At 67.3% G+C, this 56,671-nt stretch carries 48 protein-coding genes, 2 tRNA genes, 1 pseudogene and 1 riboswitch (1 of these 52 cut by a window edge); of the genes and pseudogenes, 29 read left to right on the top strand and 22 right to left on the bottom strand.

The features are described from left to right. Positions 1-1,012 carry the 3' portion of a tripartite tricarboxylate transporter permease gene (locus tag AC3A84_RS13085; protein WP_487970148.1) on the top strand. It extends 509 nt beyond the left edge of the window, so only the last 1,012 of its 1,521 coding nucleotides appear in the window; its start codon lies beyond the left edge, outside the window; the stop codon is at positions 1,010-1,012. Positions 1,013-1,104: 92 nt separating this feature from the next. On the opposite strand, the pseudogene AC3A84_RS13080 reads toward AC3A84_RS13085, so the two are convergent. Then, positions 1,105-3,028 (bottom strand): annotated as a pseudogene (locus tag AC3A84_RS13080) (TonB-dependent receptor). 312 nt (positions 3,029-3,340) lie between these two features. Between AC3A84_RS13080 and AC3A84_RS13075 the strand changes: the two are divergent. Next, positions 3,341-3,748, top strand: coding sequence for a polyhydroxyalkanoate granule-associated phasin (locus AC3A84_RS13075; protein WP_487970146.1), 408 nt, complete (start codon positions 3,341-3,343; stop codon positions 3,746-3,748). A gap of 118 nt (positions 3,749-3,866) precedes the next feature. Here AC3A84_RS13075 and hemH read toward each other — a convergent pair whose 3' ends face one another. Beyond that, on the bottom strand, positions 3,867-4,904 hold the full coding sequence (hemH, locus tag AC3A84_RS13070; protein ID WP_487970145.1) for a ferrochelatase: 1,038 nt from the start codon (positions 4,902-4,904) through the stop codon (positions 3,867-3,869). Between the two features lie 49 nt (positions 4,905-4,953). On the opposite strand from hemH, the gene AC3A84_RS13065 reads away from it, so the two are divergent. Continuing rightward, the gene (locus AC3A84_RS13065; RefSeq protein WP_487970143.1) at positions 4,954-5,658 is read left to right on the top strand and encodes an HAD family hydrolase; all 705 of its coding nucleotides are present in this window, start codon (positions 4,954-4,956) and stop codon (positions 5,656-5,658) included. An 86-nt stretch (positions 5,659-5,744) separates the two neighbouring features. Here the strand turns inward: AC3A84_RS13065 and AC3A84_RS13060 are convergent, their stop codons facing one another. After that, positions 5,745-6,554, bottom strand: a complete 810-nt coding sequence (locus AC3A84_RS13060; protein WP_487970141.1) for an alpha/beta fold hydrolase — start codon at positions 6,552-6,554, stop codon at positions 5,745-5,747. A 4-nt stretch (positions 6,555-6,558) separates the two neighbouring features. Beyond that, positions 6,559-7,869, bottom strand: a complete 1,311-nt coding sequence (locus AC3A84_RS13055) for an O-acetylhomoserine aminocarboxypropyltransferase (RefSeq protein ID WP_487970139.1) — start codon at positions 7,867-7,869, stop codon at positions 6,559-6,561. Positions 7,870-7,979: 110 nt separating this feature from the next. Here AC3A84_RS13055 and AC3A84_RS13050 point away from each other — a divergent pair, with 110 nt between their 5' ends. Both AC3A84_RS13050 and aroC read left to right on the top strand, forming a co-directional pair. Then, positions 7,980-8,432 (top strand): CBS domain-containing protein, encoded by a 453-nt coding sequence (locus tag AC3A84_RS13050; RefSeq protein ID WP_487970137.1) that lies wholly within the window; start codon positions 7,980-7,982, stop codon positions 8,430-8,432. 228 nt (positions 8,433-8,660) lie between these two features. Next, a complete protein-coding gene (aroC, locus tag AC3A84_RS13045; RefSeq protein ID WP_487970135.1) occupies positions 8,661-9,758 on the top strand; it encodes a chorismate synthase in 1,098 nt (365 codons plus the stop codon). Positions 9,759-9,931: 173 nt separating this feature from the next. Here the strand turns inward: aroC and nrdR are convergent, their stop codons facing one another. The 3 genes from nrdR to AC3A84_RS13030 form a co-directional block, all read right to left on the bottom strand. After that, complete coding sequence (gene nrdR, locus AC3A84_RS13040) at positions 9,932-10,381, bottom strand: transcriptional regulator NrdR (protein WP_092941418.1); 450 nt, start codon at positions 10,379-10,381, stop codon at positions 9,932-9,934. A 61-nt stretch (positions 10,382-10,442) separates the two neighbouring features. Next, positions 10,443-11,687, bottom strand: coding sequence for a serine hydroxymethyltransferase (gene glyA, locus AC3A84_RS13035; RefSeq protein WP_092941417.1), 1,245 nt, complete (start codon positions 11,685-11,687; stop codon positions 10,443-10,445). A 36-nt stretch (positions 11,688-11,723) separates the two neighbouring features. Then, positions 11,724-11,876, bottom strand: a riboswitch (ZMP/ZTP riboswitch). A 75-nt stretch (positions 11,877-11,951) separates the two neighbouring features. Next, positions 11,952-12,827 carry a lytic transglycosylase domain-containing protein gene (locus AC3A84_RS13030; RefSeq protein WP_487970133.1) on the bottom strand — a complete coding sequence of 292 codons (876 nt, stop codon included), beginning with the start codon at positions 12,825-12,827 and terminating at the stop codon, positions 11,952-11,954. Between the two features lie 605 nt (positions 12,828-13,432). On the opposite strand from AC3A84_RS13030, the gene AC3A84_RS13025 reads away from it, so the two are divergent. Further along, on the top strand, positions 13,433-17,338 hold the full coding sequence (locus AC3A84_RS13025) for a DUF748 domain-containing protein (protein WP_487970131.1): 3,906 nt from the start codon (positions 13,433-13,435) through the stop codon (positions 17,336-17,338). A 309-nt stretch (positions 17,339-17,647) separates the two neighbouring features. Continuing rightward, a complete protein-coding gene (locus AC3A84_RS13020; protein WP_487970130.1) occupies positions 17,648-20,356 on the top strand; it encodes a DUF349 domain-containing protein in 2,709 nt (902 codons plus the stop codon). 217 nt (positions 20,357-20,573) lie between these two features. On the opposite strand, the gene AC3A84_RS13015 is transcribed toward AC3A84_RS13020, so the two are convergent. Together AC3A84_RS13015 and AC3A84_RS13010 are read right to left on the bottom strand one after the other, a co-directional pair. After that, positions 20,574-20,658, bottom strand: a tRNA-Leu gene (locus AC3A84_RS13015). A 206-nt stretch (positions 20,659-20,864) separates the two neighbouring features. After that, positions 20,865-20,949, bottom strand: a tRNA-Leu gene (locus AC3A84_RS13010). Positions 20,950-20,967: 18 nt separating this feature from the next. Here AC3A84_RS13010 and rnr point away from each other — a divergent pair. The 11 genes from rnr (at position 20,968) to AC3A84_RS12955 (ending at position 35,292) form a co-directional block, all read left to right on the top strand. Next, entirely contained in the window at positions 20,968-23,298 is a 2,331-nt protein-coding gene (gene rnr, locus AC3A84_RS13005; protein WP_487970128.1) for a ribonuclease R, read from the top strand. 45 nt (positions 23,299-23,343) lie between these two features. Then, positions 23,344-24,102 carry an SDR family oxidoreductase gene (locus AC3A84_RS13000; protein WP_487970127.1) on the top strand — a complete coding sequence of 253 codons (759 nt, stop codon included), beginning with the start codon at positions 23,344-23,346 and terminating at the stop codon, positions 24,100-24,102. A gap of 119 nt (positions 24,103-24,221) precedes the next feature. Continuing rightward, positions 24,222-24,611, top strand: a complete 390-nt coding sequence (locus AC3A84_RS12995; protein WP_487970125.1) for a thioredoxin family protein — start codon at positions 24,222-24,224, stop codon at positions 24,609-24,611. A gap of 187 nt (positions 24,612-24,798) precedes the next feature. After that, positions 24,799-25,404: a ribosome maturation factor RimP gene (gene rimP, locus AC3A84_RS12990; RefSeq protein WP_487970124.1), complete on the top strand. Its 606-nt coding sequence runs from the start codon at positions 24,799-24,801 to the stop codon at positions 25,402-25,404. A gap of 75 nt (positions 25,405-25,479) precedes the next feature. Beyond that, complete coding sequence (gene nusA / locus AC3A84_RS12985; RefSeq protein ID WP_092941401.1) at positions 25,480-26,967, top strand: transcription termination factor NusA; 1,488 nt, start codon at positions 25,480-25,482, stop codon at positions 26,965-26,967. A gap of 23 nt (positions 26,968-26,990) precedes the next feature. Next, on the top strand, positions 26,991-29,831 hold the full coding sequence (gene infB, locus AC3A84_RS12980; RefSeq protein WP_487970122.1) for a translation initiation factor IF-2: 2,841 nt from the start codon (positions 26,991-26,993) through the stop codon (positions 29,829-29,831). A gap of 3 nt (positions 29,832-29,834) precedes the next feature. Beyond that, entirely contained in the window at positions 29,835-30,215 is a 381-nt protein-coding gene (rbfA, locus tag AC3A84_RS12975) for a 30S ribosome-binding factor RbfA (RefSeq protein ID WP_343589315.1), read from the top strand. Then, a complete protein-coding gene (gene truB / locus AC3A84_RS12970; RefSeq protein ID WP_487970120.1) occupies positions 30,212-31,216 on the top strand; it encodes a tRNA pseudouridine(55) synthase TruB in 1,005 nt (334 codons plus the stop codon). Before rbfA ends, truB begins: the two co-directional genes overlap by 4 nt. Beyond that, positions 31,213-33,036 carry a translational GTPase TypA gene (gene typA / locus AC3A84_RS12965; protein ID WP_343589311.1) on the top strand — a complete coding sequence of 608 codons (1,824 nt, stop codon included), beginning with the start codon at positions 31,213-31,215 and terminating at the stop codon, positions 33,034-33,036. The genes truB and typA overlap by 4 nt, the downstream gene beginning before the upstream one ends. Before the next feature lie 190 nt (positions 33,037-33,226). Then, on the top strand, positions 33,227-34,129 hold the full coding sequence (locus AC3A84_RS12960) for a DMT family transporter (RefSeq protein ID WP_487970118.1): 903 nt from the start codon (positions 33,227-33,229) through the stop codon (positions 34,127-34,129). Between the two features lie 11 nt (positions 34,130-34,140). Further along, positions 34,141-35,292 (top strand): enoyl-CoA hydratase/isomerase family protein, encoded by a 1,152-nt coding sequence (locus AC3A84_RS12955; RefSeq protein ID WP_487970576.1) that lies wholly within the window; start codon positions 34,141-34,143, stop codon positions 35,290-35,292. A 23-nt stretch (positions 35,293-35,315) separates the two neighbouring features. Here AC3A84_RS12955 and AC3A84_RS12950 read toward each other — a convergent pair whose 3' ends face one another. The 4 genes from AC3A84_RS12950 to smpB all read right to left on the bottom strand — a co-directional run bounded on the left by AC3A84_RS12950 (position 35,316) and on the right by smpB (position 37,760). Further along, complete coding sequence (locus AC3A84_RS12950) at positions 35,316-36,155, bottom strand: anti-sigma factor family protein (protein ID WP_487970117.1); 840 nt, start codon at positions 36,153-36,155, stop codon at positions 35,316-35,318. 16 nt (positions 36,156-36,171) lie between these two features. Further along, positions 36,172-36,720 carry an RNA polymerase sigma factor gene (locus AC3A84_RS12945; RefSeq protein ID WP_487970115.1) on the bottom strand — a complete coding sequence of 183 codons (549 nt, stop codon included), beginning with the start codon at positions 36,718-36,720 and terminating at the stop codon, positions 36,172-36,174. Positions 36,721-36,753: 33 nt separating this feature from the next. After that, positions 36,754-37,137 carry a COG4315 family predicted lipoprotein gene (locus AC3A84_RS12940; protein ID WP_487970114.1) on the bottom strand — a complete coding sequence of 128 codons (384 nt, stop codon included), beginning with the start codon at positions 37,135-37,137 and terminating at the stop codon, positions 36,754-36,756. Positions 37,138-37,286: 149 nt separating this feature from the next. After that, positions 37,287-37,760 carry an SsrA-binding protein SmpB gene (smpB, locus tag AC3A84_RS12935; RefSeq protein WP_092941383.1) on the bottom strand — a complete coding sequence of 158 codons (474 nt, stop codon included), beginning with the start codon at positions 37,758-37,760 and terminating at the stop codon, positions 37,287-37,289. A 141-nt stretch (positions 37,761-37,901) separates the two neighbouring features. On the opposite strand from smpB, the gene AC3A84_RS12930 reads away from it, so the two are divergent. Next, the gene (locus tag AC3A84_RS12930) at positions 37,902-38,342 is read left to right on the top strand and encodes a type II toxin-antitoxin system RatA family toxin (RefSeq protein WP_487970112.1); all 441 of its coding nucleotides are present in this window, start codon (positions 37,902-37,904) and stop codon (positions 38,340-38,342) included. Next, the gene (locus tag AC3A84_RS12925) at positions 38,335-38,694 is read left to right on the top strand and encodes an RnfH family protein (RefSeq protein WP_487970111.1); all 360 of its coding nucleotides are present in this window, start codon (positions 38,335-38,337) and stop codon (positions 38,692-38,694) included. The genes AC3A84_RS12930 and AC3A84_RS12925 overlap by 8 nt, the downstream gene beginning before the upstream one ends. A gap of 54 nt (positions 38,695-38,748) precedes the next feature. On the opposite strand, the gene AC3A84_RS12920 is transcribed toward AC3A84_RS12925, so the two are convergent. Beyond that, positions 38,749-39,267, bottom strand: a complete 519-nt coding sequence (locus tag AC3A84_RS12920; RefSeq protein WP_487970109.1) for a DUF4124 domain-containing protein — start codon at positions 39,265-39,267, stop codon at positions 38,749-38,751. A gap of 108 nt (positions 39,268-39,375) precedes the next feature. On the opposite strand from AC3A84_RS12920, the gene guaB reads away from it, so the two are divergent. From guaB to AC3A84_RS12900, 4 genes are all read left to right on the top strand, one after another. Further along, complete coding sequence (gene guaB / locus AC3A84_RS12915) at positions 39,376-40,845, top strand: IMP dehydrogenase (protein WP_487970108.1); 1,470 nt, start codon at positions 39,376-39,378, stop codon at positions 40,843-40,845. Positions 40,846-40,931: 86 nt separating this feature from the next. Further along, the gene (gene guaA, locus AC3A84_RS12910; RefSeq protein WP_487970106.1) at positions 40,932-42,551 is read left to right on the top strand and encodes a glutamine-hydrolyzing GMP synthase; all 1,620 of its coding nucleotides are present in this window, start codon (positions 40,932-40,934) and stop codon (positions 42,549-42,551) included. A 235-nt stretch (positions 42,552-42,786) separates the two neighbouring features. Continuing rightward, positions 42,787-43,500: a guanitoxin biosynthesis heme-dependent pre-guanitoxin N-hydroxylase GntA gene (gntA, locus tag AC3A84_RS12905; RefSeq protein ID WP_487970105.1), complete on the top strand. Its 714-nt coding sequence runs from the start codon at positions 42,787-42,789 to the stop codon at positions 43,498-43,500. Then, positions 43,493-44,113 (top strand): DUF1989 domain-containing protein, encoded by a 621-nt coding sequence (locus AC3A84_RS12900; protein ID WP_487970103.1) that lies wholly within the window; start codon positions 43,493-43,495, stop codon positions 44,111-44,113. Before gntA ends, AC3A84_RS12900 begins: the two co-directional genes overlap by 8 nt. An 18-nt stretch (positions 44,114-44,131) precedes the next feature. On the opposite strand, the gene AC3A84_RS12895 is transcribed toward AC3A84_RS12900, so the two are convergent. Then, positions 44,132-44,539: a ferric uptake regulation protein gene (locus AC3A84_RS12895; protein WP_288510173.1), complete on the bottom strand. Its 408-nt coding sequence runs from the start codon at positions 44,537-44,539 to the stop codon at positions 44,132-44,134. Positions 44,540-44,837: 298 nt separating this feature from the next. On the opposite strand from AC3A84_RS12895, the gene AC3A84_RS12890 reads away from it, so the two are divergent. Beyond that, positions 44,838-45,635 (top strand): DUF2325 domain-containing protein, encoded by a 798-nt coding sequence (locus AC3A84_RS12890; RefSeq protein ID WP_487970101.1) that lies wholly within the window; start codon positions 44,838-44,840, stop codon positions 45,633-45,635. 137 nt (positions 45,636-45,772) lie between these two features. Here the strand turns inward: AC3A84_RS12890 and putA are convergent, their stop codons facing one another. Continuing rightward, the gene (gene putA, locus AC3A84_RS12885) at positions 45,773-49,522 is read right to left on the bottom strand and encodes a trifunctional transcriptional regulator/proline dehydrogenase/L-glutamate gamma-semialdehyde dehydrogenase (RefSeq protein WP_487970099.1); all 3,750 of its coding nucleotides are present in this window, start codon (positions 49,520-49,522) and stop codon (positions 45,773-45,775) included. Positions 49,523-49,645: 123 nt separating this feature from the next. On the opposite strand from putA, the gene AC3A84_RS12880 reads away from it, so the two are divergent. The 3 genes from AC3A84_RS12880 to rlmD all read left to right on the top strand — a co-directional run bounded on the left by AC3A84_RS12880 (position 49,646) and on the right by rlmD (position 52,060). Next, on the top strand, positions 49,646-50,122 hold the full coding sequence (locus tag AC3A84_RS12880) for an Lrp/AsnC ligand binding domain-containing protein (protein WP_288509037.1): 477 nt from the start codon (positions 49,646-49,648) through the stop codon (positions 50,120-50,122). A 62-nt stretch (positions 50,123-50,184) separates the two neighbouring features. Next, a complete protein-coding gene (locus tag AC3A84_RS12875) occupies positions 50,185-50,493 on the top strand; it encodes a hypothetical protein (RefSeq protein ID WP_487970098.1) in 309 nt (102 codons plus the stop codon). Between the two features lie 49 nt (positions 50,494-50,542). Then, positions 50,543-52,060, top strand: a complete 1,518-nt coding sequence (gene rlmD, locus AC3A84_RS12870) for a 23S rRNA (uracil(1939)-C(5))-methyltransferase RlmD (protein ID WP_487970097.1) — start codon at positions 50,543-50,545, stop codon at positions 52,058-52,060. Between the two features lie 91 nt (positions 52,061-52,151). On the opposite strand, the gene AC3A84_RS12865 is transcribed toward rlmD, so the two are convergent. After that, positions 52,152-52,523: a hypothetical protein gene (locus AC3A84_RS12865; RefSeq protein WP_487970095.1), complete on the bottom strand. Its 372-nt coding sequence runs from the start codon at positions 52,521-52,523 to the stop codon at positions 52,152-52,154. Between the two features lie 128 nt (positions 52,524-52,651). Further along, the gene (locus AC3A84_RS12860) at positions 52,652-53,344 is read right to left on the bottom strand and encodes a Bax inhibitor-1/YccA family protein (protein ID WP_487970093.1); all 693 of its coding nucleotides are present in this window, start codon (positions 53,342-53,344) and stop codon (positions 52,652-52,654) included. A gap of 222 nt (positions 53,345-53,566) precedes the next feature. On the opposite strand from AC3A84_RS12860, the gene AC3A84_RS12855 reads away from it, so the two are divergent. Further along, positions 53,567-53,974 carry a GlcG/HbpS family heme-binding protein gene (locus AC3A84_RS12855; protein WP_487970092.1) on the top strand — a complete coding sequence of 136 codons (408 nt, stop codon included), beginning with the start codon at positions 53,567-53,569 and terminating at the stop codon, positions 53,972-53,974. A gap of 332 nt (positions 53,975-54,306) precedes the next feature. Here the strand turns inward: AC3A84_RS12855 and hemP are convergent, their stop codons facing one another. From hemP to AC3A84_RS12835, 4 genes are all read right to left on the bottom strand, one after another. Next, positions 54,307-54,552 carry a hemin uptake protein HemP gene (gene hemP, locus AC3A84_RS12850; protein ID WP_487970090.1) on the bottom strand — a complete coding sequence of 82 codons (246 nt, stop codon included), beginning with the start codon at positions 54,550-54,552 and terminating at the stop codon, positions 54,307-54,309. 493 nt (positions 54,553-55,045) lie between these two features. Next, positions 55,046-55,456: an ExbD/TolR family protein gene (locus AC3A84_RS12845; RefSeq protein WP_092938957.1), complete on the bottom strand. Its 411-nt coding sequence runs from the start codon at positions 55,454-55,456 to the stop codon at positions 55,046-55,048. 6 nt (positions 55,457-55,462) lie between these two features. Next, on the bottom strand, positions 55,463-56,179 hold the full coding sequence (locus AC3A84_RS12840) for a MotA/TolQ/ExbB proton channel family protein (protein ID WP_343589269.1): 717 nt from the start codon (positions 56,177-56,179) through the stop codon (positions 55,463-55,465). 17 nt (positions 56,180-56,196) lie between these two features. Next, on the bottom strand, positions 56,197-56,671 hold a 475-nt coding region (locus AC3A84_RS12835; RefSeq protein WP_487970088.1), incomplete at its 5' end, for an energy transducer TonB.

The following is a 56,671-nucleotide window of genomic DNA, read 5'->3' as shown; positions in this document are numbered from 1 at the left end:
GACGGCGCTGTTCGTGGGCCTGGCGCTGGGCTGCATCGGCATGGACCAGATCTCCGGCGCCGCCCGCTACACCCTGGGCCAGCCGGAGCTGCTGGACGGCATCGACATCGTGCTGGTGGCCGTGGGCCTCTTCGCCGTGGCCGAAGTGCTCTACGCCGCCCTCTACGAAGGCCGCGTGGTCGATACGCAGAACCGCATGGGGCGCGTTCATATGACCAAGCGCGACTGGAAGCGCTCGGTGCCCGCGTGGATCCGCGGCACGCTGATCGGTACGCCCTTCGGCTGCATCCCGGCCGGCGGCACGGAGATCCCGACCTTCCTGACCTACGCCACCGAGAAGAAGCTGGCCAAACCCGAAGACCGGGCCGAGTTCGGGACCCAGGGGGCCATCGAAGGCGTGGCGGGCCCCGAGGCCGCCAACAACGCCACGGTGACGGCCGCGCTGATCCCGCTGCTGACGCTGGGCATTCCCACGTCGAACACCACGGCCGTGCTGCTGGGCGCATTCCAGAATTACGGCATCAACCCCGGTCCGCAGCTCTTCACCACGTCGGCCACGCTGGTGTGGGCGTTGATCGCCTCGCTCTACATCGGCAACATCATGCTGCTGGTGCTGAACCTGCCCATGGTGGGCCTGTGGGTCAAGCTGCTGAAGGTGCCCAAGCCGCAGCTCTACGCCGGCATCCTGATCTTCGCCACGGTGGGCGCCTACGGCATGCGCCAGAGCGCGTTCGACCTGTTCCTGCTCTACGGCATCGGCCTGCTGGGCGTGCTGATGCGGCGCTTCGACTTCCCGACCGCGCCGGTGGTGGTGGGCATGATCCTGGGCCCGCTGGCCGAAGCGCAGATGCGCAACGCCATCTCCATCGGCGAAGGCAGCTGGCTGGTGTTCCTGCAGCGGCCCATGTCGCTGACGCTGCTGGTGATCGTGCTGGCGGTGTTGATCGTGCCGCGCGTGCTCAAGCACCTGGGGCGCCGCAAGCTGCTGCGGCTGCAGCAGATGGATGCCTGAGCGCAGCACCGCGCTCGAACGCTCGATGCAAGCAAAACGCCCGGCCTAGCCGGGCGTTTTGCTTTGGCGTGGACCTTGTCTGTGGGGCCGCGTCAGAAATCGACGCTGGCGCTGACCACCAAGGTGCGCGGCGCGCCCAGCACCAGGTAGCCGGAGCCTGGATAGCCGCCGACGGAAGCCCAGTCGTTGCGGTTGGCCACGTTGTCCACGCGGGCGCGCAGGGTGAGGGCCCGGCCGTTCCACTCGGTCAGGTAGCGCATGCCCAGGTCCAGCCGGGTCCAGCCGCTCACGCGCAGGGTGTTGATGGCGTTGGCGTAGCTGGCGCCGGTATGCACGAGGCGGCCGTCCACGGCCAGCCCCCGCACGCCGGGCACGTCCCATTCCGCGCCGGCCGTGGCCTGAAAGCGCGGCACGCCGATCACGCGCTGCCCGTCGGTGGTGGCGCTACCGGTGCGGCGCTGCTGGGCATCCAGCCAGGTCGCGCCGCCCATACGCGCAGGCCGCGCGTGGCCTCTCCGAAGAGGGTGGCTTCGACGCCCTGGTGGCGGTCCTCGCCCTCCGAGGTGAAGCGCGAGCCCACCATCAGCGAACGCGGCTTGGTGGTCGAGAACACGGCCACGCTGCCGCCCAGGCGGCCCCCGTCGAACTTCACGCCGATTTCCTTCTGCTTTGAGATGTAGGGCGACAGCTGCTCGCCCGCGTTGGACACGGCCACGCCGCTGGAGGTGGCGGGCGCGGTGTCGCCCGCCACCAGCCCCTCGATATAGTTGCCGTACACCGACCACTGCGGCGTGGCCTTGAACACCACGCCGAGTACCGGGCTGGTCCGGCTTTTCTCGTAAACCGTGCTGTCGCCGCCGGCGCCCGTCACGGCGCCGTTGAACACCGTGCGGTAGGTGACGGATTCGGTCTCGATGGTCTGGTGGCGTGCGCCGATGGTGAGCAGCGTCCGGCCGTCCAGCAGCGACAGCGTGTCGCCCAGTGCGAGGCTGCGCAGCTTGGTGCCGCCGTTGTAGGCGGGGTTGGCCAGGTCGTTGCCCAGGAAGGTGAGCGGCGTCTGCGCGTAGCTCGTGGGGTTGTAGAGGCTGGTGTTCAGGGTGAAGCCGCTGCTGAGCGCATAAGCGTTGTCCTTCTTGAGGCGGAAGGCGGAATAGCTGGCGACCCATTCATGGCCCACGCTGCCGGTGCGCAGCTTGCCGCGCAGGCCGAGTTCGCCCGTGTCCACCTGGTCCTTGCGGGCGTTGTCGAAGCGGCTGGTGGTGGCGGCGCCGGTGGCGGCGTTGTTCACGGTGATGTTGGCCAGCGAGTTGGCCTCCTTGCTGCGCCGCAAGCCGTAGGCGGCCCAAGCGGTCACGTCGCCGGTGATGTCCCATTCCCCGCGCAGGGTGCCGAAGAGGTCGCGCTCGTTGGAGTACGACCAGGGCTGCGCCCAGTTGGACGAGGCATCGGGCGCGGCCGGAATGCCGTTGGCCGAGGTCACGTTGGTGCGGGTGCGCTTGAGCTGGTCGTCCTGCCAGCCGATGTCGCCCGAGAGGCGCACGTCGCGGCTGCGCCAGTCCAGGCCCAGGGCGAACAGGCCGAGCTTGGCGTTCTCGTCATCGACGGCGGTGTCGCCGCCGCGGTAGGCCGCGTTGAGCCGGATGCCGGTGCTGCCGTCGGGGCCGAAGCGCCGCGCGATGTCGGTGGAAACGCCCGCTTGGCCACGCGCACCGTGGGCTCGTTCTGCAGCACATCGCCCACGCTGCGGGCCTGCCGGTCCTGGATCAGCTCGTTGGTGTAGCTGGTGATGGAGAACGGCGTGTCCATGTTGTCGCGGGTGCCCAGGACGCCGGCCCGGCCGCCGCGTGCCACCTGCCCGCCGGCATAGGCCGGCGAAAGGCCCTTGGCTGATGCGTCGGCGCTGGCGCTCACGTTCACGGTGGGCATTTCGGTGGGGGCGGGCGTGGCGGTGGTCTGGGCGTGCAGGGGCAGGCTGGCGACCAGCGCGGCGGCAGCGAGAGGGGTGATGCGATGCATGGAAACGGGCCCTTGGAAAAGCGGATGGAAAGGAGCACGCGAACGCGTGCGGGGCGTGGTGGCGGGGACGCGAACGGCCCCACAGCCGCACCGTGCGAGCACCCAGCGCCGCATTGGCAATGGCCGCAGCGTGCAGATGGCCTGCGCCCTTCGGCATGGGGGTGTAGATGTTAATGAGAATTATTGCTAACAAAAAAACAAGCGGCCCCAGACTACGTGCGCGGTACACCTGGCGGAGCACCATGGGGAGGAGTCTTCTCTCACCCTTCCCCTTGTCCGAATGCCGCCCCGCCATGGGGCCAGGAGCGCACCATGTCCCCCAGAAACCAACAGCAAGCCGCCAAGCTCTGGCGTCAGGGGGCCGAGCTGTCGGTCGCCGCTCCGCAGGTGATCGCACACCGCCTCACGCGCATGGCGGCTGCCGGAGCGCAGCCTTCAGCAAGCGATCAGCGCGAGTTCACGCGCATGGTGGCGGAAAAGCAGACGGCCTTTGCCGAAGCCTGGATGGCCATGGTCACGCAGTCCATGCTGTCGGGGCCCGCATTGGGGTTGGCGATGATGCGGGCCTGGTTCACGCCCTGGGGCAGCAAGAGCAGCTGGACCGGCCAGCAGGCGCTGGCCTCGCAGTGGCAGTCCGCCGCCATGGGGGTGATGGGCAAGGGGCTCGCGCCGGTGCGGGCCAAGGCCGTGGCGAATGCGCGGCGCCTGAACCGGCTCTGAGCGAGCCGGCGCGGCTGGGCCGCAACCCGCGCTGCTGCCTGGTGCGGCCAGCCCGTGCGCGGGGTGAGGGCAATGGGGGCGGCGCCCGCTACTGCCGGAACGAACGTGCAGGTCGCGCTCAGCGCGTTTCCCAGCCGCCCATGTGCTGCTGCGCGATCTGGCTGAGCGCCGTGATCCACGGCGCGCCATCGTTCATGCAGGGGATGTAGCGGAATTCCTGCCCGCCGGCGTGCAGGAAGGCTTCGCGCGCTTCCATGCTGATTTCTTCCAGTGTCTCCAGGCAATCGCCCGTGAAGCCCGGGCACATCACGTCGACGCGGCGTGTGCCGGCCTGCGCCATGGCGACGAGCGTGGGCTCGGTGTAGGGCTCCAGCCACTTCGCGGGGCCGAAGCGCGACTGGAAGGTCAGGCGCCATTGGTCAGGCTGCAGATCCAGCGCCTCGGCCAGCAGGCGTGCGGTGGTCTGGCATTCGGCCTGGTAGGGGTCGCCCAGGCGCACATTGCGTTCGGGAATGCCGTGAAAGCTCATCACCAGCTGTTCGGCCGGGCCGCCTTCGCGCGCCCAGTGGGCGCGCACGCTCTGCGCCAGCGCGTCGATGTAGGCCGGGTGGTCGTGGTAGCTGTTGATGAAGCGCAACTCGGGAAAGCGCCTCTGGCGCCGGGCCCAATCGGTCACGTCGTCCACCACGCTGGCCGTGGTGGTGGCTGAATACTGCGGATAGAGCGGCAGCACCAGCACGCGGTCCACGCCTTCGTCCTGCAGGGCCTGCAGCTGCGAGGCGATGGAGGGCTTGCCGTAGCGCATGGCGTGACGCACGGCCACGCGTTGGCCCGCTTCGCCCAGCCAGCCGCGCAGCATCGTGGCCTGGCGCTGCGTCCATACCGCCAGGGGCGAGCCATCGGGGGTCCAGATGCTGGCGTACTTGGCGGCCGACTTGGCCGGCCGAACGCGCAGGATGATGCCGTGCAGGATGGGAAGCCAGGCGATGCGCGGGATCTCCACCACGCGCGGATCGCCCAGGAACTGCGCCAGATAGCGGCGCAGCGCCGGCGCCGTGGGCTCGTCGGGCGTGCCCAGATTGCACAGCAGCACGGCGGTGCGGACGGGTGATGTATTGGAGCTGCGGTCTGCGTGGGCGGGTGGGGCTGAAGTCATGGATATGTGGGAAGGTGGCACCAGAACGGTTGCGCTATTCTCGACCACCATGCTCGACACCGCCCGCATTCGCGCCATCACCCTGGATCTTGACGACACTCTTTGGCCCGTCTGGCCCGCCATCGGGCGGGCAGAGGTCGTGCTGCGCGAATGGCTTCAGCCGCGCGCGCCGGCCACGGCTGCGCTGCTGGCCGATGCGCAGGCGGCTGCTGCCATCCGCTCCGGCGTGTTGCAGGCCCACCCGGATTGGTCGCACGATTTGAGCGCGCTGCGCCGCGAAAGCATCCGCACCGCGCTGCAGCGCTGCGGTGAGGACGAAGCCCTGGCGGATGGCGCCTTCGAGGTGTTCTTCGCTCAACGCCAGCGCGTGGACCTGTATGACGACGCCATCGCTGCCCTGGACTTCCTGGCGGCGCGTTACCCGCTGCTGGCCGTGAGCAACGGCAACGCGCATCTGGAGGTGATCGGCCTGGACCATTACTTCCGTGGCAGCCTCAAGGCGCGCGAATTCGGCATCGCCAAGCCCGACGCGCGCATCTTCCACGCCGCCGCGCAGTGGCTGGAGGTGGAACCCGCCGCCGTGCTGCATGTGGGCGACGACGCGCTGCTGGATGCGCACGGTGCGTTGCAGGCCGGCATGCAGGCCGTGTGGATCAACCGGCAGGCCGAGCCCTGGCCGCATGCCGGCCCCCAGCCGGCCACGGTCGCCGACCTGACGGGGCTGTGCCGGCTGCTGGGCGCACCACAGGGCTGAGGGTAGGCCCATCTCTCCTGGGGTATTGCTATTAAAAATATAGCTATATGCCAAGGTGAATCAAGCGCTACAGGCTTATTGGCCGCCTAAACGCCTAGGAAACTGCGCAGCGCAGCCAGCGTTTCCTCGGGCGCTTCCGTCATCTGGCTGTGGCCTGCGGGCAGCATCTCCACCGCTACAGCAAGCCCGCGCGCCTGGGCTGCGGCGATCAGGCCCTGCGCGGCGCGCGGCGCCGTCATCTGGTCCGAACGGCCCAGCGCGAACAGCACCGGGCACGCGAGGGCGGCGATGGCCGCCTCCGCGCCCGCATAGCGATCGCAGGCCACGAAGCCCCGATGGAACACGTTGACCTGTGGATTGCTGCGCAGCACGCGCCGGCCCAGCGCCATGCCGGCGCCGAAGGTCCAGAACCCGCCGCCCGAGGGCGAGGCCAGGCCGCTGCGCGAGAACACGTTGACCATGCGCAGCGCCTTTTCGGGCTCGTGGAGTGCGGCGTCGATCAGCGCCGGCGAGACCTTCATCGGATAGGCCGTGCCCACCAGCGCCAGGTGCGTGGCCGCCGTGCCCAGACGCGCCGCAGCTTCCAGCGCGATCAGCGAGCCCCAGCTGTGGCCGACGAGGGCGGCGCGCTCCACGCCCAGCGCACGCAGCAGGGCGAGCATGGAATCGGCCGCCTGTTCCACGCTTTCGGGCGCATCGCCGCCGCTGCGGCCGTGGCCGGGCAGATCGACGGCCAGCACGTTCCAGCCGTGGTGGGCCAGGTGCCGGCTCTGGAAGCCCCAGACGCTGTGGTCGTTGAGCACGCCGTGGATCAGCACGGCCGTGGGCCGCGCCGCATCGAAGGGTTTGCCGCCGGTGTAGCAATAGGTGGCGGCGCCGTTGACGGTGACTAGCATGGCGTCAGGCCCCCGCTTTCTCGGCCGCCTTGAGCGCCCGTTTCAGGTCGTCGATGAGGTCGTCGGCATCTTCGAGCCCGATGGACAGGCGTATCGTGCCCTGCGAGATGCCGGCCTGCGCCAGCGCCTCGTCGCCCATACGGAAGTGGGTGGTGCTGGCCGGGTGGATCACCAGGCTGCGGCAGTCGCCCACGTTGGCCAGGTGGCTGAAGACCTTCAGCGCCTCGATGAAGGCCTTGCCCTGGGCGCGGCTGCCCTTGAGGTCGAAGCTGAACACCGAGCCTGCGCCGCGCGGCAGCAGCCGCTGCGCCAGCGCATGGCTGGGGTGGGATTCCAGCATCGGGTGGCCCACGCGGGCGACGAACGGGTGCGCCGCCAGGCATTCGACCACCCGCTGCGTGTTGCGCATGTGGCGCTCCATCCGCAGCGGCAGCGTCTCGATGCCTTGCAGGATCAGCCATGCGGTGTGCGGGCTCATGCAGGCGCCGAAGTCGCGCAGGCCCTCGCGGCGCGCGCGCAGCAGGAAGGCGCCGACGGTGGATTCCTCGCTGAACACCATGCCGTGGAAGCCCTCGTAGGGCGCCGTCAGCTCCGCGAAGCGGCCGGCCGTGCGCGGACCCTCCCAGTCGAAGCTGCCGCCATCGACCACCACGCCGCCGATCACCGTGCCGTGGCCCGAGAGGAACTTGGTGGCCGAGTGATAGACCAGGTCCGCGCCATGCTCGAAGGGCTTGATGAGCCAGGGCGAGGTCAGGGTGGAATCGACCAGCAGCGGCACACCGGCTTCGTGCGCGATGGCGCTCACGGTGGGAATGTCCAGCACGTCGAGCCCGGGGTTGCCCACGGTCTCGCCAAAGAAGAGCCTGGTGTGGGGGCGCACGGCGGCGCGCCAGCCGTCGATGTCGCCGGGCCGCACGAAGGTGGTCTTGATGCCGAAGCGCGCCAGCGTGTAGTGCAGCAGGTTCTGCGAGCCGCCATAGAGCGCCGTGCTGGCCACGATGTGGCTGCCAGCGCCCATCAGCGTGCAGATCGCCAGATGCAGCGCGGCCTGCCCGCTGGCCACGGCAATGGCGCCCACACCGCCTTCAAGCGCCGCCACGCGCTGCTCCAGCACCGCGTTGGTCGGATTGCTGATGCGGCTGTAGACGTGGCCCGGCCGCTCCAGGTTGAAGAGCGACGCGGCATGGTCGCTCGACTCGAACACGAATGAGGTGCTCAGGTGGATGGGCACGGCGCGCGCGCCGGTGGCGGGGTCGGGCACGGCGCCCGCGTGCAGCGCGAGCGTGTCGAAGCCGGGGTCTGAGTAACCGGGCATGGTGTTCGTGTCTCCTTCTGTACTTCTGTGTCTGGCCTCGGTTTATTGTGGGCTATATTCTTTCGCTACCCATCCGCCATCCGCGCGGGCCTGCATCCCTGGAGACACCCATGAAAGTCAGCGACATCCTCCGCGTCAAAGGCAACACCCTCTACACCGTCACGGCGGACGAGCCGCTGGCCGCGGCGGCGCAGGTGATGTCCGAGAAGGACATCGGTTCGCTGGTCGTCATGGAGCATGGCGACCTGGTGGGCATGCTCACCTTCCGCGAGGTGATCCAGGCCATCGTCAAGAACGGCGGCAACCTGGGCACGATGCTGGTGCGCTCGGCCATGGACGATGCGCCGCTCACCTGCACGCTGGAAACCGACATGGACGAAGTCCGCCGCATGATGCTGGGCCGCCATGCGCGCTACATGCCGGTGATGGACCGCCGCATGCTGATGGGCGTCATCAGCTTCTACGACGTGGCGAAGGCCGTGGTGGATAGCCAGAACTTCGAGAACCAGATGCTCAAGGCCTATATCCGCGACTGGCCCGAGGAAAAGCAGGCAACCCCCTGAGCCGCTGGCGGCTTCCCCCTTCTCTCGCGCCTTGCGCGGGAAGGGGGACGACGCTGGTGGCCCGGCAAAGCCGGCTCCACGGCGTCTGCTGGCCTGGCCTGCTCCGCGGCCTTTCGACGATCGGGGCCGAGGTGGCGTAGCGGCAGCGCCCAGTGAGCATGCTCTGGCGTTCGTACAGGCGGCCTTGATGGCCCGGAGCGCCGCATGGCTCTGGGATAATCGCCGCCCATGAGCGGCAACACACTCGGCACCCTATTCGCAGTCACCAACTTCGGTGAATCCCACGGCCCGGCCATCGGCTGCGTGATCGACGGGTGTCCGCCCGGCATGGCGCTCACCGAGGCCGACATCCAGCGCGATCTGGACCGCCGCCGTCCCGGCACCAGCCGCCACGTCACCCAGCGCGCCGAACCCGATGCGGTGGAGATTCTCTCTGGCGTCTACGAAGGCCGCACCACGGGCACGCCCATCGCCCTGCTGATCCGCAACACTGACCAGCGCAGCAAGGACTACTCGAACATTGCCCAGAGCTTCCGCCCGGGTCATGCCGACTACACCTACTGGCACAAGTACGGCATTCGCGATCCGCGCGGCGGCGGCCGCTCGTCGGCCCGGCTCACCGCGCCCACCGTGGCAGCCGGCGCCGTCGCCAAGAAGTGGCTGGCCGAAAAATACGGCACGCGCTTTCGCGCCTGCATGACGCAGATCGGCGAGCTGGAGATCCCGTTCGAGAACTGGGACCACGTGCCTCACAACCCTTTCTTCGCGCCGGTGGCCGACGTATCGGCCTACGAGGACTACATGGATGCGCTGCGCAAGTCGGGCGATTCGTGCGGCGCACGCATCCGCGTGCAGGCCACGGGCGTGCCGGTGGGCCTGGGCGAGCCGCTCTACGACAAGCTCGACGCCGACATCGCCCATGCGCTCATGGGCCTGAACGCCGTCAAGGCGGTGGAGATCGGCGCCGGCTTCGCCAGCGTGGTCCAGCGCGGCACCACGCACGGTGATTCGCTCACGCCGCAGGGCTTCATTGGCAACAATGCCGGGGGCATCCTGGGTGGCATCAGCAGCGGGCAGGACATCGAGGCCTCGATCGCCATCAAGCCCACCAGCTCCATCATCAGCCCGCGCGAGTCCATCGACATCCACGGCCAGAGCACGGAAGTCATCACCAAGGGCCGCCACGATCCCTGTGTGGGCATTCGCGCCGCGCCCATCGCGGAAGCGCTGCTCGCTCTGGTGCTGATGGACCACGCCCTGCGCCACCGCGCCCAGTGCGGCGACGTGGTGCAGGAAGTGCCGCCGATCAAGGCATCGCTGCTCTGACGGCCCGATGCGCGCAGGCAGGCGGGGCCGCTCGGCATGGCGCCGGCCGGCCTGTCTGCACGAAGTCAAGAGGAAGTTTGTTGGGCCAATGTGCCCTTGGCGCTCGCAGATCAAGCGCTTCAAGCTATTAATTTAATAGCAAATCCGCCCTGGGACGGGGCAGGCCGCAGAGGCTACTTGCGCACCTCATCGACCAGCGCGCGGAACTCGTCGATGTCCTCGAAGCTGCGATAGACGCTGGCGAAGCGGATGTAAGCCACCTTGTCGAGCTTCTTCAATTCGCGCATCACCAGCTCGCCGATGCGGCTGGAGAAGATCTCGCGCTGGCCCAGGTTCAGCAGCTTTTCCTCGATGCGCTCGATGGCGCTGTCGATCTGCGTCGTGCTCACCGGGCGCTTGCGCAGCGCCAGCGTGAAGGAGCCGATCAGCTTGCTGCGGTCGTAGTCCACCCGGCGCCCGTCCTTCTTCACCACCGTCGGAAAGTTGACTTCCGGCTTCTCATAGGTGGTGAAGCGCTTTTCGCAGGCGCCGCACTGGCGCCTGCGCCGCACGAACTCGCCGTCCTCGGCCACGCGGGTTTCAACCACCTGGGTTTCAGGATGGCTGCAGAAAGGGCATTTCATCGCGCTGCGCTGCCGGCGGGTTGGCGCCGGCAGCGGTGGTGCGGAGCAGGGCGGCCGCGCTTCAACGGTAGACCGGGAAGCGGCTGGTCAGCGCATGCACCTTGGCGCGCACGGCGGCCAGGTTGGCTTCGTCGTGCGGGTTCTCCAGCACGTCGGCCACCAGGTTGGCGGTCAGGCGCGTTTCCTCTTCCTTGAAGCCACGGGTGGTGATGGCAGGCGTGCCCACGCGGATGCCGCTGGTCACCATCGGCTTTTCCGGGTCGTTCGGAATGGAGTTCTTGTTGATCGTGATGTGGGCCAGACCCAGGGCCGCTTCGGCCACCTTGCCGGTGATGCCCTTGGAGCGCAGGTCCACCAGCATGACGTGGCTTTCGGTGCGGCCGCTGATGATGCGCAGGCCGCGCTCGATCAGCGTCTCGGCAAAGACCTTGGCGTTCTTCACGACTTGCTGCTGGTAGGCCTTGAATTCGGGCGTCAGCGCTTCCTTGAAGGCCACGGCCTTGGCGGCGATGACGTGTTCCAGCGGGCCGCCTTGCAGGCCAGGGAAGATGGCGGAGTTGATCGCCTTCTCATGCTCAGCCTTCATCAGGATGATGCCGCCACGCGGGCCGCGCAGGCTCTTGTGCGTGGTGGAGGTGACCACATCGGCGAAGGGCACCGGGTTCGGGTATTCGCCCGCGACCACCAGGCCTGCGTAGTGGGCGATGTCCACCCAGAAGATCGCGCCGACTTCCTTGGCGATCTTGGCGAAGCGCTCGAAGTCGATGCGCAGGGCATAGGCCGACGCGCCGGCGATGATCAGCTTGGGCTTGCTTTCGCGGGCTTTGGCTTCCAGTGCGTCGTAGTCGATCTCTTCCTTCTCGTTCAGGCCGTAGGAGACGATGTTGAACCACTTGCCGCTCATGTTGAGGGGCATGCCGTGCGTCAGGTGGCCGCCTTCGGCCAGGCTCATGCCGAGAATGGTGTCGCCGGGCTTGAGGAAGGCCAGCAGCACGGCCTGGTTGGCCTGCGAGCCGGAGTTGGGCTGCACGTTGGCGGCATCGGCGCCGAAGAGCTTCTTCACGCGGTCGATAGCGAGCTGCTCGATCACGTCCACGTTCTCGCAGCCACCGTAGTAGCGCTTGCCCGGATAGCCTTCGGCGTACTTGTTGGTGAGCTGGGAGCCCTGCGCAGCCATCACGGCGGGCGAGGCGTAGTTTTCGCTGGCGATCAGCTCGATGTGCTCTTCCTGGCGGACGTTCTCGGCCTGGATGGCGGCCCACACTTCGGGATCGGCTTGTTCGACAAGAATATTGCGTTGGTACATGGCGTGGCAGTCCTATGAACTTGTGTCCCTTGAAACAAGGGCTGCCCAGGCGAACGGCGGAACGCAGGAAAGCAAATTCACTGCGGCACGCTTCCCAGTGGTTCACAGGAGAGTGCCTCCTGCAGGATTCCACGTCAGCGGCAGTGCCTGCAAAGGTCACCGCGCCTATCGCCAGTCGCGTACCCCGCTAGTGTAACTGGAGTGGGGTGCCGGGGTGATCCCCGGGGCATCGCGCGGCAGCAGGGCTGCGCAGGGAGCGCCGGCTCAACTGGCGGCGCTGGACAGCAGTGCGACCTTGTCGGTGGCGCTTTCCCCGTTGGTCTTCGTCGCCGCAGCGGCGGCGCCCACGGCGGGCGCAGGGGATGTGGTCGCCTTGGTGGACAGGATCGGTGATGGTGCGGGCTGCACGGGCATCACAGGCACCGAGCGGCCGTTGGCCACCTGGCGCAGGCGCAAATGCTCGGCCAGTACCTTGGCCGCATAGCCGCCGTCATCGGGCAGATTGGCCGCGCCCACGTAGTAGCGCAGGCCGCCTTCGATCGAACCGGCAAGCGTGATGCATTCCTGCAGCACCTTGACGCCGACCCGCATGTTCGCTACCGGATCGAAGGCCGCGAAGTGGCCGCCGAAATTGTCGTACTTGTCCGTGTGGATGCGGGTCATTACCTGCATCAGTCCCTGCGCGCCGACGGAGCTCTGCGCGAAGGGGTTGAAGCTCGACTCCACCGCCATGATGGAGAGGATCAGCGTCGGGTCGAGCTTGGAGCGCGCACCGATCTCGTAGGCCTCGGACACCAGCACCGCCAGCGGCTCGGGCGCCACGCGGTATTTCTTGCTGAGCCAGTAAGCCACCGCTGCCTGCTCCTTGGGCAGATCCTTGGGGTTGCTGGCCGTGGCGCGCTCGCTGGCGGCCGGCTCGATCGGCGCGCCGAGCACGGCCACTTGGCGCGCCTGCAGCCAGCCCCGCAGTTGCTCTTCTCCCGCTTCTCGCAGATCGGGGCGTGCGGTGAGGGTGATGGCCGCGAAGGCAACGGTCAGCCCGAGAAGGGCGAACCCGCTGTGGGTGATTTCAAGAAAGCCGTCGGCGACATCGGATGCGAACGTTCGCACACCGGCCACCAATGTTCCTGACGCTGTCATTAGCTTTTCCTTTCTGAGTCGAGAGACCTATGAAGCGCGCTTCGCGGGGAAGCAGCGCCTGCCAGGCTTCTCGCCTGGATTGGTTCGCCATCAAATTCGTGCCGGGCGCAAGTGGCGCACAGGGGCAGCGAACTGACTTAGCCGGATTCGGCAGCGGGACATGAGGGTGGGGACCCTGCCCATTTTTTGGGCTGGCGGATTCTATGGGGCGCCTAAATGCTAGGTCAATACTAACGAATCAATTCTTTAGACTAAAAAAGTCTAAAAAAGCTGTTTAAAAAAACAGCTTTAAGGGTGCGAGCAACGGTTGAAAGCCGAGCGGAGCGAAGCCTCCGAGGTCCGTCAAAAAGTCGAGAAAACTGTTTGCATCGCCTGTGACTTTTTGATGAAAAAAACCGATTGCGGGCGAAGTCGCGAATGGATTACTCTGAGCGTGCCTGAGTGCTTCAGGCCCCGCCAAGTGGAGCTCCACGGCCTTTTCGAGCGGCATGCAGTGCCCCGTCCAGGTTCGAAAAGTTTCATAAGGCCCACCCTGGAGGCAATACCTTGCCTCCCGCGAAGCCGACCTTTCTCTCGGTGACGCAAACCGATGGCAAGCGACCGTTGTGTCCGCCGTCAAGCCCGGTGTCGAATCTTTCGGCGCCGGGCTTTCTTTTTTGCGTTTGCTTACATTTTGCAGGGTGTTATCTCTGATGGAATCCCGGGTTTCTTCAGCGACTTCCCTTGTGCCCGTGCCTTCATTTCTTCGTTCTGAGCGCGTGCGCCGCGCTACTTCGCTCGTCCTCTGCATGGCCGTGGTGGTGGGTCTGCTGTGCCTGGCGGCGGCGTGGGGGGTGCCCTGGGCGCTCAAGGCGCAACTGGAGCGGCGGGGCTCTGAGGCGCTGGGACGGGCGGTCACCGTGGGGCGGGTGGACTTCCGCCCCTGGTCGTTGGAACTCAGCCTGCATGACGTGGCTATCGCCTCGTCCACAGGCACGGCTCCCCAGGCACATATCAAACGTATCTATATAGATGCAGCGTGGAGATCCCTGGGACGATGGGCTCCCGTGGTGGACGCCTTGGAGATCGACGCGCCCATGCTGCGCGTGACCCGAATGGCCGATGGCCGTTCCGACATCGACGATCTGGTCCGGCATCTGCTGCCCGATGCCGTGCCGACGGAGCCGGCAGCGCCTCGGGAGCCCGCCCGCTTCGCGCTCTACAACATCAGCCTCCACGATGGCTCCATGGAATGGACGGACGATGTCGCCGGACGGGTGCAGTCGGTGCAGGCGCTGGAACTCACGGTGCCGTTTCTGAGCACCCTGGCGGGCCACCGTGACGTCGTCGTCAAGCCGCGGCTGGCTTTTCTCTTGAACGGCAGCCCTTTCGAGACCACGGCCGAAGCCACGCCATTCGCGGCCCCGCACCGCGCCGCCGTGCGGCTGCAGGTGCGGCAGCTGGATCTGGCAGCGTTTGCAGCGCACGGGCCCCGCGGCATGCCGCTGCGGCTCCAGTCTGGGCGGCTCGATGCCGATCTGCGCATTGTTTTCGAGCAGGCGCAGCAGGCTTCTGCCAAGCTGACGGGCAGTGTCGCCATTCACGAAGGCCAGGTGCTCGACGGCCAAGCCCGTGAAGTGATCGGTTTCGATGCGCTGCGCTTGCATTTGCAGGATGTACAGCCTCTGCAGCGCAAGGTGGTCTTGGAATCGGTCGAGTGGGACGGGCTGCGAGCGGAATTGCGCCGGGCCGCCGATGGGCGGCTGGAGTGGCCGGGCCCGTCGCGGCCCGTACCGGCCGAGCCGATGGCCGGCCCCCCAGTCCCCACGTCTTCGGCCGCCGGTGGCGCTGCCTGGACGCTGGCCATCCAGCGCGTCGCCGTGGCGAACGGCCGCGTCGGCTGGACGGACCGGAGCATGAATGCGCCCCGTTGGGAGGCCCGTCACGTGCAGCTGCTCACTTCCGATCTGACTTGGCCCCTGCAGCGCCCGGTGCGGTTCCGGGCCAGTGCCGTTCTTCCTGGCAAGGATGCGCGCCTGGCGCTGGCCGGAGAGGCCCGCAGCGGCGCCGGGCATGCCGCAGTGTCCGTGGCGGGGCTTCCGCTGGAGCCGGCCGCTCCCTTTTTGCGTTCCTATCTGCGGGCCCGCTTGGGCGGCACCGTGGATGCTGACCTGGGGCTGGCGTGGAAGGGCCCGGCGATGGTGGCCCGGGTGGCGCGGCTGGCCGTCAACGGGTTGGCTTTGGATTGCGGCAACGACGCATCCGCCGCCGCACCGTGTGTCTTGGGCAGCGCTGCGGACACCAGTCGATCCGCATTCGGACGACAGTTGGAGGTCCGCCGGGTCGAGGCGACGGACGCGTGGGTGCGCTGGCCGCAGCGCATGGCCTCGGTGGGGGTGCTGAAGGTATCGGAGCCTCGGGCCGTAGTCTCGCGCGATGCGCAGGGCCACTGGATGTTCGAGGCGTGGCGCCAGCCGGCTGCGCCCATTGCTTCCGCGGCACCGAGCGGCGATGCACCCCAGCCGACGGCCGCGAACCCCTGGCAGCTGCGCGTCGACGATGCCGCCGTGGAGGGCGGCTCGCTAGTCTTCCGTGATCAGGCTGCCGCGGGGGGGGCGGTGTCGGTGCAGCTGTCGTCGTTGCAGATGCGCGTGCGTGGACTGTCGCCGCTGCCCCTGCCGGGTGGCGGCGCAGTGGCGCCATCCCCCTTTAGCCTGTCGGCCCGGATAGGTTCGGGGCGATTCGAGCCCGGCCGGCTGAGCTACGACGGCACTTTGCGCCTGCGACCTCTGGAACTGCAGGGCAAGTTGCAGGCCGGCCACCTGCCGCTGCAGGCCCTGGAGCCCTATGTCGCCGATCGCCTCAAGGTGCGCATCGCGCGTGCCGAGGGCAGCTTCGCGGGTGACTTGCACCATGCGCAGGGGGCCTCGGGTGGACCGGTCACGGCCTTGCGGGGCGATCTGTCCATCGACGAAGTGCGCGTGACGGAGAGGGGCACCGCGGCATGCAGCGGCCCGCGCGGCGCCTGGCTGGACGGCGAACAGCCCTGTGGCTCGCCTGGCGCCGATGACCTCCTGCGCTGGAAGACTCTTGGACTGCGCGGCCTGCAGCTGGAGACCGCCCCTGATAAGCCCTGGTCGCTGCAAGTGCGCGAGACCGCGCTCAGCGACTTCTTTGCCCGTGCGGTCCTGCAGGAGAATGGCCGCCTCAACCTTCAGGATCTGCTCCAGCCCATGCCCGGCCCCGCGAATGGCGGGAGTGGTCTCCAAGACGTGCCGAAGAAATCGTATGCCGAGGGTTCTTCGGTCGCCGCTGCTGCACCACGCATCAGTTTTGGACCCATCACACTGACCGGCGGCAGCGTGGCGTTTTCCGACCGCTTCGTGAAGCCGAACTACTCCACTGACCTGAGCGAGTTGGCCGGCCGCCTGGGAGCCTTTGCATCGGCCAGTACCTCGGCGCCGAGCGAGGAACCGCAGATGGCCGATCTGCAATTGCGTGGCAAGGCCGAAGGTACGGCTTCCGTCGAGATCAGCGGCAAGCTCAATCCACTGGCCCGCCCACTCGCCCTCGACATACAGGGGCGCATGCGCGATCTGGAGCTGCCGCCGCTTTCGCCCTACAGCGTCAAGTACGCCGGCCATGCCATTGAGCGCGGCAAATTGGCCGTGGACGTGAACTACCGCGTGCGGCCGGATGGCCAGCTCACTGCCAGCAACCGCGTCGTGCTGCGGCAACTGGTCTTCGGCGATCCCGTGGAGGGGGCGCCGGCCAGCCTGCCCGTGCGGCTGGCGGCGGCCCTGCTGGCGGACGGCAACGGCGTGATTGATGTCGATCTTCCGATCAGCGGCTCACTCAATGACCCGGAATTCCGTTTGAGCGCTGTCATTTGGCGCGTGCTGGGTAATATGGTTCTCAAGGCAGTGACCTCGCCGTTCTCCTTGCTGGCCGGGGCCTTCGGGGGCAGCGAGGAGCTCGAGCGGATCGAGTTCTTGCCCGGCGGCGCGGCGCTGGATGCTGTGTCCCGCGAGCGACTGGACAAGATCGCCCGAGCGCTCGCCGACCGTCCTTCACTCACCCTGACGGTGGTGGGCGAGGCCACGTCGGATGTTGACCAGGAAGGCTGGAAGCGCCAGCGCTTGCACGACATGGTTCTCGCCGAAAGACGCAGGGCAGGAACGCGCGTGGGGCAGGGCGCAGGCGCCGCCGTGGCAACCGCGTCGATCAGCACGGACGAATACGACGGGTTGCTCAAAGAGGTCTACCGCCGCGCCGACATGCCCAAGCCCCGAAATCTCATCGGATTGGCGAAAGAGGTGCCACCCGGCGACATGGAGCGCCTGTTGCTTGCTCATATCGCCGTGCCCCCGGATGCGATGCGCGCGCTGGCGGTGGCGCGGAGCGCTGCGGCGCGTGACTATCTGGCCCAGCGGGCCGTGCCGCTGGAGCGCCTCTTCGTCGGCGCGCCCCGTCTCGATGCCCGCAGCGAGGGGTGGACGCCCCGGGCCAGCATGACGCTGCAGACCCGGTGACGCGAGCGCATGGGCGGCAGGATGGGCCTGCCACACACATGCTTTCATGGTCGATGTGGGATGTTGATAGAGTGGCGCTTGCACTGCGCCGCCGCGTCCCCAATTGTTCAATAAGTAGCGCTCGAAAGGTCCTGGAGCCCGCTTCAGCGGTGCTCTTGAATCGTGCGGGCCGGGTGGGTGATGGCGGCTCGGCCTCTGCTCTCTCCAAAACCGGGCGAAAATAGCGGTTTCGATGCGCCGGGCGCGCCCGATCTTGCGTCCGGCCATCCGCGCTGGCTTCCCGCCGGCCTTTCTTTCCTTACTGGATCCATGTTTCCTTTTTCCCCCCGCAGCAAAATGTCCTCCGACGCACCTGAAGTGAATCCGGCCCCGGCCAAGGCCTCCGAGCCGCATCCTCTCGACGCGCTGACGGGTGGCGCATTCTCTGCCCCCACCTCGGGCGAGCGCGCCTCGCGCATCCGCGACTGGCTGGCGACCCAGCCCGAGCAAGAGGCCCTGCAAGAGGTGTTTAAGGAACTCAGCGCCCGCGACAAGGGCGCGGCCCGCGCCGTGCGCGAGCGGCTCGACGAGATCCGCCGCGCCAAGGGCCAGGAAGCCATCGCCGCCGAATGGGCTGAAAAGGCCCAGGCGCTGCTGTCGGCCTCCAAGCTCAACATCGCCGACGCCATGGCCTGGCAGCGCGATGCCGCCAAGGCCGGCGCGCCGCTGTCGCGCGAACCGCTGTCGGCCTTGAAAGTGCAGCTGGCCGACCGCATCAAGACGATCGAAGACCTGCAGCACCGAGTGCAGGTGCAGCGCGAGGCCGCCGTGCTGCTGGCCCAGCGCATCGAAGTGCTCTCCACCAAGCCCTGGCGCGATGCGCAGGCCGCGCTCGAAGTGCTGCGCGCCGACGTCGGCCGTTGGCAGGAACAGGCCGAGGCGCTGACCGGCGATGCCGCCTGGCCCAGCGTGGAAGCGCGCTTCCCGCCTTTGCTCGACGCTTCGCGTGCCCAGCTGCTGCTGGTGTGGGATGCCTTCCAGCCTGCCGTGGCACAGGCCGCCGCTGCTGCCGAAGACGCCAATGCCCCTCTGCCGCCCGTGCCCGTCTGGGCCGATGAGCTGCGCGTGGCGCGTGGCCTGCCGGCCGAGGCTGCCGCCGTTGCGGCCAAGACCGAAGCCCGTCCCGTGGCCAAGCCCAAGGTCGATCCGCAAGTGCGCGACAAGGCCGTGCAGGCCGTGACCGAGGCCCTGGCCAAGCTCGAACAGGAAACAGCCGAAGGCCACGGCAAGGCCAGCGCCGGCGCCGCTGCCGCGCTGCGCGCCGTGCTCAAGGTGCAGGGCCGCCATATCGACAATGCGCTGGAGCAGCGCGTGCATGGTGCTCTGGTGGCTGCCGGCGAACTCGAAGGCTGGCAGCGCTGGAGTGCCGACCAGATTCGCGAGGACCTGGTGGCGCGCGCTGAAGCTTTGCTCAAGCGTCCCGAGGGCCAGGCCCTGGGCGGCCGCAAGATGCAGGAAACCCTGCGCCAGCTGCGCGACCAGTGGAAGCAGGCCGATCAGGGCGGACCGGCCAACCACGCGCTCTGGAAGAAGTTCGACGAAGCCTGCAATGCCGCGCACAAGGTCGTGGAAGCGTGGCTGGACAAGGTGCGCTCCGACGCTGCAGAGCACAAGGCCCAGCGCCTGGCCCTGATCGAAGAGCTCAAGACCTGGACGCAGGACCAGCTGCCCGCCCTCGCATCCGACCTGAAGGCCGTGAATCGTGCGCTGCACCAGTTCAGCGACCGCTGGCGCGATGGCGGCCATGTCGGCGAAAAGATGTTCGCCGAGCTGCAGCCGCAATGGAAGCAGGCGTTCTCGGCCGCTTCCGCGCCGCTGGAAGCCGCCAAGAAGGAGAGCCTCGCACGACGCCACGCCATGATTGAGGAAGCCAACGCCCTGGGCGCTGCCCCCATGCTGCGCGTGGATGCCGTCAAGGCGCTGCAGCAGCGCTGGCAGGCCGAGGCCCAGTCCGTGCCGCTGGACCGCAAGCAGGAACAGAAGCTCTGGGATGCGTTCCGCAAGCCCATCGACGAGGCCTTCAACCGCAAGTCCGCCGAACGCGACCGCGCCGCCGGTGAGATGAGTGCCCGCGACCGCGCCGTGCTGGATGCCTCCAAGGCCCTGGAAGCCGCCAACGCCAGCGGTGATGCCCAGCGCATCCGCGGCGCCATGGCCGATCTGGAAAACGCCCTGCGCAGCCAGGCCCTGGGCAATGCCGCCGATGCCGAAGCCGCCAAGCAGGAAAAAGCCGCTGCAGCGCCCGCAGAATCTGCGCAGGATGCTACTGAAAGCGTAGCGGGCGAGGGGGGCGCCGAGCCCGCCGCCCCAGCGCCCAAGCCGGCACCTCGCCCGGTGGTGGCCGTGCGCGGCGACGATCGCCCCGGCGTGCGCAAGGACGTGGCCCCTGCGGCTGCCGGCCGTGGTTCCCGCCCCGATGGCCGTGGCAAGGACGGTGCCCGTGGCCCGCGCGACGCTGCTGGCCGCCCCGGCCGTTTTGGCGACCGCAACGACCGTGCGGGTGCGCCCGAGGCCCGTGGCCCGCGCCTGGGCGATGCCGCCTTCCGCGCGCAGCGCGAAGCCATGGAGCATGCCCAGAGCGCCCTGCGCAAGCTGGCGGCCCAGGCCCACGGCGAAGCCCTGACGCAGATGCTGTCGGCCTGGAGCCAGCGCGACCCGGCCCTGCTGCCGAGCGTGCAGGAACTGGGTGGCCAGGTGAACGCATCGACCCGCACGGCCTGGGCGCAGGCCCTGTCGGCTCCGGCCGATGGCGATGCGGCCCAGTCGCTGCTGCGCCTGGAGATCGCGGCCGAAGTGCCCACGCCGGCCGAGCAGATCGCCGAACGCCGCGCGCTGCAGCTGCAGCTGCTCACGCGCCGCAACGATCCGTCTCCGGTGCAAACCTGGGGGCAGGACGCTGCCCGCGTGCTGGCAAGCCCGAGCGACGAGGCCAAGGCACGCCGCTTGCAGAACGCCCTGAAGGCGCTGCTGCGCAAGTAAGGCGAGTCAGTCGATAAGGTGTTGGAAGCCGGTTCTGGCCGGCTTGTACGGCACTCCAGAAAGAAGGCGCGCAGGGGATGCATCCCTTGCGCGCCTTTTTTTCATGGGTTGGCCGGCTGGCCGTGCCGGCATTCGGGAGGAGGCGTTGGCTGCGTCACATGCTTTGCGATCGGCCATGAAAAAAGCCGCTGTGGCGTCACAGCGGCTTTTTATATTTTGGTGCCCAGGAGAGGACTCGAACCTCCACGATGTTACTCGCTAGTACCTGAAACTAGTGCGTCTACCAATTCCGCCACCTGGGCATTTCAGGAAAGATCAAATTATATGCTGAATTTTTGCGTCCCGAATGAAACCTGGAAAAATTTCAATTCGAGGTTGCAGCCCTTCAGCGATCGCATGAACGGGCCTTTGCGGGCCCACCCATGCCAGGGATCTTCCTCATAAAAAAAGCCGCTTGGTGAGAAGCGGCTTTTTAATTTCGAAAACCCCGACGGGTTGTCGTTAAACTTGGTGCCCAGGAGAGGACTCGAACCTCCACGATGTTACTCGCTAGTACCTGAAACTAGTGCGTCTACCAATTCCGCCACCTGGGCTTTCAGGAAAGACTTAGATTGTATATCAAAAAAATGAACTCCGGCACGTCCGTCGCGCAAGGCGCTGACGAAATCGAAGGTAGCGTGCAGGGGCACCGAGACGGTCACGGTTTCGTGTTGCGTGACGACGGTGAAGGCGACATCTATCTGCCTCCCAACGAGATGAGGGCGGTGCTCCACAAGGACCGCGTGAAGGTCCGTATCGTGCGCCAGGACCGGCGCGGGCGCCCCGAAGGCCGGGTCGTCGAAATCGTTGAGCGTCCCGCTCAGCCCATCATCGGCCGCCTGCTGCAGGAAAGCGGCGTCTGGCTGGTCGCTCCCGAAGACAAGCGCTACGGCCAGGATGTGCTGATTCCCAAGGGTGCCACCGGCGTGGCCAAGCCCGGGCAGGTGGTGGTGGTCGAACTGACCGAGCCGCCGGCGCTCTTCGGCCAGCCCGTGGGCCGCATCACGGAAGTGCTGGGCGAGGTGGACGACCCCGGCATGGAGATCGAGATCGCGGTGCGCAAATACGGCGTGCCGCATGAATTCTCGGAAGACTGCCTCGCGCAGGCCAAGGCGCTGCCCGAGAAGGTGCGTGCGCAGGACAAGCGCCGCCGCGTGGACCTGACCGACGTGCCCCTCGTCACCATCGACGGCGAAGACGCGCGCGACTTCGACGATGCCGTGTACTGCGAGCCCGCCAAGGTCGGCCGCGCCAAGGGCTGGCGCCTGCTGGTGGCGATTGCTGACGTGAGTCATTACGTGGAAACCGGCAGCGCGATCGACATCGACGCTTACGACCGTGCCACGAGCGTCTATTTCCCGCGCAGGGTGATTCCCATGCTGCCGGAGAAGCTCTCCAACGGCCTGTGCTCGCTCAACCCCGAGGTCGAGCGGCTCTGCATGGTCTGCGACATGCTGGTCACGGCCAAGGGCGAGGTTCATGCCTATCAGTTCTACCCGGCGGTGATGTTCAGCCATGCCCGCTTCACCTACACCGAGGTGGCGGCCATCCTGGCAAACACGCGCGGGCCGGAGGCCACCAAGCGCAAGGCGCGCGTGCCCGACCTGCTGAATCTGCACGACGTCTATCGCGCATTGCTGGAGGCGCGCAAGCAGCGCGGTGCGGTGGACTTCGAAACCACCGAGACGCAGATCGTTTGCGACGAGAACGGACGCATCGAGAAGATCGTGCCGCGCACGCGCAACGACGCGCATCGGCTCATCGAAGAGGCCATGCTCGCCGCCAACGTCTGCAGCGCTGACTTCATCGCGCAGGGCGGGCAGCCCGGGCTCTTCCGGGTGCACGAAGGCCCGACGCCCGAAAAGCAGGAGATTCTGCGCGGCTACCTGAAGGCCATGGGCGTCGGCATGACGATCGGCGACGATCCCAAGCCCTCCGACTTCCAGGCCATCGCCGAGGCGACCAAGGACCGGCCCGACGCCCAGCAGATCCACACCATGCTGCTGCGTTCGATGCAGCAGGCGATCTACACGCCCATCAACAGTGGCCACTTCGGCCTGGCGTTCGAGGCTTATACCCATTTCACCAGCCCCATCCGCCGCTATCCCGACCTGCTGGTGCATCGCGTCATCAAGGCCATCCTGGGTGGCACGAAGTACAAGCTGCCCGCGTTGCCCACGCCCGGCGAGGCCCATGCCAAGCTGGCCAAGCGCCTGGCGGCCCGCGTCGCAGCCCCGACGAACAAGCCCCGCAAGGAGGTGGTCGCCCCGTCGCGCGAAACGCAGGCCTGGGAGGCCGCCGGCTTGCACTGCAGCGCCAACGAGCGCCGCGCGGACGAAGCCAGCCGCGACGTCGAGGCCTGGCTCAAGTGCAAGTACATGCGCGAGCATCTGGGCGAGGAATACAGCGGCGTGGTCAGCTCGGCCACCAGCTTCGGTATCTTCGTCACGCTCGACGCGATGTATGTGGAGGGGCTGGTCCACATCACCGAACTGGGCGGCGAATACTTCAAGTTCGACGAAGCCCGCCAGGAGCTGCGCGGCGAGCGCACCGGCATCCGCTATGCGATCGGCACGCGGGTGCGCGTGCAGGTGAGCCGGGTCGATCTGGACGGCCGCAAGATCGACTTCCGCCTGGTGCGGGAGGGCGAGGCGCTGGTTGCGCCACGCCCCGCCCGTGAGCGAGGCGCCGGCGGCGGCACGGCGCAGCGGGTGCTGCAGGATGACGGGGTGGGGCTGGATGCTTCGCCTGCGCCTGCACGAAGCCGGCGTGGCGCCAAGTCGCGTGCGGAGTCTTCTGCGGAGCGCTCTGCGGGCAAGGGCGCAGCTCCGGGCGCTGGCATGCCGGCTGGCAAGAAGTCGGCGGGCAAGAGCGCCTCCAAGTCGCGCCGCGCGCGCCGCTGACGCGGCAGGGCAGGGCATTCCATGTCAAAGAAAGAAGCAGGCAAAGTGAAGACAGCAGGATCCCGGGTGGCCATCGTCACGGGTGCAGGTTCGGGTATCGGCCGCGCAGCGTCGCTGGCGCTGTTGCGCGATGGCTGGTCAGTGGTCCTGAGTGGACGGCGTGCTGCGCTGCTGCAGCAGGTGGCGGATGAATCGGGCGCCGGCGCGCGTGCGCTGCCCGTGCCGGCCGACGTGTCGGACCCGCAATCGGTGACAGCCCTGTTCGACCGTGCGGTCGAGGCCTTCGGCCGGGTGGATCTGCTGTTCAACAACGCGGGCATCGGTGCACCGGCCGTGCCGCTGGAAGACCTCGCCATCGAGCAGTGGAAGCAGGTGGTGGATGTCAACCTGAATGGCATGTTCTATGGCATCCAGAACGCCTTCCGCGTGATGAGAGCGCAGACGCCGCGCGGCGGGCGCATCATCAACAACGGCTCGATCTCGGCACATACGCCCCGGCCCAACTCCATCGCCTACACGGCGACCAAGCATGCCGTTGTCGGACTGACGAAGACGGCCTCGCTGGATGGGCGCAAATACGACATCGCCGTCGGCCAGATCGATGTCGGGAATGCGGGCACCGAGTTGGCCCAGCGCATGACGCAGGGCGTGATGCAGGCGCATGGGGTGGTCGCGGCGGAGCCCTTGATGGATGTGGACATCGTCGGCCAGTCGGTGCTTTACATGGCCAATCTGCCGCTGGAGGCCAATGTGATGTTCCATACCGTCATGGCGACGAAGATGCCTTTCGCTGGTCGGGGCTGAGGGCTTCGGGCAGGGTCTTGCGGGCTATCCGCCGCGCCATGTTTGGGCAGTCGCTACCATCGGCCTGTTGCGCCCCTGCTGTGGGTTGATGCTCCGTGACTGACCCTACTTCCGCCTCCATGACTTCATTTTCCCCGGCGCCGAGCGCCGCCTTCGACGACTCCGCCACCTGGGTGGTGTGTCTGTGTGCCGCCTGGTGCGGCGTCTGCCGTGACTATCGGGCGGCGTTCGACGAGATTGCGGCGTCCCGCCCGGACGCGCGCTTCGTCTGGATGGATGTGGAGGATGAGGAGGATCTGGCGGGTGATGTGGATGTGGACACGTTCCCCACGTTGCTCGTGGGGCAGCGGGGCTCTGCCAGGTTCTTCGGGCCCCTGCTGCCGCAGGCGGCGGTGCTTCGGCGTCTGCTTGAAAGCCTCTCGACCCCAGCAGGCGGCACCCTCGCTCCGGCCGAGGCGCAAGCGTTGTTGGCACGCATCAGCGCAGCACATTCAGGCCGGGCGGCATGATGCAAGTTGTGTGCCTCTGCCTTTGCAGATCAAGGCGTTACGCGCTACAATAAGAGCCTCACGACCAGACGGGCGGGTACTCACCGCCCGTTTTTTTTGGGCGTTTGTTTTCGAGCTCGAAGCTGCCGGAAATAATTCGGGCGGTTGTCGGGTTTTTCGCATTTCTGGAAACTGAACTGAAGCACACGTGGCATTGCAAGAGATCGTTGAACAAACCGTGGCCGGGCTGGGCTATGACCTCGTGGAGATCGAGCGCTCCGCTGGAGGCCTGCTGCGCATCACCATCGATCTCCCGTGGAGTGCCCCGGTGCCTGGCGCCGACGGCGATGCCGCGGCCCCAGCGCTCCCTGATCAGTTCGTGACCGTCGAGGATTGCGAGAAAGTCACGCGTCAGCTGCAATTTGCCTTGGAAGTGGATGGCGTGGACTACAAGCGGCTGGAGGTGTCTTCTCCTGGCATCGATCGGCCCTTGCGCCACGAACAGGATTTCGTGCGGTTCGCCGGTTCGGTGATCGACCTCACGCTCAAGGCCCCGCTGGGTGCTGCGGCCGATGGCCAGGTGAACGCCAATCGCAAGAAATTCCGCGGCACGCTCGAGCGCGCCGAGTCCGGGGGCTGGCAGATCGTGTGGAGCGACGAGCCCGCAGTGAAGCCCGGCCAGAAAGTGAGCAAGAAGCGCGTGCCCGCTCCGCTGCAAGCTCTGGGCTTTACCCTTGACGAGCTCAAGGACGCACGCCTGGCACCGCTGGTGGATTTCAAGGGGCGCGGCGGGTCCAAGTCGGGCCAGGCCTGAAGCCCTGGCGCCAGAACAGTATGGGGTTGCTGCCGGCGCAGCAGCCCTCGGTGATTGAAATAGGAGAGTCCTCGCATGAATCGCGAATTGTTGATGTTGGTCGAAGCCATTTCGCGCGAAAAGAACGTGGAGCGCGACGTGGTGTTCGGCGCCGTGGAGTTGGCCCTGGCCCAGGCCACCAAGAAGCTGTATCCGGGCGAGGTGGACATTCGCGTGTCGATCGACCGCGACAGTGGCAACTACGAGACTTTCCGTCGCTGGCTGGTGGTGCCCGACGATGCCGGCCTGCAGAACCCGGATGCCGAAGAACTGCTCATGGATGCGCGTGATCGCATTCCCGACATCGAAGTTGGTGAGCACATCGAAGAGGGTGTCGAATCCGTGCCCATCGGCCGTATCGGTGCAATGGCCGCCAAGCAGGTCATTCTGCAGAAGATCCGTGACGCCGAGCGCGAGATGCTGCTGAACGATTTCATGTCGCGGGGCGAGAAGATCTTCACCGGCACCGTCAAGCGCATGGACAAGGGTGACATCATTGTCGAATCCGGCCGTGTGGAAGGCCGCCTGCGTCGCTCCGAGATGATCCCGAAGGAAAACCTGCGCAGCGGTGACCGTGTGCGGGCCATGATCATGGAAGTGGACCTGACGCTGCGCGGCGCTCCGATCATCCTGTCGCGTTCGGCGCCAGAATTCATGATCGAGCTCTTCCGCAACGAAGTGCCCGAAATCGAGCAGGGCCTGCTCGAGATCAAGAGCTGTGCGCGTGACGCAGGCAGCCGCGCCAAGATCGCCGTGCTCTCACACGACAAGCGCGTGGACCCGATCGGCACCTGCGTCGGCGTGCGCGGCACCCGCGTGAACGCCGTGACCAACGAGCTCGCCGGCGAGCGCGTGGACATCGTGCTGTGGTCCGAAGACCCGGCGCAGTTCGTCATCGGCGCGCTGGCCCCGGCCAATGTCTCGTCCATCGTGGTGGATGAGGAAAAGCACGCCATGGACGTGGTGGTCGACGAGGAAAACCTCGCCATCGCCATCGGCCGCGGCGGCCAGAACGTGCGCCTCGCTTCCGACCTGACGGGTTGGAAGATCAACATCATGGATGCGGCAGAGTCTGCTCAGAAGCAGGCCAATGAAACCGACACGGCCCGCCGCCTGTTCATGGAAAAGCTGGATGTGGACGAGGAAATCGCCGACATCCTGATCGCCGAAGGTTTTGCCAGCCTCGAAGAGGTGGCCTACGTGCCGCTGCAGGAAATGCTGGAAATCGAGAGCTTCGACGAAGACACGGTCACCGAACTGCGGTCGCGTGCCAAGGACGCCCTGCTGACGATGGAAATCGCCCGCGAGGAAAGCGTGGAAGGTGTTTCGCAGAACCTGCGCGACCTGGAAGGCCTCACGCCCGAACTCATCGCCAAGCTGGCGGAGGGTGGCGTCAACAGCCGCGACGACCTGGCCGATCTGGCCATCGATGAATTGACCGAACTGACCGGACAGTCGCCGGAAGATGCCAAGGCCTTGATCATGAAGGCGCGCGAACACTGGTTCGCAGGGCAGCAAGAGTAAGGGTAGGGAGGTACCAATCCAATATGTCCAGTAATACCGTCGCCGAGTTCGCCACCGAACTCAAGAAGTCTCCCGAGACCCTGCTCGATCAACTCAAGTCCGCAGGCGTGACCAAGTCTAGCCCTGGCGATGCGCTGTCTGAAGCCGACAAGCAGAAGCTGCTGTCCTTCCTGCAGGCCAGCCACGGAACCGTGGCCACTGACCGCCGGAAGATCACCCTGACCAAGAAGTCCACCAGCGAGATCAAGCAGGCGGACGCCACGGGCAAGGCGCGCACCATCCAGGTTGAAGTGCGCAAGAAGCGCACCTTCATCAAGCGTGAAGACGAAGCCGACAACGCGCCCGAAGCTGAAGATGTTCACGAAGCGCCGAGCGCCGAGGACCAGGACCTGGTGCGCCGCGAGGAAGAAGCCCGCGGCCAGGCCGAGCTGATCCGCCGCCAGGAGGAAGAGCTCAGCGCGAAGCGCCTCGAACGCGAAGCCCGCGAGCAACGCGAACGCGAAGCTGAAGAGCGCGCCGCAGCCTATGCTGCCCAGGAAGCCGAGAAGGCTGCCCAGGTGTCGGCGCAGCGCCAGGAAGTGGTGCGCGGCCAGGCCGCAGAAGCTGCCGCACGCGCCGCCGCCCAGGCCGAGGCACGCGCCAAGGCCGAGGCCGAGTCCGCCGCCCGCGCCGCAGAGGAATCCGCTCGCGCTGCCGACCTCGACGAGCGCCGCCGCAAGGCGCTGGCCGAGGCCGAAGCCATCCGCGCCATGATGGCCGCACCCAAGAAGGTGCTGGTCGCCAAGAAGCCTGAAGAGCCCAAGCCGGCTCCCAAGCCCGCTGGCGCGGCCGATGCCAAGAAGGGCACGCTGCACAAGCCCGCAGCCACGCCCGGCGGTGCTCGCACCGCTGCGCCTGCCGCTCCGGGCGGCGCTGGCAAGGAAGTCAAGTCCGCCAAGCTCTCTTCGAGCTGGGCCGGCGATCCTGCCAAGAAGAAGGAAATCAAGACCCGCGGCGACAGCAGCGGTGGCGTGGGCCGCAACAGCTGGCGCGCCGGCCCGCGTGGCCGCCGTGGCAACGACCGTGGCGACGACCATCACCACCAGCAGCAGGCGCCCGTGGAGGCCCGCATCATCGAAGTGCACGTGCCCGAGACCATCACGGTGGCCGAGCTCGCGCACAAGATGTCGATCAAGGCGTCCGAAGTCATCAAGGCGCTGATGAAGATGGGCCAGATGGTCACCATCAACCAGCCGCTGGATCAGGACACGGCCATGATCGTGGTCGAGGAAATGGGCCACAAGGCCGTCGTGGCGGCGCTGGACGATCCGGAAGCCTTCACCGACGAGGACGTGTCCGGCCAACAGGCCGAGCAGCTGCCCCGCGCTCCCGTGGTCACCGTCATGGGCCACGTGGACCACGGCAAGACCTCGCTGCTGGACTACATCCGCCGCACCAAGGTGGCTGCGGGCGAAGCCGGCGGTATCACGCAGCACATCGGCGCCTACCACGTCGAAACGCCGCGCGGCATGGTGTCGTTCCTCGACACCCCCGGCCACGAGGCCTTCACGGCCATGCGTGCCCGTGGTGCGCAGGCAACCGACATCGTCATCCTGGTGGTGGCGGCCGACGACGGCGTCATGCCGCAGACGAAGGAAGCCATCAAGCACGCCAAGGCTGCGAAGGTGCCGATCGTGGTGGCCATCACCAAGTCCGACAAGCCCGATGCGAACTTCGATCGCGTCAAGCAGGAACTGGTGGTCGAAGAGGTCGTGCCCGAAGAGTACGGCGGCGATTCGCCGTTCGTGCCCGTGTCTTCCAAGACCGGTGCCGGCATCGACGAACTGCTGGAGCAAGTGCTGTTGCAGGCCGAAGTGCTGGAGCTGAAGGCGCCTGTCGATTCCCTGGCCAAGGGCCTGGTGATCGAAGCCCAGTTGGACAAGGGCCGCGGCCCCGTGGCTACGGTGCTGGTGCAATCCGGCACGCTGAAGGTGGGCGACGTGGTGCTGGCCGGCCAGACCTATGGCCGCGTGCGTGCCATGCTGGACGAGAACGGCAAGACGGCCAAGACGGCCGGCCCTTCGATCCCGGTGGAAATCCAGGGTCTGACCGAAGTGCCTCAGGCTGGCGACGAGTTCATGGTGCTCTCCGACGAGCGCCGTGCCCGCGAAATCGCAACCTACCGCGCCGGCAAGTTCCGCAATACCAAGCTGGCCAAGCAGCAGGCTGCAAAGCTGGAGAACATGTTTGCCGACATGACGGCGGGCGAAGTGAAGATGTTGCCCATCATCATCAAGGCCGACGTGCAGGGTTCGCAGGAAGCGCTGGCCCAGTCGCTGCTCAAGCTCTCGACCGACGAGGTCAAGGTGCAGCTGGTGTACGCCGCAGTGGGTGCGATCAGCGAGTCCGACATCAACCTCGCGATCGCCTCCAAGGCCATCGTGATCGGCTTCAACGTGCGTGCCGATGCCGGCGCGCGCAAGACGGCCGAAAGCAACGGCGTGGACCTGCATTACTACAGCATCATCTACGACGCCGTCGATGAGCTGAAAGTGGCCATGTCCGGCATGCTGGCTCCCGAGCAGCGCGAAGAGATCATCGGTACGGCCGAGATCCGTACGGTGTTCGTGGCCTCCAAGATCGGTACGGTGGCGGGTTCCTACATCACCTCCGGCATGGTCCATCGCAACGCACGCTTCCGCCTGCTGCGCGACAACGTGGTGGTGTACACGGGCGAAGTCGAATCGCTGCGCCGCCTCAAGGACGACGTCAAGGAAGTCAAGGAAGGCTTCGAGTGCGGCGTGAAGTTGAAGAACTACAACGACATCAAGGAAGGTGATCAGCTGGAGTTCTTCGACATCAAGGAAATCGCACGGACGCTGTAAGCCATGGCTGCCAAGAAATCCTCCACGCCCAACCGCGGCTTCAAGGTCGCGGATCAGATCCAGCGCGATCTGACCGAGCTCATCGCGCGCGAACTCAAGGACCCGCGCGTGGGCATGGTCACGCTGCAGGGCGTGGAAGTGACGCCCGATTACGCCCACGCGAAGGTCTTCTTCAGCGTGCTGGTGGGCGATCCGCAGGCGACGCAGGAAGCGCTGAATCAGGCCGCAGGTTTCCTGCGCAACGGCCTGTTCAAGCGCCTGCACATCCATACCGTGCCGACGCTGCATTTCGTCTATGACCGCACGACCGAGCGCGCGTCCGACATGAATGCGCTGATCGCGCGCGCCGTGGCCTCCCGCTCCAAGGACGACGAAGCAGCATGACGGCACGCGCTCCCCGCATCCGGGTGCAGCGGCGCCCGGTGCACGGAGTGCTGCTGCTCGACAAGCCGCTGGGCTTTTCCAGCAACGACGCCTTGCAGAAGGTGAAGTGGCTGCTGCGCGCCGAAAAGGCGGGCCATACCGGCACGCTCGATCCGCTGGCCAGCGGCGTCCTGCCGCTGTGCTTCGGCGCGGCGACCAAGTTCAGCCAGCTGCAGCTCGAAGCGCCCAAGACCTACGAGGCCGTGGCGCTACTGGGCGTGACCACGTCCACCGGCGATGCCGAAGGCGACGTGCTGGCGCGCTGCGACGTCGATCCGGCCCAGCTCACGCCCGAGCGGCTGGCCGAGGTGCAGCGGCAGTTCTCCGGACCGATCCGGCAGGTGCCGCCCATGCACAGCGCGCTTAAAAAAGACGGCAAGGCGCTCTACGAATATGCCCGCGCGGGCATCGAGGTGGAGCGTCCGGCCCGCGATGTGGTCATCCATGGCCTTCAACTGGCGCTGGTGCTTGAAGATCCTGCGCAGCCAGCTATCAAAATGATAGTGACCTGCAGCAAGGGCACCTACATCCGCACCCTGGGCGAGGACATCGGCCAGGCGCTGGGTTGTGGCGCGCACCTGACGTTCCTGCGCCGCATCGATACGGGCGGCCTGGACGTGGAGCGCTGCGTCACGCTGGCCGCGCTGGAGGCCATGACGGAAACCGAGCGGCTGGCCTGCGTGCAGCCGGTCGAGACGCTGCTGGCGGGGCACACACGTGTCACGCTGGACAGCGACAATGCCGCCCGATTCCTGTCGGGCGTGCGGCGCCGTGGCTCCTGGCCCGACGCCGCCGCCGTGGCGGTCTTCGGCGAACGGCCGCATGCCCTGCTGGGCGTGGGCCACACCACCGCTGGCGAGCTGGTGCCCGAGCGGCTCCTGAGCCCGCTCGAAATTCAACAGATTCTGGGAATCGAAAACACGCCGCCGGCCACCGCGCCCGGCACATTGGAAGCACTATGAGCAAACAAATCCGCAACATCGCCATCATCGCGCACGTTGACCATGGCAAGACCACCATGGTGGACCAACTGCTGCGCCAGTCGGGCACCTTCGCCGACCATGAAAAGGTCGTCGATACCGTCATGGACAACAACGCGATCGAAAAAGAGCGCGGCATCACCATCCTGGCGAAGAACTGCGCCGTGAGCTGGGAAGGCACGCACATCAACATCGTGGACACCCCCGGCCACGCGGACTTCGGCGGCGAAGTCGAGCGTGCCCTGTCGATGGTGGACAGCGTGGTGCTGCTGATCGACGCGCAGGAAGGCCCCATGCCCCAGACGCGCTTCGTGACCAAGAAGGCCCTGGCCCTGGGCCTGCGCCCCATCCTGGTGGTGAACAAGGTGGACAAGCCCGGTGCCAACCCCGACAAGGTCGTGAACGCCGCTTTCGACCTGTTCGACAAACTGGGCGCGACCGACGAGCAACTCGACTTCCCCGTGGTGTACGCCTCGGGCATCAACGGCTGGTCGTCGCTGGAAGAAGGCGCTCCGGGCGAGCAGTGGGGCCCCGACATGTCGGCCCTGTTCAACACCATCCTCAAGCACGTGCCGCCGAACTCCGGCGACCCGACCGCTCCGCTGCAGCTGCAGATCTCGGCACTGGACTTCTCCACCTTCGTGGGCCGCATCGGCGTGGGCCGCATCAGCCAGGGCACGCTCAAGCCCGGCCAGGACGTGCTGGTCATGGAAGGTCCTGACGGCAAGAGCGTCAAGGGCCGCGTGAACCAGGTGCTGACCTTCCAGGGCCTGGACCGCATGCAGACCCCGCTGGCCGGCCCTGGCGACATCGTGCTGATCAACGGCATCGAGGACATCGGTATCGGCGTGACCGTGACCGACCCCGCCAACCCTGCGCCGCTGCCCATGCTGAAGGTGGATGAGCCCACGCTGACCATGAACTTCTGCGTGAACACCTCGCCCCTGGCCGGCCGTGAAGGCAAGTTCGTGACCAGCCGCCAGATCTGGGACCGCCTGCAAAAGGAACTGCAGCACAACGTGGCCCTGCGCGTGAAGGAAACCGACGAAGAAGGCATCTTCGAAGTGATGGGCCGGGGCGAACTGCACCTGACCATCCTGCTGGAAAACATGCGCCGCGAAGGCTATGAGCTGGCCGTCTCCAAGCCGCGCGTGGTGTTCCGCGACATCGACGGCGTCAAGCATGAGCCTATCGAGCTGGTCACGGCCGACATCGAAGAAGGCCACCAAGGCGGCGTGATGCAGGCCCTGGGCGAGCGCAAGGGCGAGCTGGTCAACATGGAATCCGACGGCCGTGGCCGCGTGCGCCTGGAATACCGCATTCCGGCGCGCGGCCTGATCGGCTTCACCAACGAATTCCTGAACCTGACGCGTGGTTCCGGCCTCATCAGCAACATCTTCGACAGCTACGAGCCGCACAAGGGCGACATCGGCGGCCGCAAGAACGGCGTGCTGATCTCCATGGACGATGGTGAAATCTTCACCTACGCCCTGGGCAAGCTCGACGACCGCGGCCGCATGTTCGTGAAGGCCAACGATCCGGTGTACGAAGGCATGATCGTGGGCATCCACAGCCGTGACAACGACCTGATCGTGAACGCCACGCGTACCAAGCAGCTGACCAACTTCCGCGTCTCCGGCAAGGAAGACGCGATCAAGATCACGCCCCCGATCGACCTCACGCTGGAATACGGCGTGGAATTCATCGAGGACGACGAGCTGGTCGAAATCACGCCCAAGAGCGTGCGCCTGCGCAAGCGCTTCCTGACGGAAAACGAGCGCAAGCGCGCTTCGCGTTCCTGATCGGGCGCATGCGCCGAAGCGGCGGGGGCTGAGCCTCCACCGCGCACGGACAAGGGTGAGCCGGCCGCGAGGCGGGCTCACCCTTTTTGCCGTCCGGGCCTGCCGACAAGGCCGGCTTCAAGAGAGTTTCCGAACCCCCGTGGTTCGTTGTGCGCCCGCCTCTGCATGAAGGCAGCGCTGGAGAGTGGATATGGCGAGCGTGAAGGCAGGGGAGAGCTGGGGCCGGCTCACCCACGGCAGGGCCGTATGGCTGATGGTGGCGGTCACGCTGATGTGGTCCATTGCCGGCGTGGTCACGCGCCACCTGGAGGCGGCGCGCAGCTTCGAGGTCACCTTCTGGCGCAGCCTCTTTACCGTGGTGGCGCTGCTGGTCATCCTGCCGGCCCTGCAGGGCCGGGCGGTGTTCGCCGCCATGCGGCACGGCGGCCGGGCGCTCTGGGTGTCGGGCCTGTGCTGGGGCGTGATGTTCACCGCCTTCATGGTGGCGATCCTGCTCATGCCGGTGGCCAACGTGCTGGTGACCATGGCGGTGGGGCCGTTGCTTACCGCGCTCTTCGCCTGGGCCTTCATCGGCCACCGCATCGCGCCGCGCACCTGGGCGGCCATCGGCGTGGCGGGCGTGGGCATCGGCTGGATGTATGGCTCCCAGATGGCCGGCCTGCCCCTGCTGGGCACCGTCGTGGCGCTGTGCGTCCCCGTGGCGGCAGCGGTGAACTGGACGGTGGTGCAACATTCGCAGCGCCACGGCCATGCAGTGGATCTGGCCCCTGCCGTGCTGGTGGGCGCGCTGCTCTCGGTGGTGGCGACGCTGCCGGTGGCGCTGCCCTTTCAGGCGTCGGCGCATGACTTGGGCTTGCTGGCGTTGCTGGGCGTGGTCCAGCTGGCCGTGCCCTGCGTGCTGGTGGTCCGCTGCGGCCAGGTGCTCAAGGCGCCCGAGATCGCGCTGCTCGGCCTGCTGGAAGTGATCTTCGGTATCGTGCTGGCCTGGCTGGGTGCGGGCGAAGAGCCCGGCCCCGCCGTGCTGACGGGCGGCGCACTGGTCATCGGTGCGCTGGTGTGCAACGAACTGCTGGGTTGGAGAGAACAACGATGAGCGAGAAGAACATGGAGACCACGACGACGACTGCTGACGCATCCGCGAAGGGCGCTGCGGCCACCGCTGCGGCGCAGGGCGAGATCCTGACCGAGGTGCGCGGCCGGGTGGGCTTCGTCACCCTGAACCGGCCCAAGGCGCTCAACGCCCTGTCGCTGGGCATGGTGCGCGAACTCATGCGCGTGCTGCTGGCCTGGCGGCAGGATTCGGATGTGCTGGCCGTGGCCATCCGCGGCAGCAACAAGGAAGGCCCGTTCGGCGCGTTCTGCGCGGGCGGTGACATCCGCTTCCTGCACCAGTCAGGCAGCCAGGGCCACCCGCAGCTGGAAGACTTCTTCACCGAGGAATACGCCCTCAACCACCTCATCCACCACTACGACAAGCCCTACATCGCCTTCATGGACGGCATCGTCATGGGCGGCGGCATGGGCATCAGCCAGGGCGCGAGCCTGCGCATCGTGACCGAGCGCACCAAGATGGCCATGCCCGAGACGGCCATCGGCCTCTTTCCCGACGTGGGCGGCGGCTACTTCCTCTCGCGATGCCCGGGCCGGGTGGGCGAATGGCTGGCGCTCACTGGCCAGACCATCGGCGCCGAGGAGGCCGTGGCCGCCCGCCTGGCCGATGGGCGCCTGGCCGCGGCCGACCAGCCTGCGGTGTGGGATGCGCTGGGCAGCCAGCCCTTCGCCGACGGCGCGGCCGTGCAGCAATGGGTTGCTTCGAAATTGATAGCTGGCGGCCAAGAGGACATAAGCGCTGGAGGCCAAATCAACCAGTATTTCAGCCTGCCCGACGTGCCCGCCATCGTGGTGGCGCTGGAAGCCGCCGCAGGCGATGACGACTGGTGCCGCACTACCGCCGCCACGTTGCGCCAGCGCTCGCCGCTGATGCTCTTCGTGGTGCTGGAGCAGATCCGCCGTGCGCGGGGCATGGGCCTGGCCGACGACCTGCGCATGGAGCGCGACATGGTGCGCCACTGCTTCTACCTGCGCCCTGGCCAGAGCGAGACGCTGGAAGGCATCCGCGCGCTGGCGGTGGACAAGGACCATGCACCGCGCTGGAACCCTGCCCGCATCGAAGACGTGGCGCCCGAGCAGGCCCTGGCCTTCTTCGAGAGCCCCTGGCCCGCCCACGCGCATCCGCTGGCGGCCCTGGCCGATTGAGCCGGCCGCTGCGGCTGCTGCGGCTAATCCGGCACCAGCTGCCGGTGGACGGCCGTAGCCAGCGCCAGCAGCGCGGCGCGGGGCATCTCGCCGCTCAGCGCATAGCCGAAGCCCTGGTCCACCCAGTAGAAGCTGGCCACGGGGCCTTCCTCGTGGAAGCGGAAGGCCGTCTCCGCGGCGTGCCCGCCCGCAGCGTTTGCCGCTGCCTCGACGGCGCCCACATACAGAGTGATGCGCTGGCCGCCCGCGTTCTGGTACATGAACTGTGCCCGGGCGCCTGCGTCGCCGGGCAGCAGCCGCCCGCCCATCAAATCGAAGCCCTCCGCTGACAGCGCCGGCACGGCCAGCGGCCGGCCCAGCCGCTTCGACAGCCATTGCACCAGATGCTCGTGCTGCGCGGCCGTGACCTCGACCGGGTGGCGCTGCTCGGGCTGGAACACTGCATGGGCCACGGCCGCCTGCCGCACGAAGGCCTGCGGCGTGCCGGTGGTCTGGGCCAGAGGGGCATGCAGGTCGTCCGAGGGGCTCCACTGGCCGTGCAGGTCCCAGCCCAGCCCGAAGGCCAGCAGCCAGCCGGCCGCGATGCCGCCCCAGCGGCGCCAGAGCATCTGCTGGTCGCGCCGGTGCTGCAGCGCATCGGCCGCGCGGCGCAGGTCCTGCGGCGGATCGGCATCTCCCAGTCCGGCATGGAGGGCGCGCAGGGCGTCGCGCTGCTGCTGCCAGTCCGCCAGGCGGGCGAGGGCGTCCGCATCCAGCCGGGCGCGCAGGGCGTCGGCTTCGTCGGGCGGCAGTTGGCCATCCACCAGCGCGTGCAGGCGGCGGTCGTCGTCGTCATCCACGGGCGAGGGGGCGGGGCGGTTCATGGCGGTGGCTCCATCGTCATTTCAGCCGCCGCAGCGCGGGCGGCGAGCCGTTGGTGGGGGCCGGCCGTGCAGGGCGGCTGCCGGCCTCCGCTGTGCCATCCAACATCCATTCGCGCATGCGCGAGCGGGCCCGCGAGAGGCGAGACATCACGGTGCCGATGGGTACCTGCAGCACCCGCGCTACCTCGGCATAGGGCATGTCTTCCAGCGTCACCAGCAGCAGCACGGCGCGCTGGTCGGCAGGCAGGCGCTGTAGGCAGCGCTCCAGGTCCAGCGCCGTGTCGTGGCCGGTGGCGGCCGCGGGAAACAGGTCAGCGGCTGCGGAGTCATGTGGGTCCAGCACCTGCAGAGGCGCGGCGCCCCGGCGCTGGTTGAGATAGAGGTTGTGCATGAGCGTGAAGAGCCACGCCCGCAGGTCAGTGCCACTGCGCCATAGCAGCCATTTGCGGCAGGCGCGCTCCAGCGTGTCCTGCACCAGATCGTCGGCCGCCCAGCGGTCGCCCGTCAGCATGCGCGCATAGCGGCGCAGGCCGGGGAGATGGTCCAGCACCTGGGTGCGGTTCATGGCGGGCGAGGGCGGCTGGTGACCAGGGGCCGGTCAGGGCGTGGCGGTGCGCCAGACCTTGTTCACGCCGTCGCCGGTCTTGTCGCCGGGCTTGGCGTCCTTGACCCAGTAGTAGAGCGGCTTGCCCTTGTAGGCGATCTGCCGGCTGCCGTCATCGCGCTGGACGACGGAGTAGTCCGGGCCGGCCGGTGCCATCGCGCCTGCCATCAACGGGGGCCAGTTGACGGCGCATTGCCCATTGCAGACCGACTTGCCGTTCCCCGCAGTGTCCTTGTCGAAGGTGTAGAGCGTCATGCCGTTGGCGCCGACCAGGACGCCGTTCTGCACGCTCGCCGGGGCGGCGGGCTGGGTGGCGGCGCAACCGCCGGCCAGCGCCAGCGCGGCCAGGATGGGGGCCAGGGTGGTGAGCTTTTTCATCGGATTCTCCTGTGATGCCGGCCGCGCCGCGTGCGGAATGCACGGGGCAGGAGGCGGCCTGCGAAGGGATGAACACCGGCGGCCGGGTGTTTATTCCAGGTCCGCGCAAAAAAAGCCGGGCCCGCTTGCGGGCCCCTCAGCCACCCGCATCAGCGGTGATGCACCTTCATCGCGCGTTCCACTTCGCGCTTGCCTTCGCGGTCCTTGATGGTGTCGCGCTTGTCGTGCTCGGCCTTGCCCTTGGCCAGGGCGATTTCGCATTTCACGCGGCCGTCCTTCCAGTGCAGGTTGAGCGGCACGAGTGTGTAGCCCTTCTGGTCGACCTTGTTCACCAGCTTCTGGATCTGCTCCTTGTGCAGGAGCAGCTTCTTGGTGCGCGCGGCCTCGGGGTTGACGTGGGTCGATGCGGTCTTGAGCGGGTTGATCTGGCAGCCGATCAGAAAGAGCTCGCCCCCGCGGGCGAGGACATACCCGTCGGTGAGCTGCACCTTGCCTTCGCGCAGGGCCTTCACTTCCCAGCCTTGCAGCACCAGGCCGGCTTCGAGGCGCTCTTCGAAGAAATAGTTGTATGCCGCTTTTTTGTTGTCGGCAATGCGGGACGATGTTTCGGGTTTCTTGGCCATGGTTTCCAGATGCGGCGCAAACCGGGAGATGAAAGGCCTCCCTACAATTGTTGTCGTCTCGCTCGCCGGGATTTTAGGACAGGCCACTTCGGGAACCCGTCCCACCCGATGTGCCACTGCACGCCTCTACCATTTGAGCCCATGAAATCCGTCAACAAGTCCGTCCTGATCTGGTATAGCCCCGAAGAAATGTTTGCCCTCGTGACGGACGTGGCCAAGTACCCGGAGTTCCTGCCCTGGTGCGACCGCGCGGCGGTGCTGGAGCGCGATGGCGACACGATGACGGCCGAGGTCGGTATCGCGCTGGGCGCCCTCCGCAAGTCGTTCGTCACCCGCAACACCCATGTGCCGGGGCGCAGCGTGCAGATGCAGCTGGTCAAGGGCCCGTTCTCGCAGCTGGAAGGTATCTGGCAGTTCCACCCGGTGGGTGACGGCGCCCAGCGCGCCTGCAAGGTCGAGCTGCAGCTGCAGTACGGCTTCGACAACGCGGCGCTCGCGGCCCTGGTGGGCCCCGTGTTCGACCGTATCGCCGGCACCATGGTGGATGCCTTCATCAAGCGCGCCGAACAGGTCTATGGCTGAGGCCGGGTCGCAGGCTACGCAAGCGGCAGCACCCGTGCTGCGCATCGTCGTGGCGGCTTCGCGCGCCCCTGGTGCCGTGAAGGAATGGAATCTGGAATTGCCGTCCGGCTCCACGGTGGGCGACGCCCTGAAGGCCTGTGGGCTGGATCCCGATGATTTGCGGGGCACCCCCAGCATCTGGGGCCGCGGCGCAGAGCCCGGGCAGCGGCTGCGCGACCTCGATCGTGTGGAGTGGACGCGCGCGCTGTTGGTGGACCCGAAGACGGCCCGGCGCGAACGTTTTGCCCGGCAGGGCGCGCGCTCCGCAGGTCTGTTCGCGGGCCGCAGGCCCGGCGCCAAGGCGGGTTACTGAACCACTTGATGGCGAGCTTGCTCGCAACGAGCGGCTGCGCGCCGCCACAAGAAATCAGCGGGCCGCTGTGCAGTCGGAGGCGATCACGGAATCCAGGCGCTGGTTTTCGGTCAGGCGTGTGGCGTCGTCCATGAAACCGCGTTCCCCTTTGGCATTGGTGTGTGCCATCAACTGGCCCGAATTGAGCGTTGTCTTGGCCTGGCGGGCTCGGGCGCAGTTCTCGGCGCGGGCCTGCGCCAGCCGGTCCGCCTCCGCCTTCTTCTTATGGGCTTCTGCGGCCTCAGCCTCGGCCTTCTTCTTTTCCAGGGCCGGGTCCTTGCCTGGTGCGGCGGCTGCGCTGGCGCTCCGGGCGGGCGGCTTGGCGGCGCCGTCGCCGCTGTCGGCCGGTGCGGCCGTGCTGGCTGGGGCGCCATTGGGCTGCGCCAGGATCTTGCTGGGCAGCACATCGACTGGCGGGGGGCGGTCGCTGAAGACCTTGCGCCCGTCCTTATCCAGCCACTGCCATTGTGCCGAGGCGCTCAGGGCCCAGGACATGGCCAGTGCGAAGAGAGCCAGCTTGTGCTTCTGTGTCATGCGCGGCAGTTTATCCGCAGGACCGGCGGGGCACCAGCGGCTCTCATCCGGGCCACTTGCGCCCGTGTCACACGGTGACGGGTACAATCCGGCTTTTGGAGCTTTCTCATGCGCCTTCTTGGAAAAGCGCTCACCTTCGACGATGTGTTGCTGGTGCCAGCGTACTCCCAGGTCCTGCCCAAGGACACGTCCCTCGCGACGAAACTCTCCCGCAATATCCAACTGAATCTTCCGCTCGTGTCCGCCGCCATGGACACGGTGACTGAAGCTCGCCTGGCCATCGCCATAGCGCAGGAGGGCGGTATCGGTATCGTCCACAAGAACCTGACGCCCCAGGAGCAGGCAGCCCAGGTAGCGAAGGTCAAGCGCTACGAATCGGGCGTGGTGCGCGATCCGGTGGTGATCACGCCGGAGCACACGGTGATGCAGGTGCTGCAGCTGTCCGAGCAGTTGGGCATTTCGGGCTTCCCGGTGTGTGACGGTGGCAAGGTGGTCGGTATCGTGACCGGGCGCGATCTGCGTTTTGAAACCCGCTACGACGTCAAGGTCCACCAGATCATGACGCCGCGCGAGAAGCTCATCACCGTCAAGGAAGGCACCTCGGCTGCCGAAGCCAAGGCGCTGCTGAACAAGCACAAGCTCGAGCGCCTGCTGGTGATCAACGACGCGTTCGAGCTCAAGGGCCTGATCACCGTCAAGGACATCACCAAGCAGACCAGCTTCCCCAATGCAGCGCGCGACAGCAATGGTCGCCTGCGCGTGGGGGCCGCCGTCGGCGTGGGTGAGGGCACGGAAGAGCGCGTGGAAGCGCTGGTGAAGGCCGGCGTCGATGCGATCGTGGTGGATACGGCCCACGGCCACAGCAAGGGTGTGATCGAGCGCGTGCGCTGGGTCAAGCAGAACTATCCGCAAGTCGACGTGATCGGCGGCAACATCGCCACCGGCGCCGCCGCGCTGGCCCTGGTCGAAGCGGGCGCCGATGCGGTCAAGGTCGGCATCGGCCCAGGCTCCATTTGTACCACCCGCATCGTCGCGGGCGTGGGCGTGCCGCAGATCATGGCCATCGACAGCGTGGCAACGGCGCTCAAGGGCACGGGCGTGCCCCTGATCGCCGACGGCGGCATCCGCTACTCGGGCGACATCGCCAAGGCCCTGGCCGCCGGCGCCAGCACCATCATGATGGGCGGCATGTTCGCCGGCACCGAAGAGGCGCCGGGCGAAGTGATCCTGTTCCAGGGCCGCAGCTACAAGAGCTACCGCGGCATGGGCTCCATCGGCGCCATGCAGCAAGGATCGGCCGACCGCTACTTCCAGGAATCGAGCACCGGCAACCCCAATGCCGACAAGCTGGTGCCCGAAGGTATCGAAGGCCGCGTGCCCTACAAGGGCTCGATGGTCTCCATCGTCTTCCAGATGGCGGGCGGCGTGCGTGCGGCCATGGGCTACTGCGGCTGCGCCACCATCGAAGAGATGAACAACAAGGCGGAGTTCGTAGAGATCACCACCGCCGGCATCCGTGAGAGCCACGTCCACGACGTGCAGATCACCAAGGAAGCGCCCAACTACCGCGCTGACTGACCCGTCAGCATCCACAGGCCCGAACCCGCGAAGAGAGGTGTTCGGGCCTTTGTCTTTTCCGTTTCCCGTCGCCTGACCCGCCCGCCATGCAACACCAGAAAATCCTCATCCTCGACTTCGGCTCGCAAGTCACCCAGCTCATCGCCCGCCGCGTGCGCGAAGCCCACGTGTACAGCGAGGTCCATCCTTGTGATGTGACCGATGAATGGATCCGCGAATACGCCAAGGACGGCTCGCTCAAGGGCGTGATCCTGTCGGGCAGCCATGCCAGCGTCTATGAGGACTCGACGGACAAGGCGCCGCAGGCCGTCTTCGAGCTGGGCGTGCCGGTGCTGGGCATCTGCTACGGCATGCAGACCATGGCCCACCAGCTGGGCGGCAAGGTGGAAGGCGGCCACAAGCGCGAATTCGGCTTCGCCGCCGTGCGCGCCCACGGCCATACCGAGCTGCTCAAGGACATCGCCGACTTCACCACGGCCGAAGGCCACGGCATGCTGAACGTGTGGATGAGCCATGGCGACAAGGTCACCGAGCTGCCCCCGGGCTTCAAGCTGATGGCCAGCACCCCGAGCTGCCCCATCGCCGGCATGGCCGACGAGACGCGCCGCTTCTACGCCGTGCAGTTCCATCCCGAAGTCACGCACACCGTGCAGGGCAAGGCGCTGCTCGAGCGCTTCGTGCTGGGCATCTGCAACGCCGCGCCCGACTGGGTCATGGGCGACTACATCGAGGAAGCCGTCCAGAAGATCCGCGAGCAGGTGGGTGACGAGGAAGTCATCCTGGGCCTGTCGGGCGGCGTGGATTCGTCCGTCGCGGCAGCGCTGATCCATCGCGCCATCGGCGACCAGCTCACCTGCGTCTTCGTGGACCACGGCCTGCTGCGCCTGAACGAAGGCGACATGGTCATGGAAATGTTCGAGGGCAAGCTGCACGCCAAGGTGATTCGCGTGGATGCGAGCGAGCTCTTCCTGGGCAAGCTGGCCGGTGTGAGCGACCCGGAAGCCAAGCGCAAGATCATCGGCGGCGAATTCGTCACCGTGTTCAAGCAGGAAGCCGCCAAGCTCAAGGCCGGCGATGGCGGCCACAAGGGCGCGACCTTCCTGGCGCAGGGCACGATCTACCCCGACGTCATCGAATCGGGCGGCGCCAAGAGCAAGAAGGCCGTCACCATCAAGAGCCACCACAACGTGGGCGGCCTGCCCGAGCAGCTCGGCCTGAAGCTGCTGGAGCCGCTGCGCGAGCTGTTCAAGGACGAGGTGCGCGAACTGGGCGTGGCCCTGGGCCTGCCGCCCGAGATGGTCTATCGCCACCCCTTCCCCGGCCCGGGCCTGGGCGTGCGCATCCTGGGCGAAGTGAAGAAGGAATACGCCGACCTGCTGCGCCGCGCCGACGCCATCTTCATCGAAGAGCTGCGCAACTTCACCGACGAAGCCACCGGCAAGAGCTGGCACGACCTGACCAGTCAGGCCTTCACCGTCTTCCTGCCCGTCAAGAGCGTGGGCGTGATGGGCGATGGCCGCACCTACGACTACGTCGTCGCCCTGCGCGCCGTGCAGACCAGCGACTTCATGACCGCCGACTGGGCCGAGCTACCCTACGCGCTGCTCAAGCAGGTGTCGGGCCGCATCATCAACGAAGTGCGCGGCATCAACCGCGTGACCTACGACGTGTCGAGCAAGCCGCCGGCGACGATCGAGTGGGAATGATGGAGGCCATGCCGGCGACCCGTTCGCTCGCATGAGGCGCTAACCCGCCCTCCATGGAAGCCAGCCTGGCCTTGCAGCCGGCTGGCTTTTTTTTCGGCTGCAGAACGGGGGCAGATTTGCTGGCGGGCTGCGCAGCGGTAGCGCCGCAGCCTACAGACCGTGGGCGGGCATTCCCACGGCAGGGGCGGTAGCCGGCCGCACGGCGGGGCGGCCGGCACGGTCGTAGCTTGAAGGCATGCACACCAAAGACCTTCATCTCCATGCCGAGCGCCATGACGCAGGGCCCGCTGGGCCTGCCGAAGCCCGGGTCACTGCGTTCATTGCCGACAGGATGTTTCCCTGCGTGGGCGCCAAGTCGGCCCTCAACAAGGGCCGGCTGCACACGCAGGCCTTCGGGCCGCTGGCCGACCCTGCGCACACCGAGCGGCTGCGCCAGGCATTGCGGGAATATTCCGCGCGCTACCCTGACCCGGGCTCTGTTCCCGCGACTTTCGTCGCCACCTTCGCGGAGCAGGCCATGGATGAGTCCACATTCGAGCGGCGCATGTGGCGGCAGCTGCAGGCGCTGCACGATTGCGACATGGCGCGCGGCGGCGCCTGGGCCGCGGGCGTGAGCGACGACCCTGCGCGGCAGGATTTCTCGTTCAGCGTGGATGGCCGGGCGTTCTTCGTGGTGGGGATGCATGCGGGCGCTTCGCGCCTTGCGCGGCGCACGCCGATGCCGTGCCTGGTCTTCAATTTCCATGAGCAGTTCGAGCACCTGAAGGCCACGGGCAAGTACGCGGTGATGCAGGAAGCCATCCGCGCCCGCGATCGGGCCCTGCAGGGGGAGATCAACCCGGTGCTGGCTCGCTTCGGCGAGTCTTCCGAAGCTCGCCAGTACTCCGGCCGCGCCATCGAGGCCGACTGGAAATGTCCGTTCCACTCCAAGGCGCACGAACATGCATGAATGCCATCAGGGTTCTTCTCTTTGCCGGATTCCGCCCCAGTCCGGAACGGCCTTCGAACTGCAAGCCGGCGATGTGCTGCGCATCCATGATCCGCTGGGCGAGCAGGTGGCGGATCTGTTCGCCTTCCATGCGCAGGACCACGGCTGCAGCCTGTCGTCGGGCCGCAGCATCGACTATGCGTCGAAGATCTACCTCAGCACGGGCGACACGCTGTACTCCAACGATAGCCGGCCCATGTTCCAGATCGTGGACGACACGGTGGGGCGCCACGACTTCCTGCTGACGCCCTGCAGCCAGGAGATGTTCGAGATCCTCTACCGCCATCAGGGCCATCACCCGAGCTGTTTCGAGAACCTCTACCGCGCGCTGGCCGCCTACGGCATACGGCCCGAGCAGATCGGCACGACCTTCAACGTATTCATGAACGTGGAGGTTGCGTCCGACGGCGCGGTGGTGGTGAAGGCGCCGCGGTCCAAGGCCGGAGACCACATCGACCTGCGGGCCGAGATGGATCTGATCTGCGGGCTGACCTCGTGCTCGGCCGAGAACTCCAACAATGGGAGCTTCAAGCCGATCGACTACGAAATCCTCCGCGCCGGCGCCGTGCGCTGACCGATGCCGAGGGGGCGTTCAGCTCCCCACGGAGGGCCGGCCGTAAGCCGTGAGGGTATAGCCCGACAGATCGAACCCCAGCGCCTCGGCGGTGCTGCGCAGGCGCTCCTCGATCAGCGGATCGTGGAATTCATGGACGGTGCCGCTGACGAGGCACACCAGGTGGCCGTGGTGTTCCTGCCCGTCGTTGAGTTCATAGACCGCCTTGTTCTGGTTGAGCAGGCTTTTCTTGAGCAGGCCGGTCTGCTCGAACTGCGCCAGCACGCGATAGACCGTTGCCAGGCCCAGATCGGTGCGCTGTTGCAGCAACAGGCGATAGACGTCTTCGGCGGCCAGATGCCGTTCGGGGCTGCTGCGGAAGATGTCCAGCACCTGGATGCGGGGCAGGGTGGGCTTGAGGCCGGTGGCGCGGAGGTCGGCGGGCATGGGCTGTGGGTGACGTCTGCGGTGGGATCGAAAAAAAGCCTGGCTACGCGGACTTCCGGAGGAGCCCGTTGGCTGGCAAAAACGACCCTTCGGACCGATGGCCGGTCCTGGAGTCGCCCCACGATGAAACGGGTGGCTGACCGCTGCATCTCTGCGGTGCTGGTCTGCGATTGACTGCAGTGTAGCATTGAATGAGAATGGTTATCAATAAGTTTGAAAAAATTCATGGCGGTTGCGATGGGCGTTCGATGCCCATCGCTGCGCCGCCCTGGAGAACCATCGCAGGAGACCCTTGACCATGAACCATCCCGCCTTCGACCACCTCCTGAACGAGCACCGCGCGCTGCTGGCGCACTATGGGCGTGCGCAGTTGCGGTGCAGCCAGGCGTTGACCGCTCAGGCGCGGGAGATTGAGCGCCTTCAGGCCGAGGCCATCCGCCTGCGTGGCCGGCTGATCCGGCGCGAGACCGAGCTGGCCTATGCCCGGCAGGACCAAACCCGGCTGGCCGAGGGGCTGCAGGGCCTGCCGCGCCGCCGCACGCTGGCCCGGCAGCTGGAGACCCTCGCGGGCCGACTGCAGGAGCGCGCCCGGGAGGTGCTGCATTGGCAGTGGCGCGCGGCCAGCGCGGCTGCTGCGGCGGCAGGCAAGGGCCCAGGGCTCGGACTGCAGGGCGCCTTGTCGGGTGCCGCCGAGGGCGGCGCGGACGACATGCCTGCCGCATCGCACTGGCGGTCGGTGCTCTGCATCGCTCCGGGCAATGCGGGGGGCTGGATCGCGCAGCGCATGGTGCCGGGCCCCGATGGTCTGGAACCCGAAGCGCCGGCCGCGCCCGTAGTCGCCTCGGCAGCCCCTTTTTTCCAGGACGAGGGCGGCGACGTCGATGCCGAGACGCTGGAAGCCAGCCTGACTGCCGCCGACCTGGTCATCTGCCAGACCGGCTGCCTGAGCCACAACGACTACTGGCGCGTGCAGGATCACTGCAAGCGCACCGGCAAGGCCTGCGTGATGGTGGCGGATACGCCCCAGGTCATCCACTGGATGCGGGGCGTGCGCGCCGGGGCGGAGAGCCCGGCGGAGTCGAACAGCCTCGCCTGAGCGCGCGTCAGCGGTCTGCTATTGAAAATATAGCTGAAGGCGCTTGCAAATCAAGCGCTGCAGGCCCAAATCGCTCGAATCACCACAGCCGAACGCCAGGGCGCGCCCCGTGCGCTGGGCCGTGGTGCCCGGAGCCTTCAGGCCATGGTCATCAGGCTGGCATTGCCTCCGGCCGCCGCCGTGTTCACGCTCACGGCCCGCTCCAGCACCAGCCGGGTCAGCGGCACATCGCCATCGCCGGGCTGCAGCCCGGTCACGCCCACGATGGGGCCGGGGCGCTGGGCGATGGCGCGGCAGGTCTCGGCCAGGCTGTCGGCATCGCCGTGGTGCAGCACGGCGTCGATGGCCACGCTCGCATCGCGCCAGTCGTCCACCAGCCGGGTGCAGGCTTGCACCGCTGCGGGCAGCAAGGCATGCAGGGCGGCCGATGGGGCGCGTGGCCAGAGCGCGCTACCGCCCACGGCCAGCACGGCGGCCAGCTGGACGAGGCGATCCGCATCGTTCTCTGCCAGGCACAGCGTGTGTTCGCGGGGCGAGAGCAGGTACTGGTTGCGCTCGCCGGTCGGGCCGGGCAGGGTGCAGGCGAGGCCGCTGCAAGAGGCAGCGGCCAGCGCTTCGCAGCGCTGTGCCAGCATCTCGTCGCCTGCGCTGCGGGCCCAGTCGGCCAGCGCCTGCAGCGGCGCCGGCAAGGCGCCTTGCCGGGCGCCATCGGGCACGGCGGTGGCCGTGCTGCGGATGCAGTCGAGCGCCAGGCCGGCCGGGTGCCGCGAGAGCAGGCGCAGCAGATAGAGCGGCCCGCCCGCCTTGGGGCCGGTGCCCGACAGGCCTTCGCCGCCGAAGGGCTGCACGCCCACCACCGCGCCCACCATGTTGCGGTTGACGTAGAGGTTGCCGGCCTGCGCGCGGCGCACCACGCGCTCCACCGTTTCGTCGATGCGGGTGTGCAGGCCCTGGGTGAGGCCGTAGCCGGTGGCGTTGATCTGGTCCAGCAGGGCGTCCAGCCTCTCGCGCTCGTAGCGCACCACGTGCAGCACGGGGCCGAAGACCTCGCGGCGCAGCTCGGCGATGCGGTCCAGCTCGATCAGCGTGGGTGGCACGAAGGTGCCGGCCGCCAGCACATCGGCGGGCACGGCGGGCTGGAACACGCGCCGGCCCTGGGCGCGCAGCGTGGCGACGTGCTCCAGGATGCCCTGGCGGGCCTCATCGTCGATCACCGGGCCCACGTCGGTCGCCAGCCGTCCCGGGTCGCCCACGCGCAGCTCGGCCATGGCGCCCCGCAGCATCTCCAGCACGCGGTCGGCCGCGTCGGCCTGCACGCACAGCACGCGCAGCGCCGAGCAGCGCTGGCCCGCGCTGTCGAAGGCCGAGGCCACCACGTCGCCCACCACCTGCTCCACCAGCGCGGAGGAGTCCACGATCATCGCGTTCTGCCCGCCGGTTTCTGCGATCAGCGGAATGGGGTGGCCCGCCGCGTCCAGCCGGCCGGCCACGGCGCGCTGCAGCAGGCGCGCTACCTCCGTGGAGCCGGTGAACATCACGCCCATGGTGCGGACATCGGCCACCAGGCGCGCGCCCACGGTCTCGCCCCGGCCGGGCAGCAGCTGCACCGCGGCGGCCGGCACGCCGGCGCGGTGCAGGCACTGCACGGCCTGCGCGGCGATGAGCGGCGTCTGTTCGGCCGGCTTGGCCAGCACGGTGTTGCCAGCGGCCAGGGCGGCGGCCACCTGGCCCATGAAGATGGCGAGGGGAAAGTTCCACGGGCTGATGCACACCACCGGGCCCAAGGGAGGGCAGCTGGCGTTGTCCAGATGGCGCGTGGCCTGGGCCGCGTAGTAGCGCAGGAAGTCCACCGCCTCGCGCACCTCGGCCACGCCGTTGGCGCAGGTCTTGCCGGCTTCGCGCATCAGGATGCCCAGCAGGTCGGGCAGGGCGGCTTCCAGCAGTTCGGCCGTGCGCAGCAGCGCGGCGGCGCGCTCTGCGGGCGGCGTGGCGGACCAGACCGGCAGCGCGGCCTGCGCGGCGGCGAGGGCGGTGTCCACGTCGGCGGCGCTGGCCTCCTGCACATGGCCGACGACGTCGCCGTGGTCCGCAGGGTTGCGCAGCGCCAGGGGGACTGCTGCACCCGGCTGCACGGTGCCTGCGATCAGCGGTGCGGCCTGCCAGCCGTGGCGGGCGTTGGCGGCCAGGGCCGTGCTCAGCGCGTTGAGGGTGTTCTCGTTCGACAGGTCGATGCCCGCCGAGTTGGCGCGGGCGCTGCCGAAGAGCTGCGCCGGCAGCGGAATGCGCGGGTGATGCTGGCCGGGCCGGCCTTCCGCTGCGGCCTGGGCATCGACGGCGGCGACCGGGTCGGCCACCAGGCTTTCCAGCGGCAGATCGGCATCGGCCACGCGGTTGACGAAGGAGGTGTTGGCGCCGTTTTCCAGCAGGCGGCGCACCAGGTAGGCGAGCAGGGTCTCATGCGTGCCCACGGGCGCGTAGATGCGGCAGGGCCGGCCCAGGTCTGCGGCGCCCACCACCTGTTCGTAGAGTGGCTCGCCCATGCCGTGCAGGCACTGGAATTCGTACTGACCGGGCGCATAGTTTTCGGGCCCGGCGAGCTGGTAGATGCTGGCCAGCGTCTGCGCGTTGTGCGTGGCGAACTGCGGATAGACCGCATCGGGCGCGGCCAGCAGCTTGCGTGCGCAGGCGATGTATGACACGTCGGTGTGGGTCTTGCGCGTATAGACGGGGTAGTCGGAGAGACCATCGACCTGGGCGCGCTTGATCTCGCTGTCCCAGTAGGCGCCCTTGACCAGGCGGACCATCAGCCGGTGGCCGCTGCGGCGGGCCAGGTCGATGCAGTAGTCGATGACGAAGGGGCAGCGCTTCTGGTAGGCCTGGATCACGAAGCCGATGCCGTTCCAGCCTGCCAGCTGCGGCGCGTGGCAGAGCCGCTCCAGCAGGTCCAGCGACAGCTCCAGCCGGTCGGCCTCTTCGGCGTCGATGTTGAGGCCGATGTCGTAGCCGCGCGCCAGCTCGGCCAGCTGCAGCAGCACGGGGTAGAGCTCGGCCATCACGCGGGCCTGCTGCGCCCGGCTGTAGCGCGGGTGCAGGGCCGAGAGCTTGATGGAGATGCCCGGGCCTTCATACACACCGCGCCCGGCGGCGGCGCGGCCGATGGCGTGGATGGCCCGCACGTAGGCCTGCAGGTAGCGCTCGGCATCCCGCGCGGTGAGCGCGGCCTCGCCCAGCATGTCGTAGGAATAGCGAAAGCCCTGCGCCTCCAGCGGGCGGGCGTGCTCCAGCGCCTGGGCGATGGTTTCGCCGGTGACGAACTGCTCGCCCATCATGCGCATCGCCATGTCCACGCCCTTGCGGATCAGCGGCTCGCCGCCCTTGGCCGTGAGGCGCCGCAGCGCCGCGCCCAGGCCCTTTTCGCTGTGCGTGGCGACCAGCCGGCCGGTAAGCAGCAGGCCCCAGGTGGCGGCATTGACGAAGAGCGAAGGGCTCTTGCCCAGGTGCGGCTCCCAGTCGCCGTGGCTGATCTTGTCGCGGATCAGCGCGTCGCGCGTGGCGGCATCGGGAATGCGCAGCAGCGCTTCGGCCAGACACATCAGCGCCACGCCTTCCTGCGACGACAGCGCGAATTCCTGCAACAGCCCCTGCACGAGGCCGGCGCGACCGCCCGCGCGCTTGCGCTCGCGCAGGCCCCTGGCCAGGCGTAGCGCGAGGGCCTGCACGTCGGCGGAGAGCGCGGCGGGCAGGCGCGCCTGCGCCAGCAGCGGCGCGAGCGCCTCGGGTTCGGGGCGCCGGTAGGCCGCGGTGATGGCCTGGCGCAGGGGGGAGTCGAACGCAGCGCGCGGAGCGAAGCTGGGTGCGGGGACGGGGGCGGCGGTGTGAGTGTCCATGGGGTGTGGAGGGCGGTGGAATCAGCCCGGCGCACGCATGGGCCGGGAATGCCGCCATCATCTTGCGGAGGGTGCTGAATAAAACATCGAAAATGGCAGCATCTACCGAATGAATCGCTAGCCATGGCCGCACAAGACACCGACCTGGACCGCATAGACCGCAAGATCCTGAAGATCCTTCAGGAAGACGGCCGCATCGCCAACCTGAAGCTCGCCGAAAGCGTGGCGCTCTCGCCCACGGCCGTGCTGGCGCGGGTGCAGCGGCTCACGCGCGACGGGTTCATCCTGGGCTACGAGGCGCGGCTGGACCCGATCAAGCTCGGCGCGGGCATGCTGGTCTTCATCGAGGTGCTGCTGGACCGCACCACGCCCAATGTGTTCGACCAGTTCAAGGCGGCCGTGCAGGTCCACCCCGAGATCATGGAATGCCACATGGTGGCGGGCGGCTTCGACTATCTGCTCAAGACGCGCAGCGCCGACATGGCGGCCTACCGCGCCTTTGCTGGCAACGTGCTCTGGCAGCTGCCCGGCGTGCGCGAGACCCGCACCTACGCGGTGATGGAAGAGGTCAAGCACTCCAGCCATCTGCCGATCGCCTGAGCGGTTGCGGGCAGGCTCCGCAATAATGGCCGCATCGAAGAGTCACCGGGGAGCGTTCCGCCATGCCATCCATTCGCCTTGCTGCCGCTGCATTGCTGGCCGGACTCTGTGCCAGCCAGGGCGCTACCGCCGCCTGCTACGTGGTGTATTCCGCCGACCAGCAGGTGATCTACCGCTCGCAGGTGCCGCCGGTCGATCTGTCGCGCCAGCTGCACGACACCCTGCCGCGGGTGGCGCCGGCCGGCAGCCGGCTGGTGTTCACGCTGAATGACTCGGGCTGCGAGCTGGCCATCAATCGCCTGCAGGCCGCGAGCTCCTACAGCCCGGTCCGCGCCGCGCCTGCCCGGCCCGCCCGGCCCCGGCGCAGCTGACATCCCGCCGGCCTCGCCACCTGCGCGCGGCCTGAGACAATCGGGGGCTATGAGCGCCCCCACCATCATCGACACAGAACCCACGACCCTCGCGCCGGCGGCCGCCGCTGGCGAAGCGGAAATCCTCGCTGCGGACCCATCCTCCGCCGCCGCCCCGGCCTCCGACCTGCCCCCCGGCTGGCTCGAGGTCACTTCCATGGACATGGACGCCCAGGGCGTCGCCCGCAAGCCCGACGGCAAGGTCGTGTTCATCGACGGCGCGCTGACCTTCGAGGTCGTCAGCGCCAACACCCACCGCAAGAAGAACAACTGGGAACAGGCCAGCCTCACCGCCATCCACCGGGAATCTTCGCAGCGCGTGCGGCCCGGCTGCCCGCATTTCGGCCTGCATGCCGGCGCCTGCGGGGGCTGCAAGATGCAGCATCTGCACGTGGGCGCCCAGGTGGCCGTCAAGCAGCGCGTGCTGGAAGACAACCTCTGGCACCTGGGCAAGGTGAAGGCCGAAACCGTGATGCGGCCCATCGAGGGCCCGGCCTGGGGCTACCGCTACCGCGCCCGGCTGGCCGTGCGCCACGTCATCAAGAAGGGCACGGTGCTGGTGGGCTTCCACGAGCGCAAGAGCCGCTACATCGCCGACATGGGCGTGTGCCCGGTACTGCCGCCCCATGTGAGCGCCATGCTGATGCCCCTGCGCGGCCTGATCGCCGCGCTGGACGCGCGCGACACCTGCCCGCAGATCGAACTGGCCTGCGGCGACGAGGTAACGGCCCTGGTGCTGCGGCACCTTGAGCCGCTCTCCGACGCCGACCTGGCCCGCCTGCGCGCCTTCGCGGCCGAGCATGGCGTGCAGTGGTGGCTGCAGGCGAAGGGCCCCGACACGGTCAAGCTGCTGGACGAAGGCGGACCGCAGCTGGCCTACGGCCTGCCCGACTTCGGCATCACCATGCCCTTCAAGCCCACCGACTTCACCCAGGTCAACCCGCACATCAACCGCGTGCTGGTCAGCAAGGCGCTGCGGCTGCTCGACGCCGGGCGCGACGAGCGCGTGATCGACTGGTTCTGCGGCCTGGGCAACTTCACTCTGCCCATCGCCACGCAGGCGCGCGAGGTGCTGGGCATCGAGGGCAGCGAGGCGCTGGTCGCCCGCTCGCGCGAGAACTATGAGCTGAATCGGGCCTCCGCGCCCGCAGGCCGGCCGCTGGCAGCTACGAAATTCGTAGCGCGCAACCTGTTCGAGATGACGCCCGAGATGCTGGTCGCCGACGGCGTGGCCGACAAGTGGCTGGTCGATCCGCCCCGCGAGGGCGCCTTCGCGCTGGCCAAGGCGCTGGCCGACATCCATCAGGCCCGCATCGGCGCCGAAGACGCGCCGGCGCTGCCTGCCTCAGCCGAGGGCTGGAAGCCGCCGCGCCGTATCGTCTATGTGAGCTGCAACCCCGCCACCCTGGCGCGTGATGCCGGTCTGCTGGTCCATCAGGCGGGCTACCGCTGTGTGGCCGCGGGCGTGGTCAATATGTTTCCGCATACGGCGCACGTGGAAAGCATGGCGGTGTTCGAGCGGGCCTGAGGGCTGCGCTGAGGGGGCGATTCGGCGCTGGCCGGATCGGCGCACCCCGGTGGCGCCTCCCATCGCAGGCGCGGGGGTGATTTGGCAGCCGTCAGCTCCGCGAACGCCCTTCGTCGCCACCGTCGGCAGGCTGTTTGCGGGCCGGCTTGGCCGGGGGCTTGTCCTCCGCCTTGCTGAGCACGGAGGGTGAGCCTTCGATCTTGTTCTCGCGCATGTAGGCGTCCATGTCCTTCCAGCCCGCAAAGATCTGGCCCTTGGAGGCCTTGGGGTTCAAGGTGAAGCAGTCCTCCAGGCCGCGCATCGCCAGACGGCATGCACCGCCGATGGCCTTGGCGTCTTCTTCCTTGGCCGCAGCGCGCGGGTCAGGGCTCAGCCCGGGAATATCGCAGCCCGCCAGCAACGGCAGGGCCATGGCCGCGGCGAAGCACCAGGCTCGGCAGGGGGCAGGAATGAAATTGCGCATGTTGCTAGCTTATCGGCAGTCCGCCCCGGGGATTGAGGGAAACGCGCTGGCGGCTGGCAAAAAGAAAAGGCCTCCGAAGAGGCCTTGAGCGATCAGCCCCCTGTTGTGAGGGGCAGAAGGGAGCACGATCAGTCGCGGTCGCCACCCATGCTGCCCAGCAGGGCCAGCAGGCTCTGGAACACGTTGAACAGGTCCAGGTACAGGGCCAGCGTGGCGCTGATGTAGTTGGTCTCGCCGCCGTCGAGGATCTGCTTGATGTCATACAGCATGTAGGCGCTGAAGATGCCGATGGCCGCGACAGAGATCGCCATCATGCCGGCCGAGGAGCCCACGAACATGTTGATGACGGCACCCACCATCAGCACCAGGGCGCCGACGAACAGCCACTTGCCCATCCCGGACAGGTCGCGCTTGATGACGCTGGCCAGGCTCGCCATTACGAAGAACACGCCCGCCGTGCCGGCGAAGGCCGTCATGATGAGCTGCGTGCCGTTCGAAAAGCCCAGCACCACGCCGATCAGGCGCGAGAGCATCAGGCCCATGAAGAAGGTGAAGGCCAGCAGCACCGGCACGCCGGCGGCGGAGGTCTTGGTCTTCTCGATGGCGAACATGAACGCGAACGCGCCGCCCAGGAACACCAGCATGCCGATCCCGCCGTGCAGCGCCTGCGTGATGCCCGTGGCCACGCCCACCCAGGCGCCCAACACCGTGGGCAGCAGGCTCAGCGCCAGCAACCAGTAGGTATTGCGCATGACCTTGTTGCGCTGCTCCTGCGAAATGCCGTAGCCCGCGGAGCTGTAGGTAGTGACTTCGGTATTCATATGCGTCTCTCCAATGTGGTATCTGCACCCATGCAGGTTGACAAATTCTAGGTGGGGGCGTTATGCACCACTGCAATACCCGCGTTTCATCCCGTACTTTTGGGATGCAATCTTTTGCCCTTGCCGCAGCGGCTGGCGTGCGGGGCGGCCGCTATGCTCAAGGACTGCGCCTGAACCTTCTCAGGTCCGCTTTCCTTCGTTGAACCTACTCGCTGCATCACCATGAAGACCAAGCACGAACTCGAACTCTCCGACATCAAGAAGATCGCCGCCGCCGCCGAGGCGGAAGCCGTCAAGAACCAGTGGGCCGTGACCATCGCCATCGTGGACGACGGCGGCCACCTGGTCTGGCTGCAGCGCCTGGACGGCGCCGCCGCCTTGTCGGCCCAGATCGGTCCGGCCAAGGCCCGTACCGCCGCCCTGGGCCGCCGCGAGAGCAAGGTCTATGAGGACATCATCAACGGCGGCCGCACGGCCTTCCTGACCGCCCCGGGTGTCGACGGCCTGCTGGAAGGCGGCGTGCCGATCATCAAGGACGGCCAATGCCTGGGCGCCGTGGGCGTGAGCGGCGTGAAGTCGAACGAAGACGCGCAGATCGCCCGCGCTGGCATCGCCGCCCTGGGGCTGTGAGCCTTGATGGGTCGAATGCTATGGATTGGATAGCAATCTGCCCATGTGGATCGGGCGCTGGAGCCCGATTCACCTCATAAAAAACCGGCCATCACGGCCGGTTTTTTATTGCGCCGTGCCAAGCGGAGCGGGGCGGGACAGGACGTTGAAAAAAAAGCCTGGCTACGCGGGCATGACCCCGTTGGCTGGCCAATACGACCCTGGCGACCCGCAGCCGTGCGGGTGTTCGGAGTCGCCCCACGATGAAACCTTTGCGTAGTGCCTGGCGGTGGTTCGCACCCCATGGCGATACCCCTATGCCGAACGGGCTGTGCGCGCCGTTCGGTTCGTGCTTACTTGGTCAGGATGAGCTTGCCCAGCTTGGTGGCCTGCAGGCGATAGACGGAGCCGTTGTGGCTGATGGACACGGCCTTCTGGCCTTGCAGCAGCGCGCTGCTGTCCACGGCATGCCCCGGGGCTGCATCGGCGGAAGCGGCGGCGGCTTGCCGGGCCGAGGCGGAAGCGCCGGAACTGCGTCCGTCGAAGGAAGCGGTGCCGAAGAAGGAAACTGCGGAAGGGGTGGTCAGGGTGGCTTGCATGAGAGATCCTCTTTGCGTTGCGATTGTTTTAATGATAACCATTCTCAATTGATCGTCAAGCGAATCTCCGCCCGGACAACGTAAGAAGTTACGTCGTGCCCTCGAGCGGCACCGTCATCCACTCCATGGCAGGGCATCAAGAAAAACGCCGATGCAGGCACAGGTCCTGGCATCGGCGTGGGAGAGGGCGCTTAGAACGTGTTTACGATCTCGCAGGGGATCGCGTTGGAGCGCAATCGGGATGAGTGGATGCCTCGGATGCGCCGCATGGGCTCTCAGCCCATGCATGCAGGCGGGGCGTTCAATCGCCCGATTTCGCTCCAACCCGAAGGGCAGCTACGTCGGCGGGCGGTCTGCGGCGTTGCGGCACTTGTGGATAGCGGGGCTATCCACTGCGCACCGCGCCTTGCATCCCATCCCGCCGACGTAGCTGCGCGACCCCTGGGAGATCGTAAACACGTTCTTAGAGGTGAGCGCGGCGTCTTTCAGTCGCTCAAGGCTTGGGATCGGTCACGAAGCCGATCTTGCGCACCCCGGCGCGCTGGGCGGCCGACATGGCTTGCGCCACGCGCTCGTAGCGCACGTCCTTGTCGCCGCGGATGTGCAGGTCCGGCTGCGGGTCCTTGGCGGCTTCGGCCTTCAGGCGGGGCTCCAGCTCGTCGTCGGAGATGTCGCTCTCGTTCCAGTGGTACTTGCCGTCGGCCGTGATGGAAAGCCGGATGGTCTCGGGCTTGATGTCTTCCCGCTGGTTGGAGGCGCGGGGCAGATCCACCGGCACGGCATGCTTCATGACCGGCACGGTGATGATGAAGATGATGAGCAGCACCAGCATGACGTCCACCAGCGGCGTCATGTTGATCTCATTCATCACCTCATCGGCGTCGTCTTGCGTTCCGAAAGCCATGGTGCATCACCCCTTCTTGATCGGCAGCACCTTGGCCTGCTCGCCCGGCGCGCTGACGCGGGCACCTGTGACGAAATAGGCGTGCAGATCGTGGGCGAAGCTGTTGAGCGCGTTCAGGATCGACTTGTTGCCGCGTACCAGCGCGTTGTAGCCCAGCACTGCCGGAATGGCCACGGCCAGGCCCAGCGCCGTCATGATGAGCGCCTCGCCAATGGGGCCCGCCACCTTGTCGATGGTGGACTGGCCTGAAGTGCCGATCGCCACCAGCGCGTGGTAGATGCCCCACACCGTGCCGAAGAGCCCGATGAACGGCGCCGTGGAGCCCACGGATGCCAGGATGGCCAGGCCTGCCTGCAAGCGGGCGGTGAATTCGTCGATGCAGTTGCGCAGGCTGCGGGTCACCCAGTCGCTCACGTCCAGGCTGTCGTGCAGATGGGCCTTGGTGTTGCGGTGGTGGGCCGTGGCCTCCCGGCCTTCGAGCGCCAGGTGGCGGAAGGGGTTGGTCGGGTCGTCGCCGAGCTTGCTCAGGCCGGCCGCGAAGTCCTCGCTGTGCCAGAAGTCACGCGCGGCGCGTGCATGCTTCTTGAATTTGATGATGTCCAGAGCCTTGATGATGATGACGATCCAAGAGGCCAGTGACATGCCCAGCAGCAGCACCGCCACGGCGCGCGTGACGAAGTCGCCCTGAATCCAGACGTTGGCAATGCCGAAATGCGATTCCATGAAAACTCCTGATTGATTTATTCGAGAACAAAATTGACGGGGACCAGGTTCCACATGGTCTCGGGCACACCGTTGCGCTTGCCGGGCACGAAACGCCAACGCATCACCGCTTCCTGCGCCTGGCGGTCCAGCCGGTCGAAGCCGCTGGACTTGCTGATTTCCACCTTCTGCGGAAGACCGTCGGTGCCGATCAGTACGCGCAGCACCACCTTGCCCTGTTCGCCTAGCCGCTTGCTGATGGCGGGGTAGGTCGGCGTGGGGTTGTTCAGATAGGCTGCATCGCTGGACGGCAGGTCGATCTTCGGCGGTGCGGGTGGTGCCGGCGGCGCCGGCGCGGGCGCCGGGGGCGCCGCGGGAGCTTCAACAGGTGGCGCAGGCGGCTGGGGCGTGGTGATGCCCGTCGGTGCATTGGGCGCCGGCCTAGGTTCGGCAATGGCCACCGGCATCGGCGCAGGGCGCGGCGCGGTCTTGGGCGCTGGTTTGGGGGGGGGC

It is taken from the genome of Paracidovorax sp. (assembly GCF_057642795.1).
This window is presented reverse-complemented; position numbering and strand designations above follow the sequence as displayed.

Coding starts and splice junctions, on each gene's coding strand:
- AC3A84_RS13075 (WP_487970146.1), top strand. CDS start 3,341: ATGTCCCCCAGAAACCAACAGCAAGCCGCCAAGCTCTGGCGTCAGGGG.
- hemH (WP_487970145.1), bottom strand. CDS start 4,904: ATGACTTCAGCCCCACCCGCCCACGCAGACCGCAGCTCCAATACATCA.
- AC3A84_RS13065 (WP_487970143.1), top strand. CDS start 4,954: ATGCTCGACACCGCCCGCATTCGCGCCATCACCCTGGATCTTGACGAC.
- AC3A84_RS13060 (WP_487970141.1), bottom strand. CDS start 6,554: ATGCTAGTCACCGTCAACGGCGCCGCCACCTATTGCTACACCGGCGGC.
- AC3A84_RS13055 (WP_487970139.1), bottom strand. CDS start 7,869: ATGCCCGGTTACTCAGACCCCGGCTTCGACACGCTCGCGCTGCACGCG.
- AC3A84_RS13050 (WP_487970137.1), top strand. CDS start 7,980: ATGAAAGTCAGCGACATCCTCCGCGTCAAAGGCAACACCCTCTACACC.
- aroC (WP_487970135.1), top strand. CDS start 8,661: ATGAGCGGCAACACACTCGGCACCCTATTCGCAGTCACCAACTTCGGT.
- nrdR (WP_092941418.1), bottom strand. CDS start 10,381: ATGAAATGCCCTTTCTGCAGCCATCCTGAAACCCAGGTGGTTGAAACC.
- glyA (WP_092941417.1), bottom strand. CDS start 11,687: ATGTACCAACGCAATATTCTTGTCGAACAAGCCGATCCCGAAGTGTGG.
- AC3A84_RS13030 (WP_487970133.1), bottom strand. CDS start 12,827: ATGACAGCGTCAGGAACATTGGTGGCCGGTGTGCGAACGTTCGCATCC.
- AC3A84_RS13020 (WP_487970130.1), top strand. CDS start 17,648: ATGTTTCCTTTTTCCCCCCGCAGCAAAATGTCCTCCGACGCACCTGAA.
- AC3A84_RS12995 (WP_487970125.1), top strand. CDS start 24,222: ATGACTTCATTTTCCCCGGCGCCGAGCGCCGCCTTCGACGACTCCGCC.
- nusA (WP_092941401.1), top strand. CDS start 25,480: ATGAATCGCGAATTGTTGATGTTGGTCGAAGCCATTTCGCGCGAAAAG.
- infB (WP_487970122.1), top strand. CDS start 26,991: ATGTCCAGTAATACCGTCGCCGAGTTCGCCACCGAACTCAAGAAGTCT.
- rbfA (WP_343589315.1), top strand. CDS start 29,835: ATGGCTGCCAAGAAATCCTCCACGCCCAACCGCGGCTTCAAGGTCGCG.
- truB (WP_487970120.1), top strand. CDS start 30,212: ATGACGGCACGCGCTCCCCGCATCCGGGTGCAGCGGCGCCCGGTGCAC.
- typA (WP_343589311.1), top strand. CDS start 31,213: ATGAGCAAACAAATCCGCAACATCGCCATCATCGCGCACGTTGACCAT.
- AC3A84_RS12960 (WP_487970118.1), top strand. CDS start 33,227: ATGGCGAGCGTGAAGGCAGGGGAGAGCTGGGGCCGGCTCACCCACGGC.
- AC3A84_RS12955 (WP_487970576.1), top strand. CDS start 34,141: ATGGAGACCACGACGACGACTGCTGACGCATCCGCGAAGGGCGCTGCG.
- AC3A84_RS12950 (WP_487970117.1), bottom strand. CDS start 36,155: ATGAACCGCCCCGCCCCCTCGCCCGTGGATGACGACGACGACCGCCGC.
- AC3A84_RS12945 (WP_487970115.1), bottom strand. CDS start 36,720: ATGAACCGCACCCAGGTGCTGGACCATCTCCCCGGCCTGCGCCGCTAT.
- AC3A84_RS12940 (WP_487970114.1), bottom strand. CDS start 37,137: ATGAAAAAGCTCACCACCCTGGCCCCCATCCTGGCCGCGCTGGCGCTG.
- smpB (WP_092941383.1), bottom strand. CDS start 37,760: ATGGCCAAGAAACCCGAAACATCGTCCCGCATTGCCGACAACAAAAAA.
- AC3A84_RS12930 (WP_487970112.1), top strand. CDS start 37,902: ATGAAATCCGTCAACAAGTCCGTCCTGATCTGGTATAGCCCCGAAGAA.
- AC3A84_RS12925 (WP_487970111.1), top strand. CDS start 38,335: ATGGCTGAGGCCGGGTCGCAGGCTACGCAAGCGGCAGCACCCGTGCTG.
- AC3A84_RS12920 (WP_487970109.1), bottom strand. CDS start 39,267: ATGACACAGAAGCACAAGCTGGCTCTCTTCGCACTGGCCATGTCCTGG.
- guaB (WP_487970108.1), top strand. CDS start 39,376: ATGCGCCTTCTTGGAAAAGCGCTCACCTTCGACGATGTGTTGCTGGTG.
- guaA (WP_487970106.1), top strand. CDS start 40,932: ATGCAACACCAGAAAATCCTCATCCTCGACTTCGGCTCGCAAGTCACC.
- gntA (WP_487970105.1), top strand. CDS start 42,787: ATGCACACCAAAGACCTTCATCTCCATGCCGAGCGCCATGACGCAGGG.
- AC3A84_RS12900 (WP_487970103.1), top strand. CDS start 43,493: ATGCATGAATGCCATCAGGGTTCTTCTCTTTGCCGGATTCCGCCCCAG.
- AC3A84_RS12895 (WP_288510173.1), bottom strand. CDS start 44,539: ATGCCCGCCGACCTCCGCGCCACCGGCCTCAAGCCCACCCTGCCCCGC.
- AC3A84_RS12890 (WP_487970101.1), top strand. CDS start 44,838: ATGAACCATCCCGCCTTCGACCACCTCCTGAACGAGCACCGCGCGCTG.
- putA (WP_487970099.1), bottom strand. CDS start 49,522: ATGGACACTCACACCGCCGCCCCCGTCCCCGCACCCAGCTTCGCTCCG.
- AC3A84_RS12880 (WP_288509037.1), top strand. CDS start 49,646: ATGGCCGCACAAGACACCGACCTGGACCGCATAGACCGCAAGATCCTG.
- AC3A84_RS12875 (WP_487970098.1), top strand. CDS start 50,185: ATGCCATCCATTCGCCTTGCTGCCGCTGCATTGCTGGCCGGACTCTGT.
- rlmD (WP_487970097.1), top strand. CDS start 50,543: ATGAGCGCCCCCACCATCATCGACACAGAACCCACGACCCTCGCGCCG.
- AC3A84_RS12865 (WP_487970095.1), bottom strand. CDS start 52,523: ATGCGCAATTTCATTCCTGCCCCCTGCCGAGCCTGGTGCTTCGCCGCG.
- AC3A84_RS12860 (WP_487970093.1), bottom strand. CDS start 53,344: ATGAATACCGAAGTCACTACCTACAGCTCCGCGGGCTACGGCATTTCG.
- AC3A84_RS12855 (WP_487970092.1), top strand. CDS start 53,567: ATGAAGACCAAGCACGAACTCGAACTCTCCGACATCAAGAAGATCGCC.
- hemP (WP_487970090.1), bottom strand. CDS start 54,552: ATGCAAGCCACCCTGACCACCCCTTCCGCAGTTTCCTTCTTCGGCACC.
- AC3A84_RS12845 (WP_092938957.1), bottom strand. CDS start 55,456: ATGGCTTTCGGAACGCAAGACGACGCCGATGAGGTGATGAATGAGATC.
- AC3A84_RS12840 (WP_343589269.1), bottom strand. CDS start 56,179: ATGGAATCGCATTTCGGCATTGCCAACGTCTGGATTCAGGGCGACTTC.